Source organism: Xanthomonas sp. 4461 (assembly GCF_024806475.1).
Taxonomy (GTDB): Bacteria; Pseudomonadota; Gammaproteobacteria; order Xanthomonadales; family Xanthomonadaceae; genus Xanthomonas; species Xanthomonas arboricola_F.
In genome coordinates this window covers 403700-448848 of sequence record NZ_JANTYV010000005.1, presented here as the reverse complement: position 1 = coordinate 448848, position 45149 = coordinate 403700, and the positions used below count along the sequence as shown (strand labels likewise).

Below are 45149 nucleotides of genomic sequence, written 5' to 3'. Positions count from 1 at the left end.
CGCGGGACCTTACGCGGCATGGATGCCGCGTAAGAGCCTCCATGGACGGATTCACGGCGTGTCCCGCGATGGTGGGCGGGCAAGGGCCCTGCAGCAAACTCACAGCGTCTAGGGCGCAGTGCCCTCACCGCACCAGACAGCTTCCTGGCTGCTTTGTTGAAAACCATGCACACCGACCTTCTCGACAGGTCCTTGCCCGCCCACAGTCGCGGGACCTATGCGGCTTGCATGCTGCGTAAGAGCTGCACGGACGTCCTGGCAGCGTGTCCCGCAATGGGAGACGAGCAAAGGCCCTGAGCCAGGCTGCAGGACTACCGCCCTAAAAATCTCCCGGAAACGGGAATGACATCCTGCCTAGCCTGTCGGCTGTGTCTGGATGCACATGCAGTTGCGCACTAATGGACAGGCGATGATTGCCGCGTGCACCCGCTCGGATGCACGCGACCTGCAACTCACCGCGTCGTCAGCTCAGCACAACGTCATCGCAGCGGCACGTTCAATACTGATGGCGTTGCCAGCGGCGATGTAAACGTCACCGTGCCGCCGCCGTCACTGGCATCGGTATAGCGCACGTCGTGCGTGTCGATCACCAGCACCAGACGCTGCCCGGCCGGAATCTCCGCAGCGGCCGCCTGCAGCGGCCAATCCAGCGTCACTGCGCGGCCCGGCGTGGCTCCGCGAAGCGAGTACGGCGCATGCGTGATCAACTGCGCCACGCCCAATGCATCCATGCGATAGAGATAGGCGAACAGGCTCACGTTCGATTGACTGGGCACCACGGTCACGCGCAACGATGGGCTGCCCGCCAGCCGTTGCGTGCTGCTTGACGGCGTACCCATCCACACCGCGGCGCCGATGCGATTGACCAACGGAATGGACGTGGTAACCGGCACACCGATGCCTTGCAACAGACCGCTGACCAGCACCACGCCGGAGTCGGCCAGTGTCGGCACATCGGTGGCAATGCGCGACTGCCATCCGCTGGCGGTGCCGGCAATCAACCCACCGGTAGGGCTGAGCAACCCGGATGGTGCAGACAGACCCAGGCGCGTGCTGCCCTGCTGCACCGATGTCCAATCCGGATACGCCAGCCATTGCCCGGCGCGCGGCGACAGTCGCACCGGCGCTTCGGTATCCACGCCATTGCGTACTTGCTTGAGATGGCGATCGAACCAACGCGTGGCGGCGGTGTAGACCTCGTTGGGCAGGCCCAAGGCACCGGGTAGTTCGGTGGTGGCGTGATCGCCCTGGCTCAGCAGCAATTGCTTGGGCCCGCGCAGCTGATTGAAGAAGGCGATGGTCTGATTCGGCGGGAACAAGCCGTCGTTGAAGGCATTTCCCAACAGCACTGCGGTACCGCGCACGTTGAGTGCAGCCACGTCGGTGAGCGGGCTGCGCGAAGCGGCCTTGGGCAGAAATCCCTGTACCGCACCGTCGAAATCGCCCTGCGCCACTTTCGTACCGATCTGCGCCAGATCCGGGCCAGCGCGTCCGGTCAACGCGCCTGCGCCGACCAGCAACCCGACGCCTTGCTGGCTGACGGTAAGATTGGAATACAGCGAAGCCTCAAGATCGGCCCAGCCACTGAGCGCGGCCACCGCCTTGATACGCGGGTCGCGCTCGGCGGCCAGCAAGCTGATACCCGCGCCGTAGGAGATGCCGGACGCGCCGATCGCATTCGGATTGGCCGGCGTGTGCGCCAGCGCCCAATCGATGACCGCACTGACGTCTTCCACGGTGTCCGGACCGGCGATGTCGATCTGCCCGGCCGAATCCCAGAACCCGCGCGAGGTGTAGCTGACGACAACATAGCCATCGCTGGCCAGCTGGGTGGCGCGGCCCAGATATTCCAGATTGGGCAACGACCAGCTGGCCGGCATCACGATCAGCGGAAACGGCCCGCTTCCCTGCCCTTGCGGCACGAGCACCAGCGCCCCCATCGGCGCGCCGTCCCAGCCGGGGATGCGCTCGTAAGTCTTGCTGAAGGCGCCCGCCACGGCCGACGCCGACGACACCAGCAACGCAACCGCGGCGATGCCACGGATCCAAGCCTTGTTCATGCTGCTCTCTCCCACGCGGAGCCGGGCCGGGATAGCCCAGCGGCAACTGCCATGCATCCGTGGTTCGGGGGAGAACCTGGCGAACGTACCAGACGGTACGGTATGGCTCAAGGGCGGGGATTCGGGATTCGGGATTCGGGATTCGGGATTCGGGATTCGGGATTCGGGATTCGGGATTCGGGATTCGGGATTCGGGATTCGGGAGTCGGGATTCGGGAGTCGGGAGTCGGGAGTCGGCGGCGAGCGGCGAGCGGCGAGCGGCGAGCGGCAATTGGACGCCATCAGTGGAGATGCGGGCTGAGCTGCAGCCGGACACATGTCCTGCCGGCATCCCCGGGACCCACGTTTCGAGGGGACCGCCGTGCTGCAGACACGGCAATACCGCTTGGCCGTCTATCCCTTCAGGACACCATCAGACCGCCAAAGCCAAGCAGGCGCCTCGCAGCACAGCGCTCACCACAAGATGCAGTGCACAGACACGCAATCCACGTCGATCGATGCGCCTGGCGCGGCTGGCCCTGCAACAACGCACGCAGCGCCTAGGCAGCGGTCGTCACGACCCGCCAGCGCCGCGGCACCAGCCGCCAATCCTCAACCCACGAAGTGCTGATAGCCACGTTGGGGCGGTTGCCAGGGATGGCCGTCGGCGTCGTGCACCACCACGCCCGGTGCGGCAACGATCTGGCCGATGCGCGTGGCAGCCACGCCGGCAAACGCCATCGCCTGCAGCACGGCATCGCGGTGCTGCGGCGCGGCGGTGAAACACAGCTCGTAGTCGTCGCCGCCGCCCAATTGCCAGCCAATGCACTGCACGGCGCTGATTGCATCGCTGCGCGGCATCTGCGGTAAGTCGGTCAACGCCAGCCGCGCGCCCACGCCACTGCGTTCGCACAGATGGCCCAGATCGGCCAGCAGGCCGTCGGAGACGTCAACACAGGCATGCGCAAGCCCACGCAGACGCAAACCCGCCTGCACGCGCGGCTGCGGACGCAGCAAGCGGAGGCGCCATGCTTCATGCAGCCGGTCAGCCGCCACATGCGTGACATCCAACGTACCGGCCTGCCAGAGCGACAAGGCCGCCGCCGCTTCGCCAAGCTGGCCGGTCACCCACACATCATCGCCCACGCGCGCGCCATCGCGACGCAGCGCAGCCCCCGGCGGCACGCTACCGATCGCGGTGACCGCGCACGACAACGGACCGCGCGTGGTATCGCCGCCGACCAGCGCAATGCCGTGTGCATCGGCGAGCGCGAAGAACCCATCGGCAAATGCGTCCACCCACGCCAGATCGTCGTGCGGCAGGGACAGCGACAAGGTGCACCAGCGCGGTTGCGCGCCCATCGCCGCAAGGTCGGACAGATTCACCGCCAGCGTCTTCCAGCCCAGATCGTCGGGCAGCGTTTCGTGCGGAAAATGCACCCCGGCATTGAGCGTGTCGGCGGTGATGGCCAACTGCTCGCCGGCCGGCGGCTGCAGCAGTGCTGCGTCGTCGCCGATGCCCAACGGCACATCGGCACGCGCAGCGATGCGCGCGCGCAGACGAGCAATCAGATCGAATTCGGGCATGGCAACGGGAATCGGGAAAAGGGAATCGGGAATCGCAAAAGCGCTTCAGGAGATATCGTAAACGGTGCTCTCGCGATTCCCCATTCCCGAATCCCCATTCCCGCGGCGCCTCAGGCGCCGCTCGCGCCGGACTCGACCTTGCGCCACTCCACGGCAGCGCGATCCAGCACGCCGTTGACGTAGGTGTGACCGTGTTCGGAGCCGAAGCGCTTGGCGGTTTCGATCGCTTCGTTGATCACCACGCGGTAGGGCACGTCCTGGCGATACAGCAGCTCGTAGGCAGCCAGGCGCAGCACCGCGCGTTCGATCGCGTCGACCTCTTCCACGCCACGATCCAGGTACGGCGTCAACGCGGTATCCAGTTCGGCGCGATGGGTGAGCACGCCTTCCACCAGGCTTTCGAAGTACGCCAGGTCGGCCACTTCGTGCGCCTGCTCATGCGCAAACTGGCCGATCACCTGCTTGGCAAAGCCGCCGGAGATCTGCCAGGCATACACCGCCTGCAGCGCACGGCGGCGTGCACGCGAGCGCAGCACCGGGTCGATGCCGTCGCGACGGCCGTGGCGGGCATGTCCACCGGACTTGCTCATGGCAACAACTCCATCAAATTCACCAGTTCCAGCGCGGCAAGCGCGCATTCCTCGCCCTTGTTGCCATGGCTGCCGCCGGCGCGTGCCTCGGCATCTTCCACCCGCTCGACCGCCAGCACACCGTTGAGCACCGGCACGCCGGTCTGCAGCTGCACGCTCATCAGGCCCTCGGCGCACAGGTCGGCCACGTGTTCGTAGTGACGGGTATCGCCGCGGATCACGCAGCCCAGCGCAATGATCGCGCCGTGCTGGCCAGACTGCGCCACCCGGTTGGCGGCGATCGGAATTTCCCAGGCGCCGGGCACGCGGATCACGTCGATGGCGTCCTCGCCGATGCCGTTGCCGGCCAGGCTCTGGCGCGCGCCGGCAACCAGCACGTCGGTGATACGGGCATTCCAGCGGCTGGCGATGATCGCAAAGCGCGCGGTGGTGGGGCGAAGATCGCCTTCGTAGTGGGTCATGCGGGTCGGCAACTCGAGGGGGCGGGAAGTTTAACAGCTGCCGGGCCCGGGCCCGGCCGACATGCACGGCAGCGGCCCGCCGAAGCAGGCACTGCCGGGGCGTCCGGGACGCCAGGGCGCATCACCTGCAGCGCATGGTTGCCAGCGGCAGGCGGTTGGCGATGGGCCACGGGCGACGTCACCGCCCGCATCTTCGACACCCGCACCTGCTGGCAACCATGCGCTGCCGGCACTGGATTGCGCTTACGGCACCGCTGTCGGCGGCACCGAACGCAGCGCTTCGCCCGGGTGGCATTCCAGATACTCCACCACCTCCAGCCCGAAACCGGCCAGGCCGATCTGGCGGCGCGGGGTCCCCAGCACGCGCAGCTTGCCCAGACCGAGCTCGGCAAGGATCTGCGCGCCGGCTCCATTGCGCCGCCACTGGCTGACGTCCTTGGCATTGGCGGCAGCTTCGGGCTGCTGGCGCAACCGCGCCAACAGCGATTCGCTGTCGCGCGGGGCCGACAGCACCACCATCACGCCCTGTCCTTCGGCGGAGATCGCACGCAAGGCATCGGTGGCGGCCACGCCAAAATCATCGCGCTGCCAATGCAGCAGATCGGCCAACGGGTTTTCCACCTGCACGCGCACCAGCGTGGGCGTATTCGGCTCGGCCACGCCGCGCACCAGGGCAAAGTGCAGGTCGTGCGCGATGCGGTCGCGGTAGGTCACCAGTTTGAACGGGCCGAACTCGGTGGTGATGTCGCGCTCGTCCACCCGTTCGACGGTGTGCTCGTTGGCCAGCCGGTAGGCGATCAGATCGGCGATCGAGCCCATCTTCAGCCCGTGCTCGCGTGCGAACACTTCCAGCTGCGGGCGGCGCGCCATGCTGCCATCCGGGTTGAGCACTTCCACCAGCACGCCGGCCGGTTCCAGCCCGGCCAGCATCGGCAGATCGCTGGCGGCTTCGGTATGGCCGGCGCGGGTCAGTACGCCACCGGGCTGCGAAATCAGCGGGAAAATATGCCCTGGCTGGCTCAGATCCTGCGGTTTGGCATCCGGACGTACCGCGGTCCGCACCGTATGCGCACGGTCGTAGGCCGAGATACCGGTGGTAACGCCTTCGGCCGCCTCGATGCTGACGGTGAAGTTGGTCTGGAACTGCGCGGTGTTATTGCGCACCATCGGCGCAAGACCAAGCTGGGCGCAGCGCTCGCGGGTCAGCGACAGGCACACCAGTCCACGCGCGTGGGTCACCATGAAATTGATGTCCGACGGCTTGACCAGCTCGGCGGCCATGATCAGATCACCTTCGTTTTCGCGGTCTTCGTCGTCGACGATCACCACCATGCGCCCGGCGCGCAACTCTTCGATCAGCTCGGGAACCGGCGCGAAATTCATGCTGCACCCCGCGTGCCGAGCAGGCGCTCGACATAGCGCGCCACCAGATCGATTTCCAGATTCACCGCAGCGCCCACGGCAGTGGCCGCAAACGCGGTATTGGCGACCGTGTGCGGAATCAACGCCACTTCAAAGCCGGCCTCGTCCACGTCGTTGACGGTGAGGCTGACGCCGTCCACGCAGATCGAGCCCTTCTTGGCGACATAGCGCAATACGGCAGGCGCAGCGGCAAACCGCCAGCGCTGCGCACGCGCATCGCCGTGCACCGATTGCACCTGACCCAGTCCATCGACGTGGCCACTGACAAGATGCCCGCCCAGGCGATCGGTCGGGCGCATCGCACGCTCAAGGTTGATCACCGCGCCTTCCGGCAACGTACCCAAGGTGGTCAGCGACAGGGTTTCGGTGGACGCATCGGCTTGAAAACTGGCTGCGTCGAACGCGATCACGGTCAGGCAGACGCCGTTGACGGCGATGCTTTCGCCGAGCTGCACCGCCTCGAACGGCAAGTTGCCGACAGCGAAGCTAAACCGCACATCGCCGCCCTGCGGCTGGCGCGCCGCCAGACGGCCCACGCCTTCAATGATTCCGGTGAACATCAGCGCACCCCCGTTTGCAGCAACGATCGTGGTGGCTTGGCGCAGTGGAGGGTCGCGATGCAACGCGACAGGTGATGCAAAGACATAGTCGTTTCTCGCAGAAGTTGAGCGAAAAACGCCGCAAGGCAAAGCAAACAGGCGCGCGCGCAGCCGCAAGGCTGCGCGTTGGCCGTCTTCTTTCATCCGGACTATACCGTCGGCTCCGGCATCGGACCGGATCTGCTGACCTTCGCACCACCCCCGCAATGAACTGCCGGGCGCCGCCGCGAAGCGCTCGCGGGCTCGCACGTTTGCACGTGCCTACCGCCGGTGGGGAATCGCGCCCCGCCCTGAAGACGTTCGTGAGTACCGGCGAACCGGCCGGCGCAGTTTAACAGCGTGCACCGGCGTCATTGCTGACCACCGGCTAAGGCCGGCGGGACGCTGTGTCGTGTCAGGAATTTCCCCATAGCAAGTTTTGTGAAGAGTCTGTTAAATTGCGCGCCGCGGCGGGAGACGTCGCGCTCTTTTCCAGCCTGTCGGCGGAAGAAACGGACATCAATTCAGAGAGAACACTCATGCGCACCACCTTGATTCTGGCTGCCCTGCTGGCCGCCGCCCCGTTTGCCGCCACTGCTGAAGGTCTGAGCTACAGCTATGTCGAAGGCGGCTGGAACCGCACCGAAATCACCGTGAACGGCGATTCGGACGACATCGATGGCGGCTACATCCGCGGCTCGTGGCAGATTGCCGAGCCGGTCTACCTGTTCGCGGGCTACCAGCGTGCGTCGAACGACTACGGCCTCGCAAACAACATCACTCTGGAAGCGACGCTGCAACAAGCCAATCTGGGTATCGCTTACCGTCAGGAAATGACCGAGCGCGTCGATTTCATTGCAGACGCCAGCGTGCTGCGCACGAAGATCGAAGCTGAAGCAAAGCAAGCAGGCAGCCGCATCTTCTCGGCCTCATCAGCCAACAGGAACTTCGGCATGGTGAGTCTCGGCCTCCGCGGCAAGCCTTCGCCGCGCACGGAGGCATGGATCAAGGCTGGCTACATCGATGGCAATGATCTCGACCAGGGCGAATTTGCCGGCACCTTGGGTGGTCAGGTCAACTTCACTCCCACCTGGGGCTTGGTCGGCGAGGTCGAATTCATCGACGACGCCAACCAATACAAGGTCGGCGTGCGCGCAAGCTTCTGATCGACGCGCTGCAGCTACAAGAAAGGCTCCGCTTGCGGAGCCTTTTTTATGTCCGGCCCTTCCTGGCACGATCGGCCCGACCTGACGGAAAAACGCTTCAACAAGCAACCGGGTACCGATGCTCTACCGTCCGATCGAAACGCTGCTCGCACACCATTCGCAGCTGGAACGTGCGCCCCTGCGAAACGCCGCACATCAGTTTGAAGCGCCCGACGACACTCCAGCGGCGGCGGCACCCGCCCATGTCCAATGTCCAATGTCGACAGGAACACAGGGCGAATCGCAGGGCGCCAGGTCAAACGCACCATTGATCGACGTGCGTGACGCGGGTTCAGAGCCAGCGACGCACCGCTGCGCGGTACACCGCATAGTCGGCCTGGAAGCGTGCCGACAGGCAGCGTTCCTCGGGCAGTATCTGAAAAACCGTGACATAGCCGATAAACAGCGCCACTGCGAGCAAGCCAAGCAGCTGCCCGTGGCAGATGACCCAGCCCAGCAATGCCAGGGCATAGCCCAGGTACATCGGGTGACGCGAATACCGATACAGCCCGGATGTCACCAAGGCAGAAGATCGCTCCGGGTGCAGTGGATTGACCGTGGTACGCGCAGACCGAAACATGACTTTCGACCACGCATTGATCGAAAGGCCAAGCACAAGGCACGGCACGCCAATGGAAATGCATACCCCCGAGGAGACAGCCCCCGGCAATCGCCACACCACTGCTGCAAGCACCACCATCAGAATGGGCGGTGGAAGCCGCGTTTCTAGAGCGTGCAACATCGCACGCCCGCTTGCTGTCGTTTGCAGCAGGAAATGCCCATAAACCGGACCACGCATTCGCCCCTCACATCGCCTCGCATCCTGCTACTGATTGATGGTGGTTTCGATGACATCGACGATCTCACTCACGGGGAGTGTGAAGACGCCGGCGTCGCCATCGTCAAAGGCCGCACGCCATGTCGTGTAGCCCTCCAGATACTCCGGATTTGCCGGGACATGCCCCACCAGCGTGGTCACGGAGCTTTCGAGTGTCGTTCTGGACACCGGAAAATGCGGCAACTCCGTCGAAACGGCATCGGGAGCACGCACGTTCCTGACCCGCACGTCGCGGACGCTGATATGGAACACCTCGCCAATGTTCGGTTCGACCTCGATCCTGTTGATCAGCAGCGTCGAACCCGGCTCCTCGGCCCGGTTGCGGTACTCCCAGACTTGTCCTTCCGCAAACTTCCGGGCATGTGCAGCGACCATGGTCATAACGAGATCCGATACGTGAAGAAGGTGGGTTTCGTCCGTAGAGGCCTGAGAGCACATATTGGTCGGCAGTGTGTTCAACCGTCGCCTGCATCGCTGCCCTCCTTCGCACCTGCGCTGCCCGGGCAGGCCAGGCATTGGGTAACGCCCCCTCGGGCTTCAGCGCTGGCAGAACACGTGCACTACGGGAACAGCATCCCGTAACGTTCCCTTGCGCCAGAGCCAGCATTCATTCGACGACACCAGGCAGGTAGCGCAGCCGCAGATCCTGGCCAAGCTGGCGCACATCGGCCAGATGCAGAGCGCGACGTTGCGCCATGGTATCGATGCCAAGCCCGGCCAGCAGCGGTCTGGCGGTATCGCCCAGCAGCACCGGTGCCATGTAGACCAGCAGTTCGTCGACCAGGCCGGCTTGCAGCAGCGCGCCGCTCAGCGTTGCGCCGGCCTCTGCATGTACCTCGTTGATCCCGCGCTCGGCCAGCAGCGCCAGCACCGCTCCCGGATCCAAACGCCCTTCCTGCAGTGACATCCCGACAAATTCGGCATTCTGCAGCGACGGCGCTTGCAGCGCATGGCCATGCAGATAGAGCGTCGGCGCATCGCCCTGGCGGATGTTCCCGCACTCCAGGGTGCGCAAGCGCGCGTCCAGCACGACCCGCAACGGCGGCACGAAGGGCGTGTTATCGCCCAAGCGCACCGTCATCGCCGGATCGTCCGCCAGTACCGTGCCGGCACCGGTCAGGATGGCGCCGGCACGCGCGCGCCAGCGTTGCACATCGGCACGTGCGTGCGCACCGGTAATCCACTTGGAGTGCCCGTTGGCCAGCGCAGTGCGCCCATCCAGGCTGGCACCCAGCTTGACCCGCAGCCACGGGCGCCCACGCTCTACCCGCGAGAGGAACCCACGATTGAGTTCGCGCGCCTGCGCCTGCAGCACACCTGCGACCACTTCGATCCCGGCCTCGCGCAGCAGTGCAAAGCCACCGCCGTTGACCTGCGGAAACGGGTCGGCCATCGCCGCAACCACGCGCGCCACGCCTGCCTTGATCAAGGCCAGGGCGCACGGCGGCGTGCGCCCGTAATGCGCGCACGGCTCCAATGTCACGTATGCAATCGCCCCACGTGCCTGCTCGCCGGCGACGCGCAGCGCGAACACTTCCGCATGCGGGCCACCGGCCCGCTGATGGAAGCCTTCGCCCACGCACACGCCATCGCGCACGATCACGCAGCCCACCATCGGATTGGGCCGCGTGGTGTATGCACCACGTTCTGCCAGGCGCAGCGCCTGCGCCATCCAGCGGTGGTCGTCGGCCGTCACCTTCATTGCCTTGCTCCTTCGGGCGCGATGGCCATCACCACGATCTGCATCGGGCCAAGCAACAGCTCGGCATGCGCGTGCCAGCCCAGTCGCCGATAAAACGGCACCAGCGCCGGCTGGCAATACAGATACAGCAGCGGCACACGCAATTGCGCGGCGGCGCGCACGCAGTGCGCCACCAGTGCTTGGCCGATGCCCCGCCCGCGCGCCTGCGGCTGCACGTACAGCGATGCCAGCCAGGGCGACCATTGACGGATGCGGTCGTCGTCGTTCTCCAGCAGGCTGACCGAACCGAGCCAGTGCAACGGATCGAGCGCGACCCAGGTGGTGGGAATCACGCCATCGCGCGTATGCCTGCGCAGTTCGCTCAACGCTTCATCGATCGTCCAGTCCGGCAACAGGCTGCCGAAGGCCTGCAGATGCGCCTGTGCGATGGCGGGCAGATGCTCTGGCGTGTCCGCCACGCAGGCGATGCGCATGCGCTCAGCGCTTGCCGGGTTTGCCGGCGCGTTCCAGCGCCGCTTCCAGCAGCGGCAGTTGCTCGCTGCCTACCGGAAGCTCGCGCTCGAGCTTTTCGATTTCTTCGCGGAAGTCGGCCACGTCCTGGAAGCTGCGATACACCGAGGCGAACCGCACATAGCCCACATGGTCGAGTTTGCGCAGCTCCACCATGACGTATTCGCCCACCCGCAGCGAGCCGACCTCGCGCTCGCCGGACATGCGCAGCTGATGCACCACCGCGCGGACCGCCGCTTCGATCTGTTCTTCGGACACCGGGCGTTTCTGCAGCGCGCGGTCGAAACTGGTGCGCAGCTTGCGCGCATCGAATGCCTCGCGCCCGCCGTCGCTCTTGACCACGGTGGGCAGCTTGAGCTCGATGGTTTCCAGCGTACTGAAACGCTCGCCGCACGCCTCGCATTCCCGGCGCCGACGAATCGTCGTGCCGTCTTCGGACACCCGCGAATCGATCACGCGGGTGTCGTTGTGCTGGCAGAAGGGGCAGTGCATCGGAAGTCCGGGAATAGGGAGAGGGGAATAGGGAATCGGAACAGCAGAGCTATCGCAGCGTTGCTTTTACCATTCTCGTCTCCCTATTCCCCATTCCCGTCTCAGCCATACACCGGATACTTCTTGCACTGCGCGGTCACTGCGTCACGCACCTTGGCCAGCACGGCTTCGTCGCTGGGGGCGTCGAGCACGTCGGCGATCCAGTTGGCCAGGTCGATGCTGTCCTGCTCCAGGTAACCGCGCGTGGTGATCGCCGGGGTGCCCAGGCGCAGGCCGGAGGTGACGAACGGCGAGCGCGGGTCGTTGGGCACCGAATTCTTGTTGACGGTGATGTGGGCCTTGCCGAGCGCGGCTTCTGCATCCTTGCCGGAAACATCGCGGCCAATCATGTCCACCAGCATCAGGTGATTTTCGGTGCCGCCGGACACGATCTTGTAGCCGCGCGCGATCAGCGTGTTGGCCATCGCCTGGGCGTTCTTGACCACCTGCTGCTGGTAGGTCTTGAACTCCGGCTCCAGCGCTTCCTTGAACGCCACCGCCTTGGCCGCGATCACGTGCATCAGCGGGCCGCCCTGGATACCGGGGAACACGATCGACTGCAGCTTCTTCTGCAGTTCTTCGCTGGCGCCCTTGGCCACGATGATGCCGCCGCGCGGGCCGCGCAGGGTCTTGTGGGTGGTCGAGGTGACCACGTGCGCATGCTCCAGCGGGCTGGGGTACACACCGGCGGCGACCAGGCCGGCCACATGCGCCATGTCCACGAACAGATACGCACCGACGCTGTCGGCGATGGCGCGGAAACGCGCCCAGTCGATCTTCTGCGAATAGGCCGAGAACCCGGCCACCACCATCTTCGGCTTGTGCTCGGTCGCCAGGCGCTGGACCTCGTCGTAATCGATCAGGCCCTGCTCGTTGACGCCGTACTGCACCGCGTTGAACAGCTTGCCGGAGACGTTGACCTTGGCACCGTGGGTCAGGTGACCGCCGTGGGCCAGGCTCATGCCCAGGATGGTGTCGCCAGGCTGCAGCAGCGCCAGATACACCGCCTGATTGGCCTGCGAACCGCTGTGCGGCTGCACGTTCGCGTACATATCTTCCGTGGAGCCCGCGCCAAACACCTGCTTGATGCGGTCGATCGCCAGTTGCTCGGCAATGTCGACGAACTCGCAGCCGCCGTAGTAGCGCTTGCCCGGATAGCCTTCTGCGTACTTGTTGGTCAGCTGACTGCCCTGGGCTTCCATCACCAGCGCGCTGCAGTAGTTCTCGCTGGCGATCAGTTCGACGTGATCCTCCTGGCGGCCGACTTCAGCGGCAATGGCCTTGGCCAGTTCGGGGTCGTAGGTTTCCAGTCGGACGTCGCGCGAGAACATTCGAAACTCCGGGGCAGCTGCAGCCAGTAGGGCCGCCGATTGTAAGCCCCCGCCGCACGGGTGACCAATCGCGCCGCTGGCGGGCATGGGCCCGATCGGTCGGCGCGCCACGCAAACGACAAAGGCGCACCGAAGTGCGCCTTTGCGTGATGACTGGCCCGATTGCTCGGCGAGCGGCCGGCGGCCTGCTCAGTTGTTGAGGACCAGGTCGGCAATCACACCGGTGGCGATGGCGACCAGCAGCAGATTGCCGGTGTTGTCGCGCTGCCAACGGTAGCCATACGGCGGGCGGCGCAGGTTGTAGCGGTCGTAATCGTTGATCACATAGACCGGGCCGTGGTAACGCTGGCCGCGGGCCCAGTACGGGCGCGGCGGCGGGCCGGCGCGGTAGTAACTGGGGCGATCGTAGACATAGACCCGGTTGCGGTCGTAGCGACGGTCCTGATAGCGGGCATCGCGATAGCCCTCGCGGTAGCCGCTGCTGTAGTAACGGCGATCGTCGCGACGATCGTCCCGCCAGTCGCGGCGATCGTTGCGCCAGTCGCCACGGCGATCGCGGCCGTGGTCGTGACGATCGTCGCGGTCGTGGCCACGACGATCGTGGCCGCGGCCCCAGTCGTCGGCAAACGCTGCCGGAGCCACGGAGCCCAGCGCCAGGATGGAAGAAAGCACAACAGTGACGATGCGTTTGCGGTTCATGACCAGCTCCTGTTTGCGATGTCGCAATTTCATTAAGACGCTGCCCGCCTTAACGCATTCTTGCTGGAATCGGTTACGAAAATCCCTATTCAGGTAATAGGTAGGCTGCCGTTTAGCTAGATTCCACCCGGCGCGGCCCCGGGCGCTTGCCCGTATAATCGGCGCAATCCCTTTTCCGCTGCCTCCGGCCCCGGCCGGTGGGCTGCCTGCGTCCACGGAGCACCCATGTCGCAATACATCTACACCATGAACCGCGTCAGCAAGGTGGTCCCGCCCAAGCGGCAGATCATCAAGGACATCTCGCTGAGCTTTTTCCCGGGCGCCAAGATCGGCCTGCTGGGCCTGAACGGCGCGGGCAAGTCCACGGTGCTGAAGATCATGGCCGGCGTGGATACCGATTTCGAGGGCGAAGCCCGTCCGCAGGCCGGCATCAAGGTCGGCTACCTGGCGCAGGAGCCGCAGCTCAACCCCGAGCACACCGTGCGCGAAGCGGTCGAAGAAGGCGTAGGCGACGTGCTGCAGGCACAGGCCGCGCTGGATGCGGTGTACCTGGCCTATGCCGAGGAAGGCGCCGATTTCGACGCCCTGGCCAAGGAACAGGAGCGCCTGGAGGCGATCCTGGCCGCCGGCGATGCGCACACCCTGGAAAACCAGCTGGACGTGGCTGCCGACGCGCTGCGCCTGCCGCCGTGGGACGCCATCGTCGGCAAGCTGTCCGGTGGCGAAAAGCGTCGCGTGGCATTGTGCCGCCTGCTGCTGCAGAAGCCGGACATGCTGCTGCTCGACGAACCGACCAACCACCTGGATGCCGAATCGGTGGAGTGGCTGGAGCAGTTCCTGGCGCGCTACACCGGCACCGTGGTGGCGGTGACCCATGATCGCTACTTCCTGGACAACGCCGCCGAGTGGATCCTGGAACTGGACCGCGGCCGCGGCATTCCGTGGAAGGGCAACTACACCGACTGGCTGACCCAGAAGGACGAGCGCCTCAAGCAGGAAGACAACCAGGAAAAGTCACGCCAGAAGGCGATCCAGAAGGAACTGGAATGGTCGCGCCAGAACGCCAAGGGCGGGCGCACCAAGGGCAAGGCGCGTCTGGCCCGCCTGGAAGAGCTGCAGTCGGTGGATTACCAGCGCCGCAACGAGACCAATGAAATCTTCATCCCGCCGGGCGAGCGCCTGGGCAATTCGGTGATGGAGTTCAAGAACGTGTCCAAGAAGTTCGGCGACCGCCTGCTGATCGACAACCTGTCGATGATCGTGCCGCCCGGCGCCATCGTTGGCATCATCGGCCCCAACGGTGCCGGTAAGTCGACCCTGTTCAAGATGATCACCGGCCAGGAAAAGCCCGATTCCGGCGAAATCGTGGTCGGCCCTACCGTGCAGCTGTCCTATGTGGACCAGAGCCGCGACGCGTTGGAAGGAAACCACAACGTGTTCCAGGAAATCGCAGGCGGCCTGGACATCCTCAACATCAACGGCGTGGAGATCCAGTCGCGCGCCTACATCGGCCGCTTCAACTTCAAGGGCCAGGACCAGCAGAAGATGGTCGGCTCGCTCTCCGGTGGTGAGCGCGGTCGTCTGCACATGGCCAAGACGCTGCTGCAGGGCGGCAACGTGCTGCTGCTCGACGAACCGTCCAACGACCTGGACATCGAAACGCTGCGTGCGCTGGAAGATGCATTGCTGGAGTTCCCGGGCAACACCTTCGTGATTTCGCACGATCGCTGGTTCCTCGACCGTATCGCCACGCACATCCTGTCGTTCGAAGGCGAGTCGCACGTGGAGTTCTTCCAGGGCAACTACCGCGAGTACGAAGAAGACAAGCGCCGCCGCATGGGCGATGACGCAGGTCCCAAGCGTCTGCGCTTCAAGGCGCTGAAGTAAGTACGACAAGGGCGCCGAACGGCGCCCTTTTTTCATCCGAGGTGCAGTGCCGTCTCGCCTCCACCGTGCCGCCGCCGAAGATGGACACGCGCAGCGCGAGCGCTGCGCTACAGGTCGTAGGACAACACGTCTTCGAAACCGAAGGTGTCGAAGTTTTCGATCCGCGAGGGATACAGACGGCCAACCAGGTGGTCGTATTCGTGCTGCACCACGCGCGCGTGGAAGCCTTCGGCCTCGCGTTCGATCGGGCTGCCGTCGGGGGCGAAACCGCGATAGCGGATGTGGCGGTAACGCGGGATCACCGCGCGCAGGCCGGGAATCGACAGACAGCCTTCCCAGCCGTTTTCCATCTCGTCCGACAGCGGCTCGATCTGCGCGTTCGCCAAGGCCGTGCGCGGCACCGTGGGCGCGTCCGGATAACGCTCGCTGACTTCGAAACCGAACACCATCAATTGCAGGTCCACCGCGATCTGCGGAGCGGCCAGACCGACGCCGCGTGCGTCGTCCATGGTTTCGAACATGTCGGCTACCAAGGCATGCAAGTCGGCACTGCCCAGGTCGGTCACCGGTGGCGCCACGCGCAGCAGGCGCTTGTCGCCCATGCGGATAATCTCGCGAATCATGTCGATGCTCCTCAAAACGATACGGCGATCTTAGAACGGCCACCACACGCTGGCGAGCGGCTGCCAGGCAGGTGTGGACGGCGCCAGTCGGAGTGTACGAGCGCTACCTGACGCCCTGACACCGGCCGCGTCTGCCTGTGGTCAGACAGTCGCTCCGTTGGTCGCTTCCAACGCGGTAGACACGGGGTGGTAGCGGTGCAGTCCATGCCGGCGATGGCGGCGACGCCAAGCGCCGATCGGTTGTGCGCGGTCATGGCGCAACCGATTCAGTGGATGCGCTTAGCGCGGCAGACGCAGGACCGGTAGCGTCGCAGTGATGACTATGATCGCTGCCGCGCTCAGGCGCCGATGCGCTGGCCGGTTTCGTCCAGCACGCGTTCGCCGTCTTCCTTGACGAATGCGCCGGTGGCCGCTGGCAATAGGTCGAGCACCTGCTCGGATGGACGGCACAGGCGCGTACCCAACGAGGTCTGCACGAACGGGCGATTGATCAGGATCGGATGCGCGAGCATCGCGCTCAGCAGTGCGGCGTCATCCAGCGCGGGATTGTCGAGTCCCAGCTTCAGATACGGGGTGCCCTTCTGGCGCAGGGCATCGCGCACCGACAGGCCGGCATCGGCAATCAGCGCCTGCAGCGTCTGCCGGTCTGGCGGGTACTGCAGATACTCGATGATCTGCGGTTCGATGCCGACATGCCGGATCAGCGCCAGCGTGTTGCGCGACGTGCCGCAAGCGGGGTTGTGATAGATGACGGCGTACATGGGGACTTGGTGCGCGGAGTAGCCGCGACTGTAACGCGTCGAGGTCCAATGCAACGCGCTGTCGCAGATTCAGCGCAAGGCACGCACAGAAAGCGCTGATGCCGATGCCGATGCGGGTGCGGGTGCGGGTGCGGGTGCGGGTGCCGGCATGAGCATCTCTCCGGCAACGCACCAACGCACGGCTTGCGGGCGTCGGTGCAACCGCGCTATCTGCGCGGACCGGACCGCTGGCCGGGGTGGACTAAGGCCCTCTCCCGTCGGTAACGGGGTTGGGGGGGAGGGTCCGAAGCGAAGCTCAGGTGCACTCGAATACCTGCGCTCACCCACAACCAGGCCTCGCTCGTACCCTCATCCGCCCCTTCGGGGCACCTTCTCCCGAGGGGACAAGGGTGGCTTCCGGCCCAGTTGGCTCGCGTCAAAAATCTGGCCGATCCGGGTACCAGCCACCACTGAATCCCTAAGAATTCCCCCGACGCAAGTGCACCGATAACCGTTTCAGGCTATCGCTTCGCATTCAGCGCGCCACATGTCAAAAGATTGACACACATCACGGATTCATGATTCAGTCATGAACAGACTGAAACGGAAGGATTCCCCCGATGCCGGTGTCTGCACGGCGTCCCTTTTCCCTGTTGGACTCAAGGAAACCCCAACGATGATGAGCGTTCGTAAGCCCGGATGGATGCTGTCCGGTGTGTTGTGCGTCCTCTGCCTGCCGGCCTTGGCCATGGCGCAAGAGGCTGCAACCAGCAGTTCCAAGGTCGGTATCGATCCCGTCACCGGCAAGCTGCGCCCGCTGACCGACGCCGAGAGCGCGGCGCTGGACCAGCAGGCCGGTTCGGCTGCCCGCAGTGCGGCAACGCGCACGACGGTGCCGCAAACCGAGGCGGCCGCCCGTGCCACCGAGCGCCGCCTGCCCAATGGCACCGTGGCGCGCAAGTTGCCGGCCACGCAAATGAGTTCGCTGACCGCGACCCGCCAGGCCGATGGCCGCATCGTGATCGAGCACAGCGACGACGCCGACACCCAACCCGCCCACGCCGAGCACGGAGCGCTGCCGCATGAATAAGCCCTTGTTGCTGCTGTCTCTGGCCGTGGCTGCGGCGATCGCGCCACTGCATGCAAGCGCCGCCAACGTCACGCTGATCAATGGCGATGCCGGCACCGTGGTTGGGTTGAACGACCCCACCACCGCCGCACCGTTGGGCGGCAATCCCGGGCGCTCGGTCGGCGAACAGCGTCGCATCGCCTACCAGTACGCCATGGACCTGTGGGGCGCGGTGCTGCAGAGCAACGTCGAGATCAAGGTCTATGCCTCGTTCGCGCGGCTGACCTGCACCGCCACCGGCGGCACGCTGGGCCAGGCAGGGCCGAACTGGATCGTCAACAACTTCCCCGGCGCCAAGGCCAATACGCTGTATCCGTCCGCGCTGGGCGACGCGATCGCCGGCCAGGACCTGGTACCGGATCCGGCCGATCCGGCCGACGTGTTTTCGCAATTCAACGGCGACCTGGGCAAGGACGACTGCCTGGCCGGTTCGGGCTGGTACCTGGGCCTGGACGGCAAGACCCCGGAAGGCCAGATCAATTTCCTCAACGTGGTGATGCACGAAATCGGCCACGGCTTGGGCGCTGCCGGGTTCCTCAACAAGACCACCGGCGTGCTCGGTTCGGGCAGCGGGCTGACCGACGTGTACACCTCGCAGGCCTTCGATAACGTGCAGAACAAGCGTTTCGACGACCCGACCATGACCAATGCCTTGCGCGCCGAAGCGATGCGTACGCCCGGCCGCACGGTGTGGGCCGGCACGCGGGTCAACCGCGAGGCAGCATTGATCCTGGACCCGCGCACGCTGCTGCAGGTCAGCGCGCCGGCCGCTGCGGCCGGCAAGTTCGAGGTGGGCTTTGCCAGCTTCGGGCCGCTGGCCACCGCCGGCAATTTCCCGGCGCGCGCTGTGGTGACCATCAATGACGGCGCTGCGGCCCCCTCGGCCACCGATGGCTGCGAAACCCCGTTCGTCAATGCGGCCGAGGTGGCCGGCAAGGTGGCGCTGATCGACCGCGGCACCTGCGCGTTCGCGATCAAGGTCAAGAACGCCCAGCTCAACGGTGCGGTCGGCGTGATCGTGGCCAACAACGCCGCCGGCGTGCAGACCATGGGCAATGCCGCGCCGCCGATCACCGACATCACCATCCCGGCGATCATGGTGTCGCAGGCCGATGGCGCGCGACTGAAGGGCAGCGCAGGAGTGGTGGCGGCGTTGTACGAAGACCCCGAGCTGTTGCAGGGCACCGACACCGCAGGCCGCACGCGGTTGTATTCACCCAGCGTGGTGGCCGGTGGCTCGACGTTCTCGCACTTCGATACCGACCTGCAGCCCAACGCGCTGATGGAGCCGTTCGATACGCCGGAAGTGCAAGCGCATCTGAACATCGACCTGACCCCGGCGATGTTCGCCGATATCGGTTGGACCTTGAACCGCGGCCTGACCCGGCTGGGTAACTGCAATACGCTGGTGCCGACGGTGGAAACCGGCGGTCTGATCGTCGGTGCGAACCTGACCGCCGAGAGCAGCCTGTGCAAGACGCAGAATGCCGGTAACCGCTTCGGCTATCTGACCTGCATGAACGATCACATCCGCGAACTGGAAGACCAGGGTGCGATCAGCCGCGTGCAGCAGGCGGCGACCTTCATCTGCGCCACCAAGGTTCGCCCCTGAGGCGAGCGCGCGTCACTTGATGGGGATGCGAACGGCGCCGAAAGGCGCCGTTCGTTTATGTGGTGCGGGGCGGTGCGCCGCTCGCCGCTCGCAAGATCGATGCACGACCGTGACAGGCGTGCGCCCACACAGCAGGCCGCAGGCATGCATCGCCCGGCCCGCATGCAGCGGCAACTGCCCGCTGCGAGAGCGAACCACCAGTGCCGCCGCCTCAGCGATCCGCCGCGTACGGCGAGGTCAGCACCTGCGGTGCGCGGCCCAGTGCGGCGCCCAGGCGATCCATCACAAAGCGCAGATAGAGATTGCTGCTGAACTGGTTGTAGTCGCGTGCGTTATTGAACGTCATGCGCCCACCCAGAAACAGCTGCGGGGCCACCTGCCATTCGGCTGCGCCACTGAGGTTGTACGACACGCCGGTGCGGCTCTCGCCCGCATATACCGGGTCGGTGTAGCGGTCGACCAGGCCCAGCAGCGCCGCCAGCGATGCGGCATCGTAAGCAGCCTGTTGCAGGGTCGGGTCGGTGGGGAAATACGGCGCTGGATCGGTCTTGAAATGCTGCACGCCCACACTGGCATCGACCTTCCAGTTGACGCTCTGCCCCGCGCTGCGGCCGCTCCAGTGCACCGGGAAGCCCAGGTCCACATACTCCTGCGGGCTGAAGTAACCGCCGTGGCCGTAGGTGAAGCCGCTGAGATTCTTGTCGTACTGCATGGCGGTCAGGTTGACGCCGGCGGTCAGCGATTGATTCTGCGTTTCCAGCGCATGCACGTAGAAGCCCAGGTCGGCCTGGCGGTGGTCGTTGTCGGCCACGTTGTGACCGGTCAAGCGGTGCGCGGCGAGATTGGCATATCCACCGAGCAGGCCGTTGTCGGCGGTAGCCGAGAGCGCGATGCCGTTGCTGGCGACGCCGCCCCATTCGCGGCCGCTGCGCGCATCCTGCGCGCCGGCGAACGACAGCACGCTGTCGGTCACCGCGCGCCGCGACGCATCGGCCGACCAGCTCACCGTCTCGCCGAGGTCGCCGCGATAGCCGACGCCACCGACGATGTTCTGCTCCTGGAACCCGATCGGCGTGCTGCCCACATCGGCGCTGAAACCGCCGTTGCGATAGCGCACGCCCACACCCACGCCGGTGTCGTCCTGGCTGAGCCGGCGCGCACCGTTGCCGGTGGCGGCCATGCTGTTGAGCGTGGCCGCCAGCGAAGTCGGCGTCTGTTGCGCGGCGGCGGAGCTGCTGGCCAGCGCCTGCAACGCGGCACCATCGCCAGCGGCCAGCTGTTCGCTGATCGCGGTATTGCCAAGGATGTCGCGCGCCAGCTGCGCAATCGGCGTGTTGGACGCGTTGACGCTGAGCAGATACGCCGGCAGCGGTTCGTTGGCCAGCGCGGCCAACGCAGCCGGCGTGCTGTTGTTGTTTTCGGTCAGCAGCTCGCCGAACAACCCGGTATTCAAGGCATAACGGCGCAGGCGTTCGCGCGTGGCGACGTTATCGCCCTGGGTGGCGAGCAACTGATACACCGCCGAACCGGTCAGCGTGTCGATCGGGCTGCGGTCGGCGGCAAGCGCGTCGTTGACTGCTGTCTGCGGGCCGGCGCCGAAGCGACTGGCAGTGGCGTAATCGGTGGTCAGCGTACCGGCATCCACCACGGTAGGGGTCAGCGTGACGCCGAGTTTGCCTTCGCCCACCGCGAACTCGGCCTGCACCGGCATTTCGATGTCGTCCAGGCGGCCCAGGCCGTCTTCGCCATCGCGCGAGCGGTACAGCGCGCCACCGGCCAGGTTGTCGCTGTTTTCCGATTGCACGGCGCGCAGTTCGTCGAGCACGCTGTTACCGCTACCGGCCGGCGGTAGCGCCTGGGCGGCAGGTCTTGTCAGGCGCGGACCGGCGTCCGCGCCGATCGGTGCGGCAGCGCGCGTGGCAAGCAGCCTTTCGTCGCGTACCGATCCGCGCGGGCGGCTGCCGGGCACAGGCAGCATGGCCGGCGCGACGCTGGCGCTGACCGGTTGCGGCAACACATTGCCACCGGTGTCCACGGATGCACCGGCCGGCGCAACCGCGGCGAACCGGGCCGAGGCCGGCGACGCGGCGAGCGGCACAACCTCGCCATACGTGCCAGCGCCATCCATGCGCTCGGACAGCACCGCCGGCGAGCGCGGCATGGCGCCGGTCATGCCGGAAAACGGATTGAGCGGCCGACCGGCCGAGGCCACCGCTGCCGGGCCACGTGCGCCCGGCAGGCCGTTATCGAGCTGACCGGCCTGGCGTTGCTGGGCAGCCAGCGCCGCGCGGAAATACTGCTCGGCCTTGCGGTTCTTGCCGGCGCTGCGATACACGCGTCCGGCGGCGGCCAGCACCTCCGGCGACTCCGGCGCCAGCGCCAGCGCGCGCTGCAGATAACTCTCGGCGTTGCGCAGATCCGACTGCGCGGCGGCGCTGTTGGCGGCGGCAGTGAGCGTGTCCAGATCGTTGGGGTGGCGCTGCAGGATCTGCTGATAGATCGCCAGCGCCTGGCGCTGATCGCCGGCGGCGGCATACAGCCGTGCCAGTGCCGCCTGGGCGTCGCGGTTGTCCGGTTGCTGTGCCAGGATCGGCGACAGCGCATCGTAGGCGCCTTCCAGATTGCCGAGCTCGCGCAAGGCATCCACCTGGCGCAGCGTGTAGGCGCTGCGCAGGGTTTGATAGCGGCGCAATTGTTCCGGCGTCATGGTGGTGGATTGCAGCTGGCGCAGCACTGCCGACAATTCCGCATCCTGGTGCGCGCGCAGCAGCACGCCGGCATATTGCAGGCGGTCTTCGGTGCGCGGATTGGCGCCGGTGACCAGGCGCTGCGCCAGCACCAGCGCGCGCGAGGCGTTGCCGGCGTCGGCATGCGCGCCGGCCAGGCTGGCCAGCAACTGCGGATCGTCGAGCTGGTTGCCCAGCGCAGTTTCGGTGCGCGCGAGCAACTGCTGCGCCTCGCCAACCCTGCCCTGCTCCACCAGCAGCCGCGCCTGACGTGCCTGCAGTTCGATCCAGGCGATGGTGCGCAGCTGGGTCATTTCCGGCGTGCGCGCGGCCGCCGGAATTCGATCCAGGCTGTCGTACGCGCCCTGCCAGTCGCCGCTTTCCTGCGCGAGCAAGGCGTTGGCGTGCAGCGCTTCGGGCTGGTCCCCGTGCACGGCAAGCAGTCCATCCATGACGCTGCGCGCCTGATCGGGGCGGCCGGCCTGTTGATACAGACGGGCCAGATCCAGGCGAATCCAGGCGTCGCCGGGACGTTCGACCATGGCCGCTTCCAGCTCGGCCTGCGCGCTGACCGAATCGCCGGCCTCCAGCGATTGCCGCGCGCGGGCGCGCTGCACGTTGGAACGCAGCAAGGCTTGCCCGCCGGACTTGGCGCGCTCGGCAGCCGGCAGGCGATTGAACAATTCGCTGGCTTCGGTCATGCGGCCCTGGCGGCTGTACAGCCCGACCAGGCCCTGCAAGGCGCCGGCGTTATCGGCATCGCGCGACAGCGCCTTGCGATAACTGGCTTCGGCCGCGACGGGGTCGCTGGCGCTTTGCAGACCGCCCAGCGCGACATGGCCTGCCGGCTCGTTGGGCAGCAACTGCACCGACTGCTCCACCAACTGGCGCGCCTGCGCGATGTCTCCGCGCGCGCGCGCGGCTTCGGCTTGCTGCAGCTGTTGCCAGTAGCGCGCGCTGTCCAGCGCACCTTTCCATTTGCCGCTGCTGGCCGCGGCCGGGCGCAGCAGCTCCTGCGCTTCGGCAAAGCGTTGCTGACGCAGCCGCACCGAGCCCAGGCCGCCCAATGCGTCCGGGTCGCGCGAGCGGGCGCGCAGCACCTGGGTGAAGCGTTGCTCGGCCGTGCTCAGATTGCCGGCATTGAGCGCGCGAAAACCTTCGCTGAGCGCGACGCCGTTGGGGTCGGCGGGCGCAGCGGCAGCAGCCGCGCGTTGTTCGCGCAATTGACCGAGCTTGGCGGTCACGTCGGCATCGGTCGGCGTACCGGCCAGAAATGCCTGGTACAGCGGTGCATCGGCGGTGCTGGCGTTGAGCCACAGCAACGCCTGGCGCCAGCTGGTGCGTGCCGGGCCGCCGACATCGGCGCGTTGGGCCAGCGCGCGCAATTGCGCGATGCCTTCGCGACGGGTGGGCTCGCGGTAGCTCAAAACCTGGGCCAGCGCCAGCTGCACGGACGGGTTGGCCGGGTCGCTGGCCTGCAGCCTGCGCAGCCCGTCGCGCGCACGCTCCCAACCGGTTGGCGTGCCGGCCAACGATTGGTAGTACTCCAGCGCAAGATTGGGCGGCGGCGCCTTGCCGGCAAACACGGCTTCATAGCTGCGCGCGGCTTCCACATAACGTCCTGCCGCGGCGGCGCGGCGTGCATTGCGCAGGTTGGGATCTTCGCCGGCAGTGGCGCTGCCGCGCGCACCGATCGCCACACGCAGGCGCTGGGCCTGCGGCGATTGCGGATGCGCCGCTTCCAGTTGCTGCAGGCGCTTGCGCGCTTCGGACTGGCGGCCCTGCGCCAGGTCGATCTGCGCCAGGCCGAGCAAGGCGTCGGGCTGGTCCGGGTCGATGCCGAGCAGCTTTTTCCAGGTGTCGGCGGCCAGGTCGTCGCGACCCTGGTCGTGCCAATAGTTGCCCTGCCCGACCAGTTGCTGGGTCGCGCTGGTCTGCGCGTGCACCGGGCAGGCAAGCAGGCACAGGTCGATCATGCCGGCCAGATAGAGCGGCGTCAGGTTTTTGCGGAGCATGCAGGCGTTCTCCAGGCGGGCAGCAGGCGCCCGTCTGCGGCAAAGCGGTAGCGGTTCTCAAGCCAGCCCTGTCCGAACAGGGCCAGCGTGCGTTCGAAATACGGCAGCGCTGCGGCGGCCGGTGTGGCGGCCAGCGGAATCCGCTGCGCCTGCGCCTTGAGCAGCGCAGGTTGCCGCAGCGCGCTCAGATACGGCAGCAACGCGGCGGAAAACCCCACCGGCACGGCGCCAGTGCCCACGCCGCGCGCGGTGTCGATCTTTTCGGCAAACGCGGTGCCTGCGGCGAGCAGGTCGGCCGGGCCGGACAAATCCTGCAGCAACTTCGCGCGCAGCGGCTCGCCGGCGTCCAGCATGCCGGCCCACAGGTACACGCGGATGGCATCGTAGCTGCCGAGATTGCCGCGCTTGGGATCGGCACCGAAGGCCTTGCCGTCCCACACGGTCCAATCCGGCGCAAAGCCGACCGGCGCACTGTCGCGCAGCACGCGCGCCGCGTTGGCGGCGATCGCCGCCCACGGCCCCTTGGGGTCGGCGTTGGCGCAGCGGCGCAGCACCTGGATCGGCAGATAACTGGGATTGAGCGTCCAGCGGCCGGGTTCGACAAAGCCGCTGCGGCCGGGCAACAGCATCGGCCCCAGGCCAGGCAGCGCGGCCACTTCCTGGGTGCGCATCAGTTGCAGGATCTGCTGGCCGGCCTTGCCGTAACCGGGGCGGTTCCACAGCCGGCCGGCTTCCAGCAAGGCGTAAGCGATCCACAACTCGCCATCGCTGGCGGTATTGGCATCGAGCACGCGCCAGTCGCCGCTGCCATCGCGGCCCCACAACCAGGCCGGCAGATTGAGATCCGGGCGGCCACCGCACAGGTTGTGCCGGGTCCAGCCCAGTACCTTGTCGAACAGCACCTGGTCGTTGGCCACCAGCGCGAAGAACAGCGCATACGACTGGCCTTCGGAGGTGGAGCGTTGATCGGCGTTGAGGAAGTCCACCACCCGGCCGTCGGGCTGGATGTGCTTGGACACGAATGCGTTCCACAGCGGCCAGGAGCCGCACTGTGCGGGTGCCGCCGCCGCGCCGGCCGGCAACAGCGCGGCCAGCGACGCCAGCGCACCGGCGCGCAGCAGGCCGCGGCGCGTCATGACACTGCCGCGCGTGTGCGCGTTCATGCGCCGTGGCCGTCGTTGAGGCGCTCGGCGGTGTGCCGGCGCAGCAGTACGCGCGCGGCCAGTGCCAGCAGCAGCGCCAGCAGCACCACGGTCAAGGCCAGCCAGACCGGGTGATGCGAGAAGTACCAGCGCAGCCAGGTCGGCAACGGCAGGTGGCCCACGTAATAGGTCTGGTTGCCGACCAGGCTGGTGACCTTCTTCTGCTGCAGCAACACCACGCTGCCCTGGAAATCCTTGAGCAACGCCGGGTCGAACCAGGCATCGAACAGACGACTCATGTTGGCCGGGTCTTCGGTCTGAAACGCGACCACGCTGCGGCCGGATTTCAACGGCGATTCGAAGCCCATCAGCAACACGTCGTCGGGCTGCGGCTGCAACGCGATGTCGGTGGTGGTCGGCAGGTCGGTGCGGCGCGCGTCGAACGACAGAAAACCGGGCAGTTTGTCGAACAGCCAATCGGTCAGGCCGATGCGGCGATTCTGCCCGTCCTGGCCCACCGGCAGCTGCGCGCGCCACTGCTTGAACAGCGGTTGCGACTCGGCGCTGCCCAGCAGCAACAGATCGCGATCGGCATGCTGCTGCACTGCGCTGGCGGCGATGATCTGCGCATGCAGCGCCGGGTAGCCGGTGGACGCACCGAACCGGCCGAGCAGGGTCAGCACGTTGCCCAGATCCTGGTCGCCCGGGTTGTTGGGCAGCACGATCGCCGATTCGGACAGATCGGCCAGCCGCGTGAACGGGTAGCCGGCATTGGCGAACGCAGCCAGATTCGGCATCGCCATGTAGTGGTGGAAGCCGCTCAGGTCGATGGTGGAATCGGCATCGATGGCGCCGGACACATCCGGGAAGGTGTTCTTGCAGGCCTCGCCTTGCGGGCGATCGAAGAAGAAATGGAAGCGCAGTTGGCTATTGGCCGAAAACGCGCCCACCGGCAGTTTCAGATCCTGATGCACCGGCATGCTGCCGCGCGTGCCCAGGCTGTTCCACCAGCGCATCGGCGTGGATTCGGCGAACGGGCGGCCGGTCAGCGGCAAGGTGGTCACGAACGACTCGTTGATGCTGACATTGAGCGCGGACTTGTTGTCCTGCTCCGGAAGCGTGTAGCGGTACTTCAGCGCCACCGGAATGCCGTCGCGCTCCCACACGAACAGGTCCGGCGGCAGTTGCAGACCGACCCGGATCAGGTCCGGGTGATAGCCGGTGACGTTGAGCGCGCCGGACTGGGTGACCAGGTCGCCGAAGCGCACCGGATGCTCGCTGGAAACCCATTTGGGCGCGTCGTACGGCCGACGCGGCGTCGGCGCGGACATCTCGCCGATCCGCGCCACCGCACCGGTCAACGGCGCGCGCAGCGCCAGCGCGGTAGCCGCGCGTTGCAGATCGTCGGTGTTGCGGCCCAGCACCAGCAGCAGCTTGCCGTTGGGATCGGTCGGGTTGACCACCACCGCAACCGTCGGCCCGCGGATATCGGCCACGCCGCTGTCGGCGGTGGCGAACTGCGCAGGCAAGGTGTCGGGCGTGGCGAACACCACCGCGTTGCCGGTGGCCGGCAGGGCGCTGGTCGAGGCCGTGAACACCGCGCCGCGATACCCGGCCAGGGTGCCGAACCACGAGGCGACCGTGCCGGCGGCCTGCAGCGTGGCCATGTCCGGCTGCTGCGGGAAATAGAACGGCAGCTCCAGACGCCGCGTATCGCGCACATCGAAAAACGGCACCGGCAGCAGCGCCAGGTTGTTGGCCAGCGCCAGCGGCGTGGTGGTCAACGACAGGCTGGTGGCCGCGTCCACATTCGCCCACAGGCTGCTGTGGTCGGGGTCTTCGCACTCGCGCGTGTAATGCCCGATGAGTTGCAGGTTGAGCTGGTTGTAGTCGGTGATCAGCCGCGGATCGACCGGCAGATCGGCCGAGAGTAATTTGCCGGCGTTGGCCTTGTCGGTGGGCAAGGTCGCAACGGTCACGCCGTTGATGGTGACCTTGACGTGCGACAGGTCCGGCAGCAGCGATGGCGAGTAGCTGTATTTCAGGTTGAGCGTGGCGGCGGTGACGATTTCATCGCTACGCACACTGAAGGGCACACCGGCACTGCCCTGCACGCCGCGCAAGGTGATTTCGTAATCGATGCCGAGATCGCGCAGCGTGGCCGCGCGCGTGCTGCCAGCGGGCAGCGGTGCCGGCGCCGCAGGTGCGATCGCTGTTGCCGCCGCGCTCTGCGCATCGCCGTCGGCCTGCGCAGCCGCCACCGGTTGTTGCGCCTGCGCCAGACCGGCCAGAAGCGTGAGCGCGCAGGTCAACACCGCCGGGGACATTCGCATCAGTTGTTTCTTTGCAGGGGAAAGGGAACTACCACGCATCACGTTCACGACTCCAGATCTACCGCGCGCGCCGGACGGAACCCCTGGCGCGTGCTATCCACCATATGCCGGCCCAGGCGCCCGAACCCGCGCGCACTGGCCGCCAAGACCTGACCCATCGAGCGCCAGAACGAATCGCGATCGTGCTGGCCCCATTGCGACAACCAGATATCGGCGCGCGCAAAGGTGGACGCCACCAGCCAGCGCTCCTGCTCCATCGACATCGCGGTGAACTGCACGCTGACCTGGCCATCGCGGTCCTGCCGCACCACGGCCGGCAAGGTCTGCTCGATGCCGCGATGACTGAGTCCGATCTGCACCGCCAGGCCGGGTTCGATCGGCTGCGGCTGCGCGAGCTTGATCGCCATGCCGCCGGTGGAAAAATTCACCGAGCGGCATGCCAGCGCCCCGCCGTCGGGCAGGTACAGATTGACCGGGATATCCAGCGGCACACGGTGCGCGCTGCGCACCTGGCGGGTTTCGCTGGCCGTGGCGATCGTGGCGCCGAGCAGCACCATGTTGTAGAGCGTCCAGGCCAGGTTGAACCAGATCGTCTGCTGCTCGCCGCTGCCGCCGACGTAGATCAGCCGCAGCACGCCGGCGATCACGCCGACCACATTGAGCAACAGCAGGAACAGATACGGCTTGGCGATCTGCGCATCGAAATAACTGCGCGCCACCAGCCCGCCCTTGGGCGTGACGTTGAACTTGCCGAGCTTGGGATTGAGCAAGGCCACCAGCGTGGGGCGGAAGATGTACCAGGCCAGCGTGGTCTCGTAGACCTCGTTCCACAACAGATGGCGGAAGCGGCTCTGCACGCGCAGGTTGGTCAGATTGGCCTGCAGGATGTGCGGCAGCGCGTAGGCCAGGATCATCAACGCCGATGCCTGGATCACATGCGCGCCGAAGAACAGGTACGCCAGCGGCGCGGTGAGATAGATGATGCGCGGCAGCCCGTAGAAGAAGTGCAGCATCGCGTTGAGATAGCACAGCCGCTGCGACAGCTTGAGCCCGCGACCGAGTAACGGATTATCGATGCGCGCGATCTGCGCCATGCCGCGCGCCCAGCGGATGCGCTGCGCCACATGCCCGGACAGGCTCTCGGTGGCCAGTCCCGCCGCCTGCGGCACCGCCAGATACGCGGTGCGATAGCCGCGACGCTGCAATTTGAGCGCGGTGTGCGCATCTTCGGTCACGGTTTCCACCGCCACACCGCCGACCTCTTCCAGCGCGGTGCGCTTGATCACCGCGCACGAGCCGCAGAAGAACGTGGCGTTCCATTGGTCGTTGCCATCCTGCAACAGGCCGTAGAACAGCTCGCCTTCGTTGGGTACCTTGCCGTGCGTATCGAGGTTGCGCTCGAACGGATCCGGCGAGAAGAAGTAGTGCGGCATCTGCACCAGCGCCAGCTTGGTGTCGCGCAGAAACCAGCCCATCGCCACCTGCAGGAACGAGCGGGTCGGGATGTGGTCGCAATCGAAGATGGCCACGTATTGACCGCTGCACTTCTTCAACGCCGCATTGATGTTGCCGGCCTTGGCGTGCGCATTGTTGGTGCGGGTGACGTAGTTGATGCCGACCTCGGCGCAGAACTCGCGGAACTCGTCGCGGCGTCCGTCATCGAGCAGGTGGATGGTGATCTTGCCGGCCGGCCAATCGATCACGCTGGCGGCCAGCACGGTAGTGCGCACTACCGACAACGGCTCGTTGTAGGTGGGGATGAACACGTCCACGCTCGGCCACAGGCTCTGGTCGGCAGGCAAGGGCGCCGGCTTGCGATTGAGCGGCCACAGCACCTGGAAATAGCCGAGCACCAGGATCACGAATGCATACAGCTCCGCGCCGAGCAGGCCCAGGCCGAGAATGAAATCCACCGCGCTGCCCACGCCCATGGTCTGGGTCGTGCGCCACCAGATGTAGCGGCACGACACCGCCAGCGACATGCTCATCATCATCAGGATGACCACCCGCCCGCCACGGTTGCGCACCGCCAGCGCCACCGCGAACAGCACACCGGAAAACACCATCTGCTGGGTGACATCCATCGGCACGGCCACCACGAACACCAGCAGCAGGCCACCCAGCAGCCACAGCGCCCAGGTTGCCAGCGTGGGCAACGGTGATGCGGAACGAAGGCGGGCTGTGGTCATCGGGCAATCCTGGAAACGTGGCAGACGTGCGGCAACGCAGCGGCAATCGCCTGACGCGCTTGCCGGGAAGGACGGAAGTGAGGCGTCAACGCGAGCGCAGGCGCTGCAGCGGGCTATGCGCAGAGCTGCGCGCGTCGGCCTGCAGCAGGCGCTGGAACAGTTGTTCCAGCGGTGTCTGCGCCGGTCGCTCCGGCGGCGGCGATGCGCGCACGCCAGGCTCCTCGCGCTGCCGCAATTTGCGCAGCGGCGCCAGCGCATCGCCCGGCGATCCGTTGGCTGTCTGATCGGTGGGTGCTGCGACGTGCATCGCAGGCGACGGCCGGTCGGCAAGCGGCGCGGCTGGTGCGACCGCTGCAACTGAGGGCGCTGCCGGCACGTGCACCGGCGCCACCACAGCTTCCAGCGCAGCCGGCGCGGCCTGCCCCGTTGCCGGCGCCTCGGCAGGCGTCACGCCCGGCTTGCGCGGCGGCAGCTGGGTGTACGCAAAGTCGTGATATCCCTCGCTCGCCTGCGTCCCCAGACGCGCGAACAGGCCCGAGACATCGTCGTGTCCCTGCGCGTTTTTGGTGTTCTTCGGTGCCATCACAGTCCCCTTGCCCGATCGCACATGGTCATGCCGTCCGCGCCAACACAAACAGGCGCAGATCGACGGTATCGGCCGGCGCGCTCTGCACCGCCAGCCCTGCCAGCATCCCCAATTGCTGGAACCATCCCTCATACACACCCTGCAGGAAACCGTCGCTCCATGCGGCCCCGTCCAGCGCCACGCTCAACGGCGCACCGCCATGCCGGATCTGCACATGGTCCGGGTGTTCGTCCATCGTGCACTGGCCCCAGTCGCAGCTGTCCCAGATCGCGTTGGCGGCCTGTTGCACCTGGTCCAGCGCGATGCAGGGCGCCAGCCTGTGCTCGCGCGCAAAGCGGCGGCCGATCCGGGCCATCAAGGTGGCCAGGTCATGCTCGGGCAGCTCGGCGCCGAATTCCTCGGCCATCGCCCGCACAAAGCCCAGCCACTGTCGGGAGCAGCTCCGCGTGCGGTACAGCGACAAGGGGTCGAGTGCAGGCATTCAACAGGCTTCGCGAGGGAGGGACGTCACATACGACGGTTGCACTAAAAGTGATGCAAGCGTGATGCCAATGTTAACGTTTGCCAACTAGCGATTGAGAGATGCATCTCACTTTTCCGGGCATTCCCTGACAGCGGCACATACTTTTTGGCAGTTAATGCCGGCCTGCGTCAGTCGTTGCCGCCCCCGGTCAGGCGCCTTCGGGCATCGGCGGCAGACCGAACACGTCGCGCAGGTAGCGCAGGTAGCCGGCGTCCTCGCACATGCTCTTGCCGGGCGAATCGCTGAGCTTGGCCACCGGCTGGCCGTTGCAGCGGACCATCTTGATGACGATCTGCAACGGCGTCGGCCCCAGGTCGTTGGTCAGGCTGGTGCCCACTCCGAAGGCCAGCCGGCAGCGGGTGTGGAAGTGCGCGTACAGACGCATCACCTTGTCGATGTTGAGGCCATCGCTGAAGACCAGCACCTTGGTCTTGGGATCGATGCGATGGGCTTCCAGGTGCGCGATCACCCGCTCGCCCCATTCGAACGGGTCGCCGGAGTCGTGGCGCATGCCGTCGAACAGCTTGCAGAAATACAGGTCGAAATCGCGCAGAAACGCGTCCAGCCCCACGATGTCCGACAGCGCAATGCCCAGATCGCCACGGTACTCGCGCGCCCACGATTCCAGCGCGGCGACCTGGCTGTCGCGCAGCCGCGGCCCCAGCGCCTGGAATGCCTGCAGGTATTCGTGCGCCATCGTGCCCAGCGGGGTCAGCCCGTAGTGCTTGGCGAAATACACGTTGCTGGTGCCCACGAACTGCTCGCCCAGGCCATCGCGCAGCAGCGGCAGCAGCTCGCCGTGCCAGTGCCGCGAGTAACGGCGACGGGTGCCGTAGTCGGCGATCTTGCAGCCAGCCGGCATGTTGCGCAGGCTGCTCACCTTGGCGCGCAGGCGGCTGCGGCCCTCTTCGAAATCCGGCTCGGAGGTGTTGCGGAACCACACCTCGTTGATGATCGCCAGCAGCGGCACTTCGAACAGGATGGTGTGCAGCCACGGGCCGCGGATGGTCAGCTCGATCTCGCCCGGGTGGGTGGCCGACGCCGACAGCTGCAGATACTTGCGGTCCAGATGGAACAGCGCCAGAAAGTCGGCGAAGTCCGGCTTGATGAAACGCAGGCTGCGCAGGTAGTCCACCTCGTCCTCGCGCAGGCGCAGCCGGCACAAGGCATCGATCTCGCGCGAGATCTCATCGATGAACTGCGCCAGGTCCACGCCCGGCGTGCGGCATTTGAAGCGGTACTCGACCTGCGCGGCCGGATGCTGATGCAGCACCGCCTGCATCATGGTGAATTTGTACAGGTCGGTGTCGAGCAGCGAATGGATGATCATGCGGCCGGATTATGCCCGCAGCGGCGGTGGCCGCGCGTGCATTGGGCATGACCGGAGCGCCGGCCGCGATGCACCCGCCCTGCGCCCAGGGCGCACGCTCCGGCACGCTGGCCAGGTCGAAGTTTCGAGGGTGTCCGCGAGGGCGCATGGGGCCATCGGCTGTTCGGTGCCACGCAGCAGCGGCGCCAGTCAGCTCCACAAGGCCGCCGATCGCAGATCCACTCCCCGAGCGCCTGCACAGTAGGATGACCACCCGCAACGGCCGCGCCGGCTAGTCGCCAGGCACGGCCGCCCGTCGATGCATCAACGTGCCAGCACCTGCTGCGCCGGCTTGCCCTGCACGGTGAAGTCGCTGTCGCCCGGGCCGCCGGCGGCAGGGTCGGTATACCAGCACCACAGCGCAATGCCGTCCACGCCATGGGCCTGCAACACGGTGCGCCACTGCTGCAGCACCTGCAGTTGCAGGCGGGTATCCACTGCGGCGGTACGTTGCTCCGGGCTTTCCCAGGGCGCTGCCAGGCTGCCGCGCGCCGAGCGCAGGCCCAGTTCGGCCACCCACACCGGCTTGCCCACGCGTTGCCCCAGATCCTGCAGGCGCTGCGCGGCGGTAGTCATTTCCGCAGCGCGCGCGCCGGCAGCGTCGGACAGGCGCGGATACAGGCTGGTGCCGACCGCGTCGAACAGCGACCAGTAACGGAAGGTTTCTGCATGCTCCATCCCGTCGGCCACGTACAGCAGCTTGCCGCGATAGACCTTGCGCACCGCCGCGACCAACTCTGGCCATTGCGGTGCGTCCTGCAGCTTGCGCAGTTCGGTGCCGACCACCAGCGCCTCGGCGTGCTCGTCTTCGGCCAGCTGCGCCAGCGGCAGCAGCGCCTGTTGATACGCCGCAAACCAGGCGGCCTGATCGGCGGGCGCCACCTCGCCGGCCCAGTGACCGGGCACCCACACGTGCACCTTGAGCGTGGGCTGCAGGCCGGAACGATGGCTCTGCCGCAGCGCTGCGCGCATCGCATCCAGGCTGCTGTCGCTGCCCAGCACCGGGTCGTTCGATTGCGGGTTCGCCTGCCAGACGAAGGCCACCAACAGCGCCTTGCGCGCACCGGTGGCAGCCAGCGCATCCAGCGACTGCGCAGCGGCAGCGCTCTGCCACGGCGCATTGGCCGAGACCTTGACGTTGGCACCCATCCACATCGGCGCGGCCGCGTTGCAGCCATTGGCCAGCAGGCACACGGCGAGCAACGCCGCGAGAATTAAAACGCGCTTGAACATGCGGCGGACACCTCGCTGGTGGGCGCTGCACTGCCCTGCACGCACTTGCCCGTATGCAACGTTGCGTTACCGACGTCCGGCTGAAGCGCGGTGGCGGCTGCAGGGCCGGCTGGCGCGGCAGCGCTCAGCTGCGCTGCCACATGCGCCTGGATCGCCGCATCCGCCTCGGCCAACAGGGTCACTGCGGCCGCAGCGGCCGGCGTCGCCACGCGCGCGACCGGCAGCGACACCGGCGCGGCCACGACCACCGCCTCGCCCTGCAGCAGCGACTGTTCGTCGGCAGGCGCCGCACGCATCCAGCTGCCCCAGCCCTGCGGTTGCACCCAGGCCGCGCCGATCAGGCCGAGCAGCAGCAATCCCGCAGCCTGACTGCGCTGGTCGGCCTGCAAGGCGCGCAGCAACAAGGCCGTCGGCACCCACAGTAGCAACAAGGCATCGAAACCGGCCCAGCCGAGCGCGAACGAGAGTGCGGCCGCACAGATCACCGTGCCGGCGCTGGCCACCACGCCACGCATCAGCGCAGCGTTGTGCGCCCGCGCTACCAACGCCAACACCGGGAAGCAGGCCACCGCCGCCACGCCCCAACGCACCGCCGGCAACCAGCCTTCGGCCTGCGCGGCCAGCGGCAACGGCAGCGGACTGGCCGCGTGCCCGATGCTCGACAAGGTCGGCCACGGCGCGTTGAACACGGTCAGATTGACGTAGGCCCACATGCCGACCAGAAACGCAAACGGCAGATAGCACACCAGGTAGAACGAGCCCGGCGCCTTGCGCAACATCTGCGGCGGCATCACCAGCAGCAGCCACGGCGCCACCATCGTCGACAACGCCAACGTCTGCAGATCCAGGCACAGCAGGATACACAGCCACCCGGCGATACGCAGGTAGGTGAAGGCTTCCACCGGCGCCTGCAGGCGGCGCAGCGTGCGGCACAAGCCATAGAACGCCAGCAGGCCCACGGCCTGACTGCCGCCCGCGGCGATCGGCAGCAGGAACAGCGGGTTGCAACCCACCAGCAACGTCAGCCCGCTGGCCCAGCCGCGCCCGAACACGCCAGCCAGATCGCGCCACAGCAACGACAGGAACAGCGCATTGGCAGCCACCGCCAGGAACGGCCATAGCTGAAACGGCAGATCCCAACGGTGCAACGCCAGATCCACCGCCCATGCCAGCAACCCGCTGGCCGGCACACCGATGCCGGGCGTGGTGGTCGGTGCAACAGCGCCCAGCGACTGCACCAACAACGGCTGACTCAGCAGCGACAACGCCACCACGGCCACCAGAAACGCCGGCAAGCCACTGTCGCGACGCGCTACCGGCTCACTCTTCGAGTGCGGCGCGGCGTTCGTTTTCCGAATGCTTGCTGATGCCATGCGTGGTCTTCTCCCAATAGAACGGATTGCGGATCAACTGCCATAGACCCTTGAAGGCGGCGATCGATTGCAACGCCCAGTAAAACGGTACCGTCAACGCGTACGGCGCCAACTTGAAGTAGTCGCGCTTGAACGCGGCCACCAGCGTGATGTAGATGAAGAACGCATTGGCCAGCAGCAGATTGACCATCGAGATCGCGGCCAGCCACGGCGGGAAGATGGCATCGAACACGCGTGCACCGCTCAGCACGCTGACCAGGCACAACGTCCACATCACCGGCACACCTAGTGCGATGAAGAAATTGCCGCCGATAAAGAACTGGAAACCCCAGAATCCCTTGAACCCGGTGCTGCGATACAGATGCACCGGGTCGCGCATGTGCACCAGCCAGGTCTGCATGTAGCCCTTGAGCCAGCGTGAGCGCTGCCGGATCCAGTTGGGAATGCTGACGTTGGCTTCTTCGAACGTGGTGGAATTGACCACGTTGACGCGGTAGCCGTTCTGGATCAGCCGCACGCCCAGGTCGGCGTCTTCGGTGACGTTGTACGGGTCCCATGCGCGCACCTGGCGCAACACATCCAGACGGAAGTGATTGGAGGTGCCGCCCAGCGGAATCGGGATGCGCAGGTATTCCAGCGCCGGCAGGTAGAAGTCGAACCAGAGCGTGTACTCCAGCGTGAACATCCGCGTCAGCCAGTTTTCGTCGGCGTTGTAGTAATTCAGCCGCGCCTGGATGCACACCACATCCTTTTCGGCCTTGCGGAACGCCGCCACCACGCGCTTGAGCTGATCCGGCTCGGGTTTGTCTTCGGCGTCGTAGATGGTGAGTAGTTCGCCACGCGCAAAGTGCAGCGCGTAGTTGCAGGCCTTGGGCTTGGTCTTGGGCTGCGATGGCGGCACCCGGATGATTTCGAAGAACGCTTCCAGGCCGAGTTTCTTGGCCGCTTCGATGGTGTCGAAGTCGTCGGCTTCCAGCACCAGCTTTACGTCGAGCTTGCTGATCGGGTAATCGAGCTTGCGCAGCGCGTTGGCCAGGATCGGCAACACCTCCGGTTCCTTGTACATCGGCACCAGCACGGTGTAGACCGGCAGGTCGTCGTCGCGCAGCGCGGCCACTTCGTCTTCGGTGACCTTGATGTCGATGCGGTGGCGCGAGCCGAACCACACCAGCAACAGCTTCAAGCCGAACGTCGCCAGGAAGCCGAACGCCACCAGCACGTTGACGGCGATCAGCGTAGGCACCGGGAACAGCACCATCGCGATCAGCAATACCGCCGCGATCGCCCACAACGTGAACTTCTGCCCGCGCGTGACCACCTGGCGCGCCGAGTAGGTCGGTGCGTGCGATGCGAGCAGGTTCAAGGCGTTGTCGGTGAGCTGCTCGTCGGCGTAGCGCTGCAGGCTCCAGATGATGTCGAACTTGGCAGTGCCGACAAACCGCACCTCTTCGTCGTAATGCGCACGCGCCCAGGCGAACAGCGCCGGGTCGGGGTCGGCCACGGCCAGTACCAGCACGCCGTCTTCGCGCTTCCACGGCAACACCAGGCGTTGCGCATAGCTATCCAGGTCGCCGGGGGTGAGCAGGCTCGGATCCGGCGGCTGCTGCACAAGATCGATGAACTCCAGCCCGAAGTGCGCGGCGACGATGGCGTAGAACCGCTGCGCCGGTACACCGCGCTGGGCCAGGATCACATCGCCCAGGCGCGAATTCCAACGCTGCTGCAAGGCCAGCGCCGAGCGCAGCTGTTCGTCGGTGATGACGCCTGCCGTGACCAGCGCGCGACCCAACAGACCACGTTCGCGGCCGATGTCCGGCGCCCGTCCCAGCGCTTCCATTTCGCAGGTGACCGTCATTGTCGTGGCGTCCTCAGAAACGCCACCAGGCGGCCACGAAGGGCCCGCCTGCGGCGCCGGTATTGCGGCCCATCACCGGCTGTTGGTAGCCCAACTGCCACTGGCTGCCACCCGGCGCGGTGTACAGCGTGGACAACTGCAGCTTGGTGAGGTCGTAGTTGGTGCCGGTGGCGACGAAGCCAACGCCGCCAGCAGAGCCGGGGACATCAAAGTTGCTACGTCCGTTGCCCAGGCCCTGGATCACGTTGAGCTCGCCCAGCAGCAACCAGCTCGGGGTCAGGCTCAGGCCGGTGGATGCATCCACCCGCACCTCGTCGGAGGCGGCACTGCCGCGCAGGCGCACTCCGCCACCCAGGTCGACGTAACCGTTGCGCTTGCCCAGCGTGTAACCGCGCCCACGGCTGTAACGCAGCTCCAGGCCGTAGTCGCCCAGACCGAGTGCAGGATCGGAATTTGCGCCTAGAGTCGGGGTGGGATGGTAGGTCTTGCTGCGGCCGTAGGCTGGGATGCTCACCAATGCCTGCACCGAACTGCGCCAAACGTCGTCCGGCGCGCTCGGCAGTGCATAGCGCAGGCCGATTTCCTGATCGGCAAAACCAGTCGTGCTGGTTTTCTGCCGGCCATCGCCGCCGTAATTGCTGAAACCGACATCGGTGAAATAGAAATTGCCGATGAAGCTGAGCTTGTCGGTCAGACCATGCTCGACATAGACATTCAACTGCTCCTGGCGGCTACGCCCGTTTCCGTCGAATGGCTGGCCTTCACCGAAGGTCGTGCGGTGATGGCTGTCGTCGAACCATCCTCGGCCGTCGCTATGCAACGCTTTGACGATCACCAACGTGTCGCCCTGCGGCTGGGTCCAGGCACCGGCGATGGCGCTACCCGGCAACGCGGCCAGCGCGCAGCTCAAGGCGAGTGCCGACATCGCGGCCACCGACAGGCGGCGGGCGTTACGGGCAGGAGTAGACGATGCAACAACCGGACTGGACTGTCCGAAGGTAAGGCACGACTGACGTACCCGCGAGCGCGGGTCGTTCTGTAAGGACATTTGTACGATTCCTGATGGGGGACCCGTTAGGGACAGGAAGCACGGGCTAGATCACACTTCGCGGCGAAACGTATCACAGTTTCGACCGCGCCCTCATCACAGATTTATCACCAATTTAACGCCAGCAACTTCATTTCTGGCGCAACAATCGCGGCACTTGCACAGCAGCATGGGTCCAGATCGCCAGCCACACCCCGACCCGGGTCAAGGGCCCACGCTGAGCGGCCTCGAATTTGCGGAAATACCGCCACAATCCGCGATGTTTATGCCACTCCACGAAAAATGGCCGCGCACGACTGGAGACGCCGCGCACATGCACCACCTGCAGGTCGTTGGCCACCGCGACCAGTGCGCCAGCCTGGCGGGCGCGCCGGCACAGGTCCAGGTCCTCGGCGTGCAGGCGGTAATGGCCGTCCCAGCCGTCCAGGCGATCGAACAGGCTGCGCTGCATCAGCATCAAGGCGCCCGAGATCGCATCCACCGGCTGCAGGGCAAGCAACGGATTGGCGGGCACGGCGAGCTGGGCAGCGGCACGCGGCGCGCGCAGCATTGCGGCAAAGTCCGGGTCGCGGCGGCGCACGGCCGCATCCGGCCGACCCTGCTCGTCCACCTGCTCCACTCCCAGCAGCACCGCCGCATGCCCATCGGCGCGCGCGCACAACTGCACCAGGGTATCGGTTTCGACCATCAGATCCGGGTTGATGAAGACCAGCCAGGGCGCATGCGAGTCGCGCGCCCCCTGATTGCAGGCGGTGGCAAAGCCTGGATTGTCCGGGTTGGCGATGAAGTGCACCCGCGCATCGGCCAGCGCATGCCGCTGCACTACGTCCAGGGTGTCGTCGCTGGACGCGTTGTCGACCACCCGGATCTCGCCGACGCCGTCGGCCGCACGTAGCCGCGACAGGCAGGCATCGATGGTGCTGCTGCTCTGATAGGTGACAACGACGGCGGCGATCTGGACTGGAGTCATCCGGCCATTATCCGGTGCCGGGAGCGCGCAGCGCCATCGCGGCAGCGTGCCGGCATGGCGGCCGGCGGCGGCACGGGGCATACTGCGCGCCCGACGGCCGCCACGCGGCCTGGTTCGGCGCCGCCTGCGGCACTCCCACACTTGATTGTTGAGATGACGGCCAGCGACCTTTCGGTTTCGCGCTGCCCTTCCACTCCATGTCGCGCGAACGCCTGATGGCGCCAACGCGACAACGACGGCCCGGCAGCGCCGTCCGTGTTGTCGCCGGCCTGCGTGCCGGATACACCGGATCGGCCTCGTGCAGTTGGTCTATACCACTGATGTTTTCGCCAGCATGGCTGCGGAGCGCGCGCCCATGAGTGCGACCCATCAGGTGCATGGCATGAGCCTGGAGCTGGCCCTGCCCGACTGGCCGGCACTGAGCATGGATGAAATCCGCCACGTGCTGCAGCGGTTCGCCGGGCTTGGTGCCGACCAGGGCGTGCATTGGCACAGCGCGCGTCCGTTCTCGGCTGCCGCCTGCGTACAGACCGCGTCCGGCGCGGTGATCGTCAAACGCCACCACCGCAGCGTGCGCAGTGTCGCCGCCTTGCGCGAAGAACACAGCTTCATGGCGCACCTGCGCTGGGCCGGCGCGCCGGTGGTGGAGGTGCTGTACGCGGCTGACGGTCAGACCGCTCTTGCGCAGGACCAATGGGTCTACGAAGTGCAGCGCGTCGGGGCCGGGCGCGACCTGTATCGCGATGCATTGTCGTGGACGCCGTTTAGCCACGTCGAGCATGCGCAGGCCGCGGGGGCTGCGCTTGCGCGGCTGCACCACGCTGCGCAGGGCTTCGATGCGCCGCCGCGCTCCACAAATGTTCTGGTCGCCAACCTGCGGCTGTTTACCCAGCAGGATCCGGTGCAGGCGCTGCAGCGCGCCTTGCCAGCGCGGCCGCAGCTGGCTGCAGCGTTGCAGGCGCTGCCCTGGCAGCACGATCTGGCCACGCACCTGCTGCCCTGGCATGCGCGTGCCTGGCCGCTGCTGTCTGCGCCGGATGCGATGCCGCCGCTGTGGACGCATGGCGACTGGCACGCGTCCAATCTGCTGTGGAATACCGACCACGGCGCCGGCGAGGTCAGCGCGATCTTCGATTTCGGATTGAGCGATCGCAGCAGTGCCTTGTTCGATCTGGCCACCGCGATCGAACGCAACCTGATCCCGTGGCTGCAGCTGGATACCGGCGCGCGCGCGCAGGCGCAGCTGCAACAACTCGACGCCTTGCTGGATGGCTATGCGCTGCATCGCCCACTCAGTGCAGGACAGCTGCGCTGCCTGGCCGCGCTGCTGCCGATCGTGCATGCCGATTTCGCCTTGAGCGAGATCGAGTACTTCGCCGGCATCACGCGCTCGCCCGACAACGTGGATATCGCCTATCACCGCTATCTGCTGGGCCACGCGGACTGGTTTGCCAGTGCCGATGGTCAAACGCTGCTTGCGCATCTGCATGCGCGTGCGGCGCTGCTGCGATGAGCGGCAACCCCGTCTATTTCCTCCCCCCTTTTGCGAGTTCTGTGCATGTCCCGTCTGTCGCTAGTTGCACTTCCCCGTCGCCCGCTGACGCTCGCCCTGGCGCTGGGCCTGGCCACCCCTGCGTTGGCGCAACAGCAGCAACCCGGCGCGTCCGCGGTGCAGCTGGACACGGTCAACGTGCTGGGCGAGCGCAGCGATAGCAGCACGGCGCTGGGCGGCTTCGGCGCCACGCGCCTGCTCGATGCACCGGCGTCCATCGCAGTGATCGAGCGCCAGCAATTGCTCGATCGCCAGGCGCGCGTGCTCAGCGAGGTGCTGCGCGCCGATGCCTCGGCCGGCGATGCGTATGCGCCGATCGGCTATTACGAGAACTTCGTGGTGCGCGGCTATTCGCTCAATGCCGCCAACAGCTATCGCATCAACGGGCTGAGCGCGGTGGGCGAGCAGTCGATTGCGCTGGAAAACAAGCAGCAGGTGCAGATCCTCAAGGGCCTGGCCGGGCTGCAGTCGGGCGTCAACGAGCCGGCCGGCTTGATCGACTACCGCACCAAGCGCCCCGAGCACGTGCGCAGCGTGACCCTGGGCACCGACGAGCAGGGCTCGCGCTATGTCGCCGCCGATCTGGGCGACTGGTTCGGCGCCGAGCGCACGCTCGGCCTGCGGGTGAATGCCGCGCGCGAAGACATCGACAGCTATGTCGATCACGCCGATGGCTACCGCAACTTTCTGTCGCTGGCCGGCGACTGGAAGATCAGCGCGCAATCGCTGCTGCAGCTGGACGTGGAATATCAGCATCGCCAGCAACGCTCGGTGCCCGGCTACCAATTGCTCGGTGGCACGCAGGTGCCGCGCGACATCGATGTGCACCGCCTGCTCGGTTACCAGCCGTGGGCACGACCGGTGGAAATGGACTCGCTCAACGCGCAGTTGCGCTATGCGTATCAGTTCAACGACGACTGGCGCGGCACTGCCGAGGCCTCGCGCAGCCGCTCGGCGATCAACGATTTTTCCGCATTCGCCTGGGGCTGCTACGGCGCGGCAAGCTGTGCCGACATCGCCACGCCCAACTTCTTCAGCGCGCAAGGCGAGTACGACGTCTACGACTATCGCAGCCCCGACGACACCCGCGTGCACGATCAATTGCGCGCCACCCTCGAAGGCCATGCGGTCACCGGCGTGCTGGAGCATCACCTGAGCATCGGCGGCGACTGGCTGCGCCGCACCATCGATCGTTTCGGCTCGGTCAACGAGTTCGTCGGCAGCGGCAGCATCGACCGCGACCCTGAGGTCTTTGCACAGACCGATGTGGCGCTGGACCCCAAGCAACGCCGCCTGGATAGCCGTCAACGCGCGCTGGTGCTGGCCGACCGCATCGGCCTGGGCACACAGTGGGAACTGGCGCTGGGCGCGCGCGCGGTGCGCCTGGACGAGCGCGCCTTCGACCGCGATGGCCTGCTGGAACGGCGCACGCGCAAGGATGCGGTACTGCCGCAGGCTGCGCTGCTGTTCAAGCCGCAGCAAAACATGTCGCTGTATGCCAGCTACGCCAAGAGCCTTGCCGCCGGTGGCACGGCGCCCTGGTTTGCCGACAACGCCGATGAAATCCTGCCGCCGACCAATGCCTACCAACTGGAAACCGGCGCCAAGCTAGAGCTGGATGGCCTGCGCCTGGGCGCGGCGCTGTTCGATATCCGGCAGGCGTATCAGTTCACCCAACCGCAGGCCGATGGCGGCCTGCTGTTCGTGCAGCAGGGCCGCCTGCACAACCGCGGGCTGGAACTGTCTGCCGACGGGGCCGCCACCGAGCAGTTGCGCGTGTTCGCCAGCGTCGCCGCCATCCGCGCGCGCGCCGAAGACACCGACATTGCCGCCTACGAAGGCCATCAGGCGATCAATGTGCCCAAGCTGCGTGCCAGCGTGCAGGCCGACTACAGCGTGCCTGGTGTCGATGGCCTGGCGGTGCTGGCAGGCGCGCAATACAGCGGCCGCAAGTTCGCCGACCGGCTCGGCAATGCCAGCGTGCCGGCCTACACCGTGGCCAACCTGGGTGCGCGTTACGCCACTGCGCTGGGCGGGGTGGCGACCACCTGGCGTCTGAACGTGGACAACGTGTTCGACAAACGCTACTGGCGCGATTCCGGCGAATACCAGGGCGATGCCTATCTGTTTCCGGGTGCGCCGCGCACGGCGCGGCTGACGGTGCAGGTGGATTTTTGAGGCCTGCTGCCCCCATCCGCCCTTCGGGCACCTTCCCCCGCAGGCGGAGGAAGGACGTCGAAGCGAGCCAGCCGTGCTTGTGCGTGTTTCAGGCAATGGCTGAAAACAGCAGGCACCAGTTGAAGGCAGGGGCTCAGCGGTGAGGGCGCTATCGCGTTTCCATCGCACGCAGATTCGGGGCATCGCGCAGCATCCACTTCCGACCGCACCGCTGTTTTGCACGGGTTGCACCTCTCCCACCGCTGTCCCCTTTCCATCAGGCATTGCATGTCGTTGCTCGAATCCATCGCCGTTGTGATCAACCTGCTGGGCGTGTGGCTGACCGCGCGGCGCATCCGCTGGTGCTGGCCGGTGGGGATCGTGGCGGTGGCCGTGTACGCCTGGCTGTTCTATCAGTGGAAGCTGTATTCGGACATGCTGCTGCAAGGGGTCTACGTGCTGACCCAGCTTTATGGATGGTGGCACTGGCGGCGCGGCGCCGCTGCAGAAACGCGGATTCGCCCGCTGCCGATGCCGGCTGCGGAACTGTGGCTGTCGCTGTGCATCGGCGCGGCGTTCGCTGCCGCGCTCGGCGCCTACATGCATCACCGCACCGATGCCGCACTGCCCTGGCTGGACGCGGCACTGGCCAGCTTCAGCCTGGTCGCCAGTGTGTGGGCGGCGCGCAAGCGCATCGCCAACTGGGTGTTGTGGATCGTGCTCGACTGCATCTACGTCGGCGTGTTCGTCAGCAAGGCGCTGTATCCCACTGCCCTGCTCTACGCGGGCTTCGTGGCGTTGGCGGTCTACGGCTGGCGCAGCTGGAAAACCCAACAGACCCGGAACCTGACAACGGCACGCTGAGCCCGGTGCGGTTTGCGTGCGCGTTCTTCTTTACCATCGCGGTATGCACGATCTTCATCTCATTGCCTGGCCGATGGGCCGTATCTCCAAGTGGCGGCGCGCCGCATGACCGCCTCGCGCCAACATGCCATCACCGACATCATCGCCGCGCAGATCGCCGCCGGCGAATGGGGCCCGGACCAGCGCCTGCCGGTGGAGCGCGCGCTGGCCGAGCGCTTCGACTGCACCCGCATCACCCTGCGTGAAGCCTTGCAGCATCTCGAAGCCGAAGGCCGCATCTACCGCGAGAACCGCCGTGGCTGGTTCGTCAGCGCACCACGCGTGCGCTACGACCCCACCAGCATCGCCGGCTTCATGCAGTACGTGGCCGCGCAGGGGCGCAAACCGCGCACCGAACTGCTGAGCGCGACCCGCCAGCCAGCAGGCGCTGCGTTTGCGGCCGCGTTGCGCCTGGACACGCCCTACGAGGACGTCTTCGTGCTGCAGCGCCGGCGCTGGATCGACCGCCGCGCCGTGCTGCTGGAAACCAATGTGGTGCTGGCAGCGTGGGCGCCGGGCCTGCTCGAGCACGAGTTGGCCGGCTCGCTGTCGAGCGTGTTCAACCAGAAGCTCGGGCTGTTCCTGAGCCGCGCGCAGCTGTCGATGCATCCGGCCGGCCTGGACGCCACGCAGGCCCTGCTGCTGCAGTCCACCACCGGCACGCCGTGTTTCCGCCTGCGGCGGATCAGCTTCGCCGAAGACGGCCGCGCGGTGGAGCTGGATATCGAATCCTGGCGCCACGATGCACTGGATGTGGTGGTGCGCACCGATGCGCCGACGCGGGATGCGCTTTAGCGCCGGGATTCGGGATTCGGGATTCGGGATTCGGGAATCGGGAATCGGGAATCGGGAATCGGGAATCGATGACGAGCATCGCGTACGCCTTTCTTCGCTGCGTCTGTCGTGCATCGTTGCGACCTGTCCGCGGCTGACAACACGCCAACGGCTGAAGTGGATGCGTCATGCACGCTCAAAGCGTGCATGACGCAGTGAGCGACAACGGCGCTATGCCTGCCTGACAACTGCGCAGCCGTTCTTGTCTGTCGCCCTGCAATGATTCCGTCGCTACTGCCGCGACATCGTATCGGGCAGGCTCGGCCATGCCATCGCTACGCGTCGAACAACATGCGTTGCGGGTCCGGCGGCGGCAGGTCGGCGAGTAGCTGGGCAAGTTGGTCGCGTTGCGCACGCAGCGGGTCGTGCATCAGGAAATTGGCCAGCCGCGCGTGCCAGGCCGGCCAGCGGGTGGCCAATGCATCCATGTCGCCATCGGCCGGACGGCCTTCGCGTGGCGAGGCGACGAAGGCGGTGTCGCACAGCACATTGCGCCAGCCCAGCCCGCCCATGCGCAGGCTCAAATCCACCAGCGCGGCGTACCACGAACCATAACTGCTGGCATCCAGGCCGCCGGCCTTGCGTCGCGCACTGCCGCGCAAAAGCACCGCATGGCCGACCGCCGATGGCAGCTCCGGATGCAGCGGCGGCATCGCCGCGCAGGCGGCGGCAAGCCGTTCCGACGCATCCGGCATGGGGTTGAGTTCGCCCAGGCGCGGCCAGCTGCAGGCTTCGCCCACATTGCTCCATGGCGTCGCCGTGGCGATGGCGGCATCGCGCGCGAAACACGCGCTCAACTGGCCAAGCCAGCCGGGTAACGGACAGGCATCCACCCCCAGCACCACCACGTCGGCGTC

36 protein-coding genes and 1 riboswitch (1 of these 37 cut by a window edge) are annotated in these 45149 nt (G+C 66.4%); of the genes, 8 read left to right on the top strand and 28 right to left on the bottom strand.

All coding sequences use genetic code 11. From position 1 onward, the window contains the following. Nucleotides 1–479: 479 nt before the first annotated feature. The 6 genes from FHY19_RS18670 to FHY19_RS18645 all read right to left on the bottom strand — a co-directional run bounded on the left by FHY19_RS18670 (nucleotide 480) and on the right by FHY19_RS18645 (nucleotide 6659). Nucleotides 480–2060: a CocE/NonD family hydrolase gene (locus FHY19_RS18670; protein WP_259167701.1), complete on the bottom strand. Its 1581-nt coding sequence runs from the start codon at nucleotides 2058–2060 to the stop codon at nucleotides 480–482. A 591-nt stretch (nucleotides 2061–2651) separates the two neighbouring features. Beyond that, nucleotides 2652–3626, bottom strand: a complete 975-nt coding sequence (gene thiL, locus FHY19_RS18665) for a thiamine-phosphate kinase (protein WP_259167700.1) — start codon at nucleotides 3624–3626, stop codon at nucleotides 2652–2654. 110 nt (nucleotides 3627–3736) lie between these two features. Then, nucleotides 3737–4216 carry a transcription antitermination factor NusB gene (gene nusB / locus FHY19_RS18660; RefSeq protein ID WP_228862505.1) on the bottom strand — a complete coding sequence of 160 codons (480 nt, stop codon included), beginning with the start codon at nucleotides 4214–4216 and terminating at the stop codon, nucleotides 3737–3739. Then, the gene (ribH, locus tag FHY19_RS18655; RefSeq protein ID WP_003490334.1) at nucleotides 4213–4677 is read right to left on the bottom strand and encodes a 6,7-dimethyl-8-ribityllumazine synthase; all 465 of its coding nucleotides are present in this window, start codon (nucleotides 4675–4677) and stop codon (nucleotides 4213–4215) included. The genes nusB and ribH overlap by 4 nt, the downstream gene beginning before the upstream one ends. A gap of 243 nt (nucleotides 4678–4920) precedes the next feature. Next, nucleotides 4921–6060: a 3,4-dihydroxy-2-butanone-4-phosphate synthase gene (ribB, locus tag FHY19_RS18650; RefSeq protein ID WP_259154871.1), complete on the bottom strand. Its 1140-nt coding sequence runs from the start codon at nucleotides 6058–6060 to the stop codon at nucleotides 4921–4923. Then, nucleotides 6057–6659, bottom strand: a complete 603-nt coding sequence (locus FHY19_RS18645) for a riboflavin synthase (protein ID WP_259167698.1) — start codon at nucleotides 6657–6659, stop codon at nucleotides 6057–6059. Before FHY19_RS18645 ends, ribB begins: the two co-directional genes overlap by 4 nt. A 167-nt stretch (nucleotides 6660–6826) precedes the next feature. After that, nucleotides 6827–7000, bottom strand: a riboswitch (FMN riboswitch). A 216-nt stretch (nucleotides 7001–7216) separates the two neighbouring features. On the opposite strand from FHY19_RS18645, the gene FHY19_RS18640 reads away from it, so the two are divergent. Next, nucleotides 7217–7843: a hypothetical protein gene (locus FHY19_RS18640; RefSeq protein WP_259167735.1), complete on the top strand. Its 627-nt coding sequence runs from the start codon at nucleotides 7217–7219 to the stop codon at nucleotides 7841–7843. Between the two features lie 331 nt (nucleotides 7844–8174). On the opposite strand, the gene FHY19_RS18635 is transcribed toward FHY19_RS18640, so the two are convergent. The 7 genes from FHY19_RS18635 to FHY19_RS18605 all read right to left on the bottom strand — a co-directional run bounded on the left by FHY19_RS18635 (nucleotide 8175) and on the right by FHY19_RS18605 (nucleotide 13493). Beyond that, entirely contained in the window at nucleotides 8175–8582 is a 408-nt protein-coding gene (locus tag FHY19_RS18635) for an isoprenylcysteine carboxylmethyltransferase family protein (protein WP_326521154.1), read from the bottom strand. A gap of 126 nt (nucleotides 8583–8708) precedes the next feature. Then, a complete protein-coding gene (locus tag FHY19_RS18630; protein ID WP_259167697.1) occupies nucleotides 8709–9101 on the bottom strand; it encodes a hypothetical protein in 393 nt (130 codons plus the stop codon). Between the two features lie 226 nt (nucleotides 9102–9327). Continuing rightward, the gene (ribD, locus tag FHY19_RS18625) at nucleotides 9328–10422 is read right to left on the bottom strand and encodes a bifunctional diaminohydroxyphosphoribosylaminopyrimidine deaminase/5-amino-6-(5-phosphoribosylamino)uracil reductase RibD (protein WP_259167696.1); all 1095 of its coding nucleotides are present in this window, start codon (nucleotides 10420–10422) and stop codon (nucleotides 9328–9330) included. Further along, the gene (locus FHY19_RS18620) at nucleotides 10419–10895 is read right to left on the bottom strand and encodes a GNAT family N-acetyltransferase (RefSeq protein WP_259167695.1); all 477 of its coding nucleotides are present in this window, start codon (nucleotides 10893–10895) and stop codon (nucleotides 10419–10421) included. The genes ribD and FHY19_RS18620 overlap by 4 nt, the downstream gene beginning before the upstream one ends. Before the next feature lie 4 nt (nucleotides 10896–10899). Next, nucleotides 10900–11424 carry a transcriptional regulator NrdR gene (gene nrdR, locus FHY19_RS18615; RefSeq protein ID WP_005997276.1) on the bottom strand — a complete coding sequence of 175 codons (525 nt, stop codon included), beginning with the start codon at nucleotides 11422–11424 and terminating at the stop codon, nucleotides 10900–10902. A gap of 101 nt (nucleotides 11425–11525) precedes the next feature. Beyond that, nucleotides 11526–12794, bottom strand: a complete 1269-nt coding sequence (gene glyA, locus FHY19_RS18610; RefSeq protein WP_259167694.1) for a serine hydroxymethyltransferase — start codon at nucleotides 12792–12794, stop codon at nucleotides 11526–11528. Between the two features lie 189 nt (nucleotides 12795–12983). After that, on the bottom strand, nucleotides 12984–13493 hold the full coding sequence (locus tag FHY19_RS18605) for an RcnB family protein (protein ID WP_259167693.1): 510 nt from the start codon (nucleotides 13491–13493) through the stop codon (nucleotides 12984–12986). Nucleotides 13494–13718: 225 nt separating this feature from the next. Here FHY19_RS18605 and ettA point away from each other — a divergent pair, with 225 nt between their 5' ends. Beyond that, nucleotides 13719–15380: an energy-dependent translational throttle protein EttA gene (ettA, locus tag FHY19_RS18600; protein WP_005997279.1), complete on the top strand. Its 1662-nt coding sequence runs from the start codon at nucleotides 13719–13721 to the stop codon at nucleotides 15378–15380. Nucleotides 15381–15487: 107 nt separating this feature from the next. Here ettA and def read toward each other — a convergent pair whose 3' ends face one another. Both def and arsC read right to left on the bottom strand, forming a co-directional pair. Beyond that, nucleotides 15488–16003, bottom strand: coding sequence for a peptide deformylase (gene def, locus FHY19_RS18595; RefSeq protein ID WP_046963719.1), 516 nt, complete (start codon nucleotides 16001–16003; stop codon nucleotides 15488–15490). 338 nt (nucleotides 16004–16341) lie between these two features. Then, on the bottom strand, nucleotides 16342–16764 hold the full coding sequence (gene arsC, locus FHY19_RS18590; RefSeq protein ID WP_259167691.1) for an arsenate reductase (glutaredoxin): 423 nt from the start codon (nucleotides 16762–16764) through the stop codon (nucleotides 16342–16344). Between the two features lie 655 nt (nucleotides 16765–17419). Between arsC and FHY19_RS18585 the strand changes: the two genes are divergently transcribed. Both FHY19_RS18585 and FHY19_RS18580 read left to right on the top strand, forming a co-directional pair. Further along, nucleotides 17420–17833: a hypothetical protein gene (locus tag FHY19_RS18585; protein WP_259154894.1), complete on the top strand. Its 414-nt coding sequence runs from the start codon at nucleotides 17420–17422 to the stop codon at nucleotides 17831–17833. Beyond that, entirely contained in the window at nucleotides 17826–19484 is a 1659-nt protein-coding gene (locus FHY19_RS18580) for a PA domain-containing protein (protein ID WP_259167689.1), read from the top strand. Before FHY19_RS18585 ends, FHY19_RS18580 begins: the two co-directional genes overlap by 8 nt. Nucleotides 19485–19695: 211 nt before the next feature. Here the strand turns inward: FHY19_RS18580 and FHY19_RS18575 are convergent, their stop codons facing one another. From FHY19_RS18575 to FHY19_RS18520, 12 genes are all read right to left on the bottom strand, one after another. Further along, nucleotides 19696–24225 (bottom strand): cellulose biosynthesis protein BcsC, encoded by a 4530-nt coding sequence (locus tag FHY19_RS18575; protein ID WP_259167687.1) that lies wholly within the window; start codon nucleotides 24223–24225, stop codon nucleotides 19696–19698. Next, nucleotides 24207–25388 (bottom strand): cellulose synthase complex periplasmic endoglucanase BcsZ, encoded by a 1182-nt coding sequence (bcsZ, locus tag FHY19_RS18570; protein ID WP_259167686.1) that lies wholly within the window; start codon nucleotides 25386–25388, stop codon nucleotides 24207–24209. Before bcsZ ends, FHY19_RS18575 begins: the two co-directional genes overlap by 19 nt. Beyond that, the gene (gene bcsB / locus FHY19_RS18565) at nucleotides 25385–27700 is read right to left on the bottom strand and encodes a cellulose biosynthesis cyclic di-GMP-binding regulatory protein BcsB (protein WP_259167685.1); all 2316 of its coding nucleotides are present in this window, start codon (nucleotides 27698–27700) and stop codon (nucleotides 25385–25387) included. Before bcsB ends, bcsZ begins: the two co-directional genes overlap by 4 nt. 44 nt (nucleotides 27701–27744) lie before the next feature. Beyond that, a complete protein-coding gene (bcsA, locus tag FHY19_RS18560; RefSeq protein WP_259167684.1) occupies nucleotides 27745–29889 on the bottom strand; it encodes a UDP-forming cellulose synthase catalytic subunit in 2145 nt (714 codons plus the stop codon). Between the two features lie 85 nt (nucleotides 29890–29974). After that, on the bottom strand, nucleotides 29975–30472 hold the full coding sequence (locus FHY19_RS18555; protein ID WP_259167683.1) for a hypothetical protein: 498 nt from the start codon (nucleotides 30470–30472) through the stop codon (nucleotides 29975–29977). Between the two features lie 28 nt (nucleotides 30473–30500). Beyond that, nucleotides 30501–30956 carry a hypothetical protein gene (locus tag FHY19_RS18550; RefSeq protein WP_259154919.1) on the bottom strand — a complete coding sequence of 152 codons (456 nt, stop codon included), beginning with the start codon at nucleotides 30954–30956 and terminating at the stop codon, nucleotides 30501–30503. A gap of 190 nt (nucleotides 30957–31146) precedes the next feature. After that, the gene (gene pncB, locus FHY19_RS18545) at nucleotides 31147–32328 is read right to left on the bottom strand and encodes a nicotinate phosphoribosyltransferase (protein ID WP_259154921.1); all 1182 of its coding nucleotides are present in this window, start codon (nucleotides 32326–32328) and stop codon (nucleotides 31147–31149) included. A 303-nt stretch (nucleotides 32329–32631) separates the two neighbouring features. After that, complete coding sequence (locus FHY19_RS18540) at nucleotides 32632–33600, bottom strand: glycosidase-like protein (RefSeq protein WP_259167682.1); 969 nt, start codon at nucleotides 33598–33600, stop codon at nucleotides 32632–32634. Next, complete coding sequence (locus tag FHY19_RS18535; protein WP_259167732.1) at nucleotides 33582–34874, bottom strand: hypothetical protein; 1293 nt, start codon at nucleotides 34872–34874, stop codon at nucleotides 33582–33584. Before FHY19_RS18535 ends, FHY19_RS18540 begins: the two co-directional genes overlap by 19 nt. A gap of 46 nt (nucleotides 34875–34920) precedes the next feature. Continuing rightward, a complete protein-coding gene (locus FHY19_RS18530) occupies nucleotides 34921–36828 on the bottom strand; it encodes a glycosyltransferase family 2 protein (protein WP_259154937.1) in 1908 nt (635 codons plus the stop codon). A 13-nt stretch (nucleotides 36829–36841) separates the two neighbouring features. Then, entirely contained in the window at nucleotides 36842–37876 is a 1035-nt protein-coding gene (locus tag FHY19_RS18525; protein ID WP_259167681.1) for a hypothetical protein, read from the bottom strand. 130 nt (nucleotides 37877–38006) lie between these two features. Then, nucleotides 38007–38846, bottom strand: coding sequence for a glycosyltransferase family 2 protein (locus FHY19_RS18520; protein WP_259167680.1), 840 nt, complete (start codon nucleotides 38844–38846; stop codon nucleotides 38007–38009). Between the two features lie 355 nt (nucleotides 38847–39201). Between FHY19_RS18520 and FHY19_RS18515 the strand changes: the two genes are divergently transcribed. The 4 genes from FHY19_RS18515 to FHY19_RS18500 all read left to right on the top strand — a co-directional run bounded on the left by FHY19_RS18515 (nucleotide 39202) and on the right by FHY19_RS18500 (nucleotide 44253). Then, on the top strand, nucleotides 39202–40359 hold the full coding sequence (locus FHY19_RS18515; RefSeq protein ID WP_259167679.1) for a phosphotransferase: 1158 nt from the start codon (nucleotides 39202–39204) through the stop codon (nucleotides 40357–40359). A gap of 45 nt (nucleotides 40360–40404) precedes the next feature. Then, on the top strand, nucleotides 40405–42576 hold the full coding sequence (locus FHY19_RS18510) for a TonB-dependent receptor (protein WP_259167677.1): 2172 nt from the start codon (nucleotides 40405–40407) through the stop codon (nucleotides 42574–42576). Nucleotides 42577–42843: 267 nt separating this feature from the next. Further along, nucleotides 42844–43419, top strand: a complete 576-nt coding sequence (pnuC, locus tag FHY19_RS18505; protein ID WP_259167675.1) for a nicotinamide riboside transporter PnuC — start codon at nucleotides 42844–42846, stop codon at nucleotides 43417–43419. 105 nt (nucleotides 43420–43524) lie between these two features. Beyond that, nucleotides 43525–44253, top strand: a complete 729-nt coding sequence (locus tag FHY19_RS18500) for a UTRA domain-containing protein (RefSeq protein WP_205392446.1) — start codon at nucleotides 43525–43527, stop codon at nucleotides 44251–44253. Nucleotides 44254–44567: 314 nt separating this feature from the next. On the opposite strand, the gene FHY19_RS18495 is transcribed toward FHY19_RS18500, so the two are convergent. Beyond that, nucleotides 44568–45149, bottom strand: partial view of a glycosyltransferase gene (locus tag FHY19_RS18495; protein WP_259167672.1) — the 3' portion only. 258 nt of this gene lie beyond the right edge of the window; the window shows 582 of its 840 coding nt (coding positions 259–840); the start codon falls outside the window, past its right edge; it ends in the stop codon at nucleotides 44568–44570.

Coding starts and splice junctions, on each gene's coding strand:
- FHY19_RS18670 (WP_259167701.1), bottom strand. CDS start 2,060: ATGAACAAGGCTTGGATCCGTGGCATCGCCGCGGTTGCGTTGCTGGTG.
- thiL (WP_259167700.1), bottom strand. CDS start 3,626: ATGCCCGAATTCGATCTGATTGCTCGTCTGCGCGCGCGCATCGCTGCG.
- nusB (WP_228862505.1), bottom strand. CDS start 4,216: ATGAGCAAGTCCGGTGGACATGCCCGCCACGGCCGTCGCGACGGCATC.
- ribH (WP_003490334.1), bottom strand. CDS start 4,677: ATGACCCACTACGAAGGCGATCTTCGCCCCACCACCGCGCGCTTTGCG.
- ribB (WP_259154871.1), bottom strand. CDS start 6,060: ATGAATTTCGCGCCGGTTCCCGAGCTGATCGAAGAGTTGCGCGCCGGG.
- FHY19_RS18645 (WP_259167698.1), bottom strand. CDS start 6,659: ATGTTCACCGGAATCATTGAAGGCGTGGGCCGTCTGGCGGCGCGCCAG.
- FHY19_RS18640 (WP_259167735.1), top strand. CDS start 7,217: ATGCGCACCACCTTGATTCTGGCTGCCCTGCTGGCCGCCGCCCCGTTT.
- FHY19_RS18635 (WP_326521154.1), bottom strand. CDS start 8,582: ATGGTGGTGCTTGCAGCAGTGGTGTGGCGATTGCCGGGGGCTGTCTCC.
- FHY19_RS18630 (WP_259167697.1), bottom strand. CDS start 9,101: ATGACCATGGTCGCTGCACATGCCCGGAAGTTTGCGGAAGGACAAGTC.
- ribD (WP_259167696.1), bottom strand. CDS start 10,422: ATGAAGGTGACGGCCGACGACCACCGCTGGATGGCGCAGGCGCTGCGC.
- FHY19_RS18620 (WP_259167695.1), bottom strand. CDS start 10,895: ATGCGCATCGCCTGCGTGGCGGACACGCCAGAGCATCTGCCCGCCATC.
- nrdR (WP_005997276.1), bottom strand. CDS start 11,424: ATGCACTGCCCCTTCTGCCAGCACAACGACACCCGCGTGATCGATTCG.
- glyA (WP_259167694.1), bottom strand. CDS start 12,794: ATGTTCTCGCGCGACGTCCGACTGGAAACCTACGACCCCGAACTGGCC.
- FHY19_RS18605 (WP_259167693.1), bottom strand. CDS start 13,493: ATGAACCGCAAACGCATCGTCACTGTTGTGCTTTCTTCCATCCTGGCG.
- ettA (WP_005997279.1), top strand. CDS start 13,719: ATGTCGCAATACATCTACACCATGAACCGCGTCAGCAAGGTGGTCCCG.
- def (WP_046963719.1), bottom strand. CDS start 16,003: ATGATTCGCGAGATTATCCGCATGGGCGACAAGCGCCTGCTGCGCGTG.
- arsC (WP_259167691.1), bottom strand. CDS start 16,764: ATGTACGCCGTCATCTATCACAACCCCGCTTGCGGCACGTCGCGCAAC.
- FHY19_RS18585 (WP_259154894.1), top strand. CDS start 17,420: ATGATGAGCGTTCGTAAGCCCGGATGGATGCTGTCCGGTGTGTTGTGC.
- FHY19_RS18580 (WP_259167689.1), top strand. CDS start 17,826: ATGAATAAGCCCTTGTTGCTGCTGTCTCTGGCCGTGGCTGCGGCGATC.
- FHY19_RS18575 (WP_259167687.1), bottom strand. CDS start 24,225: ATGCTCCGCAAAAACCTGACGCCGCTCTATCTGGCCGGCATGATCGAC.
- bcsZ (WP_259167686.1), bottom strand. CDS start 25,388: ATGAACGCGCACACGCGCGGCAGTGTCATGACGCGCCGCGGCCTGCTG.
- bcsB (WP_259167685.1), bottom strand. CDS start 27,700: ATGCGAATGTCCCCGGCGGTGTTGACCTGCGCGCTCACGCTTCTGGCC.
- bcsA (WP_259167684.1), bottom strand. CDS start 29,889: ATGACCACAGCCCGCCTTCGTTCCGCATCACCGTTGCCCACGCTGGCA.
- FHY19_RS18555 (WP_259167683.1), bottom strand. CDS start 30,472: ATGGCACCGAAGAACACCAAAAACGCGCAGGGACACGACGATGTCTCG.
- FHY19_RS18550 (WP_259154919.1), bottom strand. CDS start 30,956: ATGCCTGCACTCGACCCCTTGTCGCTGTACCGCACGCGGAGCTGCTCC.
- pncB (WP_259154921.1), bottom strand. CDS start 32,328: ATGATCATCCATTCGCTGCTCGACACCGACCTGTACAAATTCACCATG.
- FHY19_RS18540 (WP_259167682.1), bottom strand. CDS start 33,600: ATGTTCAAGCGCGTTTTAATTCTCGCGGCGTTGCTCGCCGTGTGCCTG.
- FHY19_RS18530 (WP_259154937.1), bottom strand. CDS start 36,828: ATGACGGTCACCTGCGAAATGGAAGCGCTGGGACGGGCGCCGGACATC.
- FHY19_RS18525 (WP_259167681.1), bottom strand. CDS start 37,876: ATGTCCTTACAGAACGACCCGCGCTCGCGGGTACGTCAGTCGTGCCTT.
- FHY19_RS18520 (WP_259167680.1), bottom strand. CDS start 38,846: ATGACTCCAGTCCAGATCGCCGCCGTCGTTGTCACCTATCAGAGCAGC.
- FHY19_RS18515 (WP_259167679.1), top strand. CDS start 39,202: ATGAGTGCGACCCATCAGGTGCATGGCATGAGCCTGGAGCTGGCCCTG.
- FHY19_RS18510 (WP_259167677.1), top strand. CDS start 40,405: ATGTCCCGTCTGTCGCTAGTTGCACTTCCCCGTCGCCCGCTGACGCTC.
- pnuC (WP_259167675.1), top strand. CDS start 42,844: ATGTCGTTGCTCGAATCCATCGCCGTTGTGATCAACCTGCTGGGCGTG.
- FHY19_RS18500 (WP_205392446.1), top strand. CDS start 43,525: ATGACCGCCTCGCGCCAACATGCCATCACCGACATCATCGCCGCGCAG.